A 57671-nucleotide genomic window follows, 5' to 3' on the forward strand; every position below is an offset into this window, starting at 1 on the left:
CTATCGTAATAAAAAATAGAGCCGTGGGGCATCCGGTTCTTAAAGCTCATCGAGTATCCGAAGCAATAGCTGGATTTGGTGAGAAGCCTACACTGTACTGTACTCAGTCAGTGTAGGAGTATGTCACTACGGCAGTTCATCGGCATATTCTGACGCAAATTTTGAAAACCTGAGTGCATTTCCGCACTGATTGAACGGGTGAATGCCCTTGCAGCCTTATCCTCTGGCCACCATTGCAGAGTCGGAAACGTTTCAGCTAGATATTCACAAATAGCCAGAGAATCCCACACAGTTTGCGTCTCGTGCAACAACACAGGTACTTTTCCTGATGGAGAGTATTGCCGAATTTTTGAGGAAGAATCTGGACTGTTGTAGAGAGGAATCCGAATTTCATTGAATTCCAAACCAAATTGTTTCATCACTAGCCAAGGACGGAGTGACCAAGATGAATAATTTTTATTGCCAATTACTAAAGTTAGTTGTGTCATATTTTTAATACCTATAAAGCTGTTCAATCCACATACACACATCAGCTTCAGAACCTGAAGAGAAAGATTTTCCTGTTGCAGGGTCGTAAGCTTGCCAATAGATATTACCGTAGCGATCAACCTTTTGCCGAACTTGTAATTCGTTAGGATCTGCTAGAAGTTTTTTGACAAGATTTTCCCAGATACTATGCAGAGATTTCCAGAAGTTTGAGTTGATTTTTTCCTTGAATAGCGGACTACAATTTATTCTTGTATCTTCTGTTGGTAGACACTTAATGTCATTGTTCATATAATTATTCCTGAAAGTTGCTCAGTAAATAAAACAGTAGCAACATCTCAGTTAGGAATCAAATTATGGCTTGCATACGTTGTATAAATAGGATTTATAGATATGAAAAATCACTAATACAACCTTTTTGCCACAATAAAGTCAGGATGTATATAGCCTTGTTGTCGTCAATTAACCATGAAATTCTCCCAACTTCGAGCCATAGTTGCAGTAGCAGATCGTGGTAACTTTAGTGAAGCAGCCTTAGAATTGCAGCTTTCCCAGCCTGCGATTAGTCATGCGATCGCTACCTTAGAAGAAGAATTAGGTGTGCCTTTATTTGCCAGAGGCCGTCACGGTGCTGTGCTGACACCTGCTGGAGAGCGCATTTTGTATCATGCTCGTCAGGCTATGCAGCATCTAGAGATGATGCAACACGAAGCAAACCTGCATAAAGGATTACACGGTGGCCATGTGCGAATTGCGGCTTTTCGTAGCGTCGCCACCCATTTATTACCAAAAGCGATCGCACAATTTCATAATCAATTTCCAGAAATTGCTGTCACAATCATAGAGTGCCCTGCTTTCACCGATGTAGAACAGTGTTTGCGTGACGGACGTACCGATATTGGTATTACCTGTCTACCAACTGGTGAAGAATTTGACACTTGGGAAATTTTTCAGGATGAGTATCTAGCTTTACTACCACCACATACCAAAATTAGCAGTCCAGAAATTACTTGGGAAGACATAGCAGCCTATCCACCTGTTTTGCTTCCTTGCACACCCTGTGAACGCATTCTTCACAACCACTTGAAGACTTTAGCAATCCCAATAAATACTGCTAGCGACATCCAAGAAGATTCCACAGTCGTTAGTATGGTGAATCAAGGATTGAGAGCAGCTATTATGCCTCGTTTAGCAGCTGTACCCATTCCCCCAAAGGTGCAGGTATACAGTTTACCTGCACCGTTAAAGAGAGTAATTGCAACTGCAATTCTATCTAATGCTCTGCATGTGCCTGCGGTGTTCACATTTTTAGAAATGTTAAAAAAATTTGATTTTTATAGTTTAGCTAAATCCACTTATTAATAATAAAGAATTAAGTTAAGCGACTGCCGTAAGACTTCCAATCGTTCGGGCTTAGTACAGCATTTCATTAATTCGTAGCGAATTAAATTTGGTAATACCCTGCAATGTTAATGCCTCAGCCGCATTAAAAACGCTACGCTTTTACGCAAAACTAAATTTAGCCATATTATTTTTTCTCTCCCTCTGCGCCTCTGCGGTTCGTTCAATATATCTTGCAACTGTTTAATCTCCCGCTAATAAATTTCACAGGCTAATAGCTTAAGTCTACTTCAGTAGACTAAAACCCTTACTTAGTCTTCTTTAGAAGACTTTACCTATTATCCTCAGAATTGATTCTGAGGCGTTTTTTAGGACTGCTGCACGTCTACATTAAAAACCTTACAATCAACTGTAGAGGAGTTTGACATAAGTAATGAACAATACTATCCCCGCCATTATTTTTGACAATATCGAAAAAAACTTTGGTTCCCTAAAAGTTCTTAAAGGAATCACCGGCGAAATCAACCGGGGAGAAGTCGTTGCAGTTATCGGTTCCTCCGGCTGTGGTAAAAGTACTCTACTACGCTGCTTCAACCGCCTAGAAACCATTGACAAAGGACGTTTAATAATCAACGGAGTTAACTTATCCCGGCCCACTCTCAACTATAGCCAACTGCGGCAACTACGAACACAAGTAGGTATGGTTTTTCAACAGTTCAACCTATTTCCTCATCTGAGCGTCTTAGAAAATATGACACTTGCACCGCGTAAAGTCTTGGGAAAAACACCGAAGGAAAGTGCCCAACTAGCAAGGTTATATCTCGAAAAAGTTGGCTTATCTGACAAAGCCTCTGCTTATCCCGAACAACTTTCTGGCGGACAAAAGCAACGAGTAGCGATCGCTCGTAGTCTATGTATGAATCCCCAAATCATGCTATTTGACGAACCCACCAGCGCCCTAGATCCTGAACTCGTCGGCGAAGTTTTGCAAGTGATGCAACAATTGGCATCAGAAGGAATGACAATGGTGGTTGTCACCCATGAAATGCAATTTGCAAAAGAAGTAGCCCATCAGGTGATATTTTTAGACAAAGGTATTGTGACAGAACAAGGCCCAGCTTATGAAGTGCTGACCAATCCCCAAAGCGATCGCCTACGTATTTTCCTCAGTCGCCTCAACGTTAGATAGTTAGGAGTTAGGAGTGAGGAGTTGTAAATTAAAGGTTTTTTCATAACTCATAACTCATAACTCATAACTCATAACTCATTAAAGATACTCACGCAAGAAATCAAAGGGATCATCTTCCCAACAAGGTTCAGGTATCAGCCAAAACAAACTCCTGTTGATGTCGGCTTCAATTTCATCACCGTCGTCTCTATCAAATAGTTCTATCAAAGCTGTCCAATCACGTTCTCTCAGAGACGTTAACGATGGGGCATATACCTGGAGATTATTTAAGTAATTCACGCGCAAAGTTGTGCTTGAGTGCCGTAAAAATTTAGTAGATAAATTTGTAAATAATCAAATTTTTGCTTTGACAACCTTAGTTAAATAGTTATTTTCATACTATTAAATATAGGCTACTCTCATCCAGGGCTATTTCATTCTCATCTAGCCCGCCTCAGAATAAATTCACCTCTCTTATAGCGAAAGTCATCTAAAGATGACTGAGGAAAGGTTCTAGTCCGTTAAAACGGACTTTAGCTAAAAGCCAAAGAACTTTAGTTCTGGGCGGTTTATGTATAGAATGAAATAGCCCTAACTCTCATCAGTGTCTCACAATTTAAATAGGACTACTATAGTATTTATTACATAATTACAAGCTGAATTTACTCAGACCGGAAAAATCCTTGAGGCTGCGACTCGACTAATTCCACACCAAAGACTTCAGCAAAGGACTGTGCTACATAAAAACGCACTTCTTCGCAGGTGATACCTGGAATCCATTCGGCTAAACTGCCTACAGGTTTATCAGAAATACCGCAGGGTACAATGCGCTCAAAGCCTGTCATATCTGGACAAACATTTAATGCAAAGCCGTGCATGGTAATCCAACGACTGACTTTAATACCAATAGCCGCAACTTTTCGCCCTTGTAACCAAACGCCAGTAAAAGCCGGAATTCTTTCTCCCTGCAACCCATAAACTGCCAATATGCGAATTATGACTTCTTCGAGTTGGCGTAAATACCAATGGAGGTCTTTACGATAACGTTGCAGATTTAAAATTGGATACCCCACTAGTTGACCGGGACAATGGTAAGTAACCTCGCCACCCCGTTCAACTCGATGCACATCATATAGACCTTTGTCAATATCAAATTTGAGAAAATCTGAGTTGCTTCCTTGTCCCAGAGTGTAGATGGGTGGATGTTCTAGCAAAATTAATACGTCGTCTAGACTGGGGTTATGGATACGCTCAGTCAGGAGCGATCGCTGCCATCCATGAGCTTCTAAGTAAGGCATTAATCCTTGGTTATACAACAAACAACGGTTTTTGTGTGTTTTCATACTATGGATTATGCCAAAAATCAACTGCATTAAGCGCTAAATATATTTCAAATTACAGAATTGGAATCAAAAAATGTCAAGATTTGCAAAGGATTTTAAAGGAAAGTCAAGGGAACATGCATTAGAAAATACAAAGTGCTAGCTTGAATATACAACCTCAATAATAGGTTTTTAGGAGGAATTCTCTGCAATAAGCATCATGCCAAGACGATAAAGACGAATGTACTGGCTGATGACTCTCATAACATTAGTTTGCATTTAAAACAGAATCAAATTTCCACAAAGGCTTGTATTATTAAACAACAGCAAGCAAACTTCAACCGAACACAGAAGGAGCAACTATCAACAGTTCTGTAAGCGTTGTTTTAACACAGAAGACAGTTACAGGAGCTACTGCTCAAATTTCCTCACCAAAGAATTCTAGGTGGATATCCAATTGGATATCAGCGCAGAGATGAGGAGTAAAATCAAGGGTATAATGAGCAAAAGCCTAGATGCAGTAAGTTTAGAAAAGCTTACCAGCAGTACATAGAAAGAGTTCACAATTTGTTTTGGCGGGAGTAATAGACTTACCGCAATTTCTTTTCATACAAAGCAAATTCACACATTAAATATTCAGTGGGAGAGTTTACATGAAGCTTGTCATCCACGGCAAAAATATTGAAATCACCGATGCGATTCGGGAATATGTACATCAAAAGATTGAAAAAGCAGTTAGTCACTTCCAGAGCATTACAAATGAAGTAGATGTGCATCTTAGCGTAGCCCGTAATCCTCGAATTAATACAAGACAAGCGGCTGAAGTAACTATTTATGCTAATGGTAACGTTATCCGTGCTGAGGAAAGCAGCGAAAACCTCTATGCCAGCATTGACTTAGTTGCAGATAAAATTGCCCGTCAACTGCGGAAATACAAAGAACGGCGTCAAGACCAGAAAACTCAGTCCCAACCAGAAGAAGTAGTTGTTGTAGAGTCGGTAGTTACAGATTTAATTGGCGATCGCACCCCCGAATTACCCAACGAAGTCGTTCGCACGAAATATTTTTCCATGCCGCCGATGACTCTTGCAGAAGCCCTGGAACAACTGCAACTCGTAGGGCACGACTTTTATATGTTCCGCAATTCTGAAACTGGAGAGATTAATGTAATTTATGAACGCAACCACGGCGGTTATGGTGTGATCCATCCCCGCAATGGTAACGGTCATACTAACGGCAAGAATGGGAAGTCAACCCAGGCTAATATTGTCATGCCGGAAAAGTTGCATTCTAAATAAGGGAATGGGGCATGGGGCATGGGGAATGGGGAGATGAGGGAGAAAGAACCAATGCCCAATGCCCAATGCCCAATGCCCATTTCCCTATTTCGCAATCTGTTGCAAAGTTTTCAGCGCTTCCTCAACATGACCTTTAAAGTTAAACATTGAATCAAAGACGTATTGCACAACTCCCTGTTGGTCAATAACGTAAGTAACGCGACCAGGGAATAAGCCAAAGGCTGCTGTTGCGCCATATAGCTTCCGTACTTGGTCGCCTTTGTCAGTTAACAGGGTAAAAGGTAGATTATATTTCGCAGCAAATTTTTGGTGAGATTCGCTGGAGTCAGCACTCACGCCGACAATTTCAGCGCCAGCGTTTTTAAACACTTCATACTGATCGCGAAAGGCGCAGGATTCAGCCGTACATCCGGGTGTGTCGTCCTTGGGGTAAAAATATAGGACAACAGCTTTTTTGCCGCGAAAATCTTGGAGGCTAATTGTTGAGCCGTTTTGAGCGGGTAAAGTGAAATTAGGAGCGGTATCTCCAACTTTAATTGGCATAGCGAGTGATGGTAATTACTTAACAAAATTTTACCTTGTATCCAAGTCTATAAATTTTGCTTGATTACCTGCATCAAGCGGGGTAGCTTGGATACTCAGCTAACATAAAATTCCGCCTATGCGCCTGACTTCACTAGATGTTTTTCGCGGCATTACCATCGCTGTGATGATTCTCGTCAATATGGCGGGAGTCGCAGATGATGTATATTCTCCCTTAGCCCACGCCGATTGGCACGGTTGCACACCAACTGACTTGGTATTCCCTTTCTTTCTGTTTATTGTTGGTGTAGCGATGACTTTCTCGCTGTCAAAGTACACCGAAGGTAATACAACCTCAGCTATTTACTGGCGCATCTTACGCCGCGCCGCCATTCTCTTTGCCTTGGGATTGCTACTAAATGGCTTTTGGAATCAAGGTATTTGGACTTTTGATTTGAGTACTATCCGCATTATGGGAGTGTTGCAGCGCATCAGCATTACCTATCTGCTGGCTTCCTTAATAGTTCTCAACCTTCCGCGTAAAGGTCAATGGATACTGGCAGCAGTGCTACTCATCGGCTACTGGCTAACAATGATGTATGTAGCAGTACCCGATTTTGGCGCAGGAGTTCTGACGCAAGAAGGTAATTTCGGCGCTTATGTTGACCGTTTGATTATTCCCAAAGCACATCTATATAAAGGTGATGGTTTCAACTTTATGGGAGATCCAGAGGGACTGTTCAGTACTATTCCCGCGATAGTAAGTGTCCTCGCTGGCTACTTCACTGGTCAATGGATACGCAGTCAACCTGTCAAGTCACGCACAAGTATCGGGTTAGCATTATTTGGAGTTGGTTGTTTAATTATCGGTTGGGCGTGGGGGTGGACATTCCCCATCAACAAAAAGCTGTGGACAAGTTCTTATGTAATCTTTACTAGTGGTTGGGCGTTACTTTTGCTAGCAGCTTGTTATGAATTAATCGAAGTCCGGCTGAATCGTCGCTGGAGTAAACCTTTTGAAATTATGGGCTTAAATGCGATCGCACTTTTCGTTCCATCCGTTTTGTTGATTAAAATCTTAGTCAGAACCACTATCGGCACAGGCAAAGATGCTCCCAGTACTTACAATTGGATTTACCAGAATTTTTTCGTATCTTGGGCGGGAGTTTTGAATGGTTCCCTGTTTTTCGCCATAGTCACCGTGTTGTTGTGGTGGGCTGTTGGTGTTCTGATGTATCGCCAACGCTGGTTTCTCAAAGTGTAAATTTGCGTAAGTCCTAATTTTGTCTAATTCACTCAAACTATTAATCCATAGAAAAATTGTGAGGTAATGGATGCGTCGCATGAAATTTTGGGTGTTTTTGCCAATTGCGTTGATATTTTGCTGCTCAGATCAACTGTTTCAATCTAACCCATCTGTAGCCTACTCTAACCCAGCAGTAGTTCCACAAACTAGTCCGACTTTATCAAAAGTGAGTTACCTTTCATCGTTGGAACAAGAGGTAATTGTTGAAACAAATAAGGTACGAACAAATCCCAAATCATACCTCCCGATTCTAGAAAACTATAGAAAGCGCTTTGAGGGAAACCTGGTAAACGTTTCTAATAATACCTATTGGCAAACTCAAGAAGGAGTCAAAGCAGTTGATGAGGCGATCGCATTTTTGAAATCAGCACCTCCTGTGGGAGCATTGAGTCCATCTAAGGGTATGTCTTTAGGAGCAAAAGACCATGTTAAAGACCAAGGCCCAAAAGGTGCTACAGGTCATAATGGTAGCGATGGTAGCAACCCCTTTACTCGCATCAACCGCTATGGTAAATGGCAAACAACCGCAGGCGAAAATATCACTTATGGCTTCAACACTGCTGAAGATATTGTCATGCAATTAATTATTGATGATGGTGTGCGCGATCGCAGTCATAGAAAAAACATTTTTAACGGCGCTTTTAAAGTGTCTGGTGTTGCTTATGGAATTCACAAATCATATAGAACAATTTGTGTAATTAACTACGCTGGTGGGTATAGGGATAAATAATTTGAGTTAGGAAGTGGGGACAAATACCGAAGGTTCTGAATTATTGTACTTAAAAGCAGGCGTAATAAAGTAAAAATATTTTTTGTCCTTTACGTTACAATGTTAACTAGGTTACAACAGGTATTAAGTAATCCTTTTTGAACACTCAAGGAACAAAGACGAGCGCAGCGTTATCTATACTCTTGATCAACTCATTTCCGTTCTTCTTAAGGAGCTGATCGAAGTTCTGATGTGTAACAGCCGCTTCTAAAATTCCGAATAAAGAAGTGTCTACAAACTTCTCTGTGTGTTGAAAATTATTATTTTTTCTAATTCACTAAATTAATCCATAGAAAAAATTGTGAGGTAATGAATGCATCGCATTAAATTTTGGGTACTTTTGCCAGTTGCCCTGATTTTCGGCTGCTCAAATCAACTGTTTCAATCTAGCCCGTCTGTGGCAAACTCTAACCCAGCAGTAGTTCAACCAACGAGTCCAACTTTATTAGCAAAGGCAAGTTATCTTTCACCACTGGAACAACAGGTAATTGTTGAAACAAATAAGGTACGAACAAATCCCAAGTCATATCTCCCGATTTTGGAAAACTATAAAAAGCGCTTCCAGGGGAACCGAGTCAAAATTTCTAATAATACCTATTTGCGAACTCAAGAAGGAGTCAAAGCAGTTGATGAGGCGATCGCATTTTTGAAATCAGCACGTCCTGTAGGGGCGTTGAGTGCATCTAAAGGTATGTCTTTAGGAGCAAGAGACCATGTTAAAGACCAAGGCCCAAAAGGTGCTACAGGTCATAATGGTAGCGATGGTAGCAACCCCTTTACTCGCATCAACCGCTATGGTAAATGGCAAACAACCGCAGGCGAAAATATCAGCTATGGCCCAAACACCGCCCAAGATATTGTCATGCAATTAATTATTGATGATGGTGTGCGCGATCGCGGTCATAGAACAAACATTTTTAACGGCGCTTTTAAAGTGTCTGGTGTTGCTTATGGAACCCACAAATCATATAGAACAATTTGTGTAATTGATTACGCTGGTGGGTATCAGGAAAAAACGTAAACGTGAGTTCCACTAACCTCTCCCTGCTTTGAACTTTAGTTCAAAGTATACAGTGTAAGCCTGTGGACGTATCTAAACAGAAGATAACCAATCATCCTAAAGAAGACGGTTGAAACAGGAATCCCCGTCTTTTTAGTGCTAGGGAGTGTCAAAGAATCTGATAATGTGATGCATAAGGCTTTTGGTGACTGATAACATTGACCGCTATCTTCAACCAATCAATATAAGTCTGTTCTCTTCGGATCACCAACTCCAGCACAAGCCTTTGCATTACTTGCTCACGCTTGGCAGACTCATCACCAAGTGATGGCAAATCAATGATTTCACATTCAGCAAGCTTTTTGCTTCGAGCCGCTAATTGTTCTTCCAGTAGGTAAACGATAGTTTCATTTGGCAACTGATCTGCAAAATGCAACTGGACTAGCATTGGTTCTCGTACAGTCGGCAAGGGCTGATGAGTTCCAAGCCATCGGGCGAATTCGGCTTTTCCTGGCTCCGTTACGCTGTAGACTTTGCGGTTAGGGCGATCGCGCTGAATCTCAATTGTACAGGTAATCCAGCCTTGCTCAACTAGCTTATCGAGAGTTCTGTAAATTTGTGCCTGGTCTGCTGGCCACAAATGGGCAATGCATTGATCAAAGCAGCTCGTTTTGAGGTCATAGCCCGTCATTTCCTGCTGCTGAAGAAGACCTAGAATTACGTATGCTAGCGACATTAAGACAGTTTTCCCATAATTGATATTTTCCCGATAGGTTCTACACTATGTACTTCTTATAAGTTTATGCTAATATATGAGTAATCAAATATAAGATACAACAGTTATAAAAAAATATGTTGATTGTCATGCGTCTTAACAAGGAAACTGAATACATGAACTGAGGTTGGGCAGATAGCTAATGATGCTGTTTGCACAAGACAGTGAGGAAGTGGCGATGTATGTTGAGTGCCGCTCCCGCCGTAAACCTGCGGGGATCTTGCTACGCCATCATTGGATATGCTCCTCATCGCTAGCGTATGACTCAACAAACTAGTTGTTCGCTACAGTCTATTCGTGATGAATACTGACGCAGCAATCATTTAAGCCATTGAAGACTATCGTAACGAAAGGATGGGTAACATTGACTTCTAACACACTTTCACAAAGAATACGTCAACATCAATATCTGCGTGATTTACGAAATAAATTACTCCACCTTCATAAGATGTTGTTGGATACAGAACGCATTGCCTACGAACAAGTTAGTGGACGAGTATCAAGCGGAGAACTACTTCAGCTAGTTATCGCTCATGAACAATTTGCTTGGCTACATCGCATTTCTGAGATGGTTGTGCAAGTTGATGAAATGCTCGAAGCAGATGAACCGATAGCAATAGAGGATTTTGAAAAGTTGATTGCTGATGTCCGCACGCTGATTATACCGTTAGAGACGGGCAATACCTTCGAGAGAAAGTATTACAACGCTCTCCAGCGCGAACCTGCTGCTGTGTTGGCACATGCAGAAATATCAAGATTTCTCACGTCTAAGGTTTAAGGTAGCCCTGTCAAAGTGACATGGCAAGACTTGGGGCTTACAGCTATTTTCAGGTAAATAGACCACGCGGTAGGGGTTTAGCAATGCTAAACCCTTACAACAAATGTGGTTCAAATACATGAAAACTGTCATTGCGATTAGACATCTCCAGAAATTAAATATGCGTTATCTACAACCCTTGTAGAGACGTAGCATTGCTACGTCAAAACAATTCTTTCTTTTTCGGAGATGTCTATTGCGATCGCAACACCTGCTGTTTAGATTTATTTCCCCTGTCTCCGTTCTTTAACTGCATAGCCGTAGGGCAAAGCCCAGTTAGGTTCCTCATCCAAATGGCAACGTGCATGAATCGACCAATATGGATCGCGGAGCATTTCTCGACCGATGAGAACTAAATCCGCACATCCACGAGTAATTACTTGGTTGGCATACTCAGCCTCCTTTATCATCCCCACAGCCCCAGTCCTAATCCCAGCCTCTTCTCGGATTTTGGCAGCAAAAGGCACTTGATAACCTGTCTGCACCGGAATCCTGGCATGAGGGACTAAGCCTCCTGTGGAAACATCGATTAAATCAACGCCTAATTCCTTTAGTTCACAGGATAATATCATTGACTGCTTGAGATCCCAACCTCCCTCTACCCAGTCGGTAGCAGAGAGGCGCACAAAAAGCGGCATCCCGCTTGGCAGAATCTCTCGGATTCGTCTTGTCACCTCCAGTAACAAACGCATTCGGTTCTCCAACGAACCTCCGTAACGATCTGTTCGTTGATTACTTAGCGGCGAAAGAAAGGAATGCAGTAGATATCCATGAGCCGCATGGATTTCGATAATCTGAAAGCCCGCTTGAACGGCACGCTACGCTGTGGCAACGAAGGCTTCAATCACCTCTTCAATCCCAGCCTCATCGAGGGCTATGGGAACGGGGCCGCCCTCTTGAAACGGAATTGGGCTTGGCCCGACTACAGTCCAACCGCCTTCTTCAGGTGTTAACGGTGTACCACCCAGCCAGGGAACATTGCAACTCGCCTTCCGGCCAGCATGGGCTAATTGAATCCCTGCGATCGCTCCTTGCTCACGAAGGAAACGTACAATCCTAGCTAGTGGCTCGATGTGCATGTCGTCCCAAAGACCAAGATCGCCGGGGGTGATTCGCCCTTGGGCTGTCACGGCTGTAGCTTCCACTACAATCAGATGAGTGCCTCCAGCAGCCCGACTCCCCTGCTCCCCCTGCCTCCCCTGCCTCCCCTGCTCCCCCTGCTCCCCCTGCTCCCTCATAACCCAGCAAACCACTCATAGCCCTGATCCTCCCAATAGCCTTTACGAGGTAACAAATTGCTGACGAATGTAATTTGAGTCACCCACTTGCTTTGCTTGTAGCCCAGTTTAATTGGGGATGCTAGACGCATAGGCGCACCATTATCAACTGATAAAGGTTGTCCATTCTTTTGATAAGCCATGAGAGTTTGGGGATGTACAGCAGAGGCAATATCCCAGCTTTCATAGTAGCCATCAGCAGATTTAAAGTAGACATAGCGGACATTTGACTTAGGCTGTACCAGCGTTACCAAGTCTCGTAATCGCACGCCTCCCCATTGAGCGATCGCAGCCCAGCCTTCAACACACACATGGCGAATTACCATTGAAGTCAAGGGGAGTTTTTGAATATCTGCCATACTCAATTGCATCGGGTTACTAACCTCGCCATCAATCATCAGGCGAAACTGCGCCGGATCAATTTGCGGGGTGAAGTCAAAGGTATTAATCAGCAATTTGTCTGGTTCTATGGCACTAACAGGAAATTCCGGTACTGATTTTTGACTTAGCAGGAGTGCTTCAAGACGTTGGTTTAATGGCTCAGATATTTGCCGCAGATTATCTGAGAACAAATTTGTCCCACAGCCACCTAAAAGAAAGCCTACCCCTGAAAGTCCAGATACTTGCAGTAATCGGCGACGGGATAGGGTGCGTTTGGGAAGAATCAGACTCATAAGTACCTCTACAGGAACATAGACTTAACTAGACGGATGCTTCCTAGCTTTAGCGCAAGTAAAGATTGAGGAATTGTAAATAGTATGACAGTGGGGACAGTGATAAAATCACTAAGGAAAGTGGATTAAATAAAATGCAAAACTTCATCAATTATCTAGCTTCCCTCTCCAATATATCGGAGAGGGATTGAGGGTGAGGTAAGCCAGGGACAGAAATTGTATGTTATTTAATTCTTATTCCTAAACTAAAACTTAATATGCGATGCCTACGGCGGCGAGCTACGCAACCCAATTTCTTTGTGTAATATTTTGTTATTGAAGAATATCTGCGCTTTCATGCTCCTGATAATAATCTATCGGCAACAGAGGAACAAAGCGACTTTTAAGCAACGCCTGGGACATGCGATCGCTAACTAGCAATTAGGGTGGGTAACAGTGCCCACCCTAACTACTTTAACTTGCTACTGCCTCAGCAGGAGCTGCCTCAGCAGCAGTTATGGGTAAATAAACACTAACTTTTTTACGGGTTTTGCCCTTTCTCTCAAACATTACAACACCGTCGATTAAGGCAAAAAGAGTGTCATCGCTACCAATACCGACATTGTTACCAGGGTGGAATTTGGTACCACGCTGACGCACGAGAATGTTTCCTGCACGTACAACTTGACCACCATAACGCTTAACACCCAGACGTTGGGCATTAGAATCACGACCGTTGCGTGTACTACCTGTTCCTTTCTTATGAGCCATGATTTCCTCTTGTGTATCTTCTCTTTATTATTATTCAGCAGCAGTTTCAACTTCTTCGGCAGGAGTCTCATCTAAAACGGGGGTTTCCTTCTCCGTTTCTCCTTGGAAAGCAAATACTGCACCATTAAGGGTGATGGAGTCAATCATAAGTCTGGTAATTTCCTGACGATGCCCCCGCTTTTTGCGGGTTTTCTTTTTGGGCTTCATCTTGTATACCAAGACTTTACGACCTCTGTAATGTCGCATTACAGTGCCTTCTACAGTTGCACCTGTCACTAGTGGCTGTCCAATGGTAACTTCACCATCGTGCTGCACGAGTAATACAGAGTCTATTGTAACTTTTTCATCTGGTTCGATCGCAAGCAGTTCAATATCGTAAAACCGCCCTGGCTCTACTCGTATTTGTTTGCCGCCAGTTTCAATAATCGCGTAGGTCATGGAATTGTCCTTGAGGTTGCCGTACAGGTAGCTGGTTTTTATCTCGTGTAGAGACGATGCAGCCAGCTTTTGTAATATGTCTACCTGATCCGAGCAGGAATTAGACAGACAATCTAACATACTATTTTATGAACAGGTGTCAAGTCAAGCTTTTATTTGCCAAAAGTCGTTATGACTGAATCACCCACGCAAATAATGTAAAATGCATTGATAATTCAAAATCAATGTTACAGCGTATTTCAGGTAAATGAAGTACACGGGTAGGGGCACAACATGTTGTGCCCCTACAATTATCTGTACCTCACGCCTGTTGCAATCTGCTGTATTTAGTTAAATACTGCTTCCATCTTAGGGCTGACTTTTATAAACGAGCAGAAATATTTAGATTAAAACTTATATTTTCTTATCAGAATCTACACAATTATCTTCTTTGTTTTAAAATTAAACTTACACTCTTAATCTAAAGGTTCTTCACTAAAATTTAGTGATTTCACAGGAGTCAAATTACTAGATTCAAACCTGATATTTAAAACAGGAGATAGACTGTCATGACACAGCAAAATGCTACCCGACTTTTTGAAGCCGTAAAACAAGATCAAGCACTACAGCAAAGACTCAAAGCAACAGCTAATCCAGAAGCCTTCGTCAAGATTGCTCAAGAGCGTGGCTATGATTTCAGCGTCGAAGAACTGGACAATGAAATTAGCAAATTGTCTGAAGAAGATTTAGCCGCCATTGTTAATCCAGGATGGGGGAATAGACGGCACATTAATCCTAGATAATTCCTGTTCTAGGAAACCGAAATTATAGGAACAACTGAATTGATAAGTTTTGCTCCTCAAGGGGATAGCGTTGCATCATCTCCTTTAGGGGCATTTTTGTTAAACTAAACAACTATTGGTATTAGTCATTGGTCATTGGGTATGGGGATTCAATACGGTTCGGTTAAACCCAAAAAATGAAAATGTGTAGGTTGGGTTGAGGAACGAAACCCAACATATTCTGGGGTTTGTTGGGTAACACGAATGTTCAACCCAACCTACAAATATTCTTAACCGAACCGTATTGTATGGGGATTGTTATTCTGTTCCTTTGCATCACCATTTCCCACTCACTTCCCACCTGCTTAACTCATGAGTTAGGATGACTATATTTTAATCAGGTGATATGGAAAGAATAGAAGTTGAGCAAAGAACTATTTTAATTGGTTTGACAGGTAGCCACGGCTATGGTTTAAATCGTCCTGATTCAGACTTTGATTATCGGGGAGTATTTATCGCACCCAAAAGGTATTACTTAGGATTTGATCACATAGAACAAAAAGATGCTGGTTGGGATGAACCAGGAATATTTCCATTCGTTGATGGCAACAAAGACACAGTTATATATGAATTAAGAAAAATCCTCCAGTTATTAGCGGGCGCGAATCCCAATGTCTTAGAATTGCTCTGGTTAAATAACTATCCTTTTTTAAACGCAGTCGGACAGCATTTAATTAATCATAAACAGTTATTTTTGAGCAAGAAGGTAAAACATACTTACACTGGTTATGCCTTTGCCCAAATCAAAAAAATGGAAACTCATCGTAAATGGTTGTTAAAGCCACCGCAAAAAAAACCAATACCATCTGACTTCGCCATAGAAGACGAAGCACCCCTTAGCAAAGATGAGTTAAATGCTTTTTTGGAGTATCTTTATAATTTAATCAGAGGACGGATTGAGTTTTTGGAAGAAGCGGAACAATTATATCAATTGCTGACGGCAGATATTGATTTTAAAGGCGTGTTGAAACAATACACTTTGCCAGATGAAACTTTGGAATATACCCAAAAGTTAACCAATAGCCGTAAAGATTTTATCCGCCTACTTCAGAAAAGCCAAAGTTATCAAATAGCTTTAAGAGAATGGAAGGCTTACTTATCTTGGCAGGAAAATAGAAATCCGGCTAGGGCAGAAATGGAAAGAAAGTCGGGTTTTGACCTCAAACATGGGATGCACTGCATTAGATTGCTACGCAGTGGAGTAGAAATATTGCGGCGAGGTGAAGTGATTGTAGATAGGAGAATAGCTGGTGATTTTGAGGATTTAAAAGCTATTTTAAAAGGTGAGTATTCTTATGAGCAGGTGATGAAAAAGGCAGAAGATTTGGTCTCTGAAATGGAAATTGTTTACGAACAATCTGCTTTACCTCACAAACCTGATTTAGAGCAAATTAATGAGTTGTGTATGGAATTGGTGGAAATGCAGAATTGGTAAATGAAAAAGGAGAGACGCGATTAATCGCGTACAGGAGAGACGCGATTAATCGCGTCTGTACAGGAGTTAGGAGTTTCTAATTAATTTCTCACTCATAACTCATAACTCATAACTAATTTTATAGAGCGTACATTAAATCAGCAAAACCATAGAGGCTGATGATGAGCAATAGCGATGCTGTTAGTTGGGTAATTCGCGTCTGGGGTGAGGGCGCGATCGCTTCCCGCACTAAGATAGAAATAGATGCCCCAACTACTAAGCTCAAGCCTAAGATTAAATAGGGCTTATCTGGTAAAATACTGGCTATTGCAAGCAGTGCGATCGCTAATAAGAGCATTAATAATTCTACAAACCTGGGCGGGTTGTATTGGCTAGATAGAACAAAGCTGTTGAACCAAAAAGACCAAAATCTCATAGTCAGTGTTGAGTTAGGAGTTAGGAGTTAGGAGTTAGGAGTTAGGAGTTAGGAGTTATGAGTTAGGAGTTAGGAGTTATATAGTCAGTGCTGAATGCTGAGTTAGGAGTTGTGAGTTATATACTCAAGTCTTGACTGAGGAATTAAAGTTGTGAGTTATGAAGCAGCTTTCCATTCAAAACTTCTAACTCCTGTACAGACGCGATTAATCGCGTCTCTACTTTTAACTCCTCACTCTTAACTTTTAACCCCTTGCCCCTAACTTTTGACCTGTGCCGTTTTTTTGTGCAATATCACTTTCTGGTAATTCAACCCCAAAGACGCGGCTAAAAACTTTGGCGACTTTGTAGCCAGAATCAATCGATTCTAAGGGGTCTTTCCGCAGTCTGTGACGCAAGCATAGCGTAATTACGCGGTGGATATCATCAACTGTAACTTCAGTACGTCCTTCATAAGCTGTTAAGGCTTTGGCGGCGCGGTTACTAACAATGTCACCCCGCAAACCATCTACATCCAGTTCTGAGCAGACTTCAGAAATTTTCACCCGTAGTTCATAGTCCATTTTCACTTCTGGCAAAAGCTGTTGAGCATTGACAATTTGCTCTTGCAGTGCTTCTTGCTGGGGTTTGTAATTTTCGAGAAATACTGGAGGATTTTGGTCAAAATCCGCCCGTTGTTCCACGATTTGCACCCGCAAGGCTGGTTCCTTTACGGTGTGAATTTCTGCGTGCATCCCAAAGCGATCAAGCAGTTGCGGGCGTAGTTCGCCTTCTTCCGGGTTTCCAGAACCCACAAGAACGAAACGTGCTGGGTGACGGATAGAAATACCTTCCCGTTCTACAGTGTTCCATCCACTCGCGGCGGAATCTAGTAGCACGTCTACGAGGTGGTCATCTAGTAAGTTGACTTCATCCACATAGAGAATGCCCCGGTTAGCCTTTGCCAGTAGTCCCGGTTCAAAGGCTTTGACACCTTCAGATAAAGCTTTCTCAATGTCGATTGTGCCACAAACTCGGTCTTCTGTAGCTCCTAGCGGCAGGTCTACCATTTGGACTTTTTTGTGAGCTACAGGAATTTCCGCCCCTTGTTCTAATAGTTGGCGGACTTCATCGCTCATCAAGTCAGGGTCGCTAGGATCGCTACTGAAGGGGTCATTGGCAACCACAGAAATTTCTGGCAGCAGATCCGCCAGCGCCCGGATAGTTGTGGATTTCCCGGTGCCGCGATCGCCCATGATCATTACACCACCTATTTTGGGGTCAATCACGTTCAATAGCAACGCCAGTTTCATTTCTTCCTGGCCCACAATTGCCGTAAAAGGAAATACCACGCGACGCGCACTTGCCGTGGATTGAGCAGTTGGACTCACTAAATTACCTTAACAATATTTTTCTTATTACAGTTCTCTATTGTGACACAGGTGGGGTGTGGGGGAATGTGAAGATCAGGGGGCAGGGGAGGTAGGGGGAGATGAGGGAGTGAGGGGGATGAGGGAGATGAGGGAGATGAGGGAGATGAGGGAGATGTTGCAGTAAGTTTTTCCCCTCTGCCCAATGCCCAATGCCCAATGCCCAATGCCCATACCAATATCTATTGGGCACAAATGCCTACTAGCTGCGTCAACTATCTTAATTTGTCTGCTTTAGTTTTTCTGGTGCAAAAGTTCTATAAGCAGGGAACGAACAACTACCAACTCATTAATTCAATACTAAGCATAAATACTTGTAGACTATATGGTTAGTAGATTCAATCATAAAAACGAGCAATGGCGTGTGTGGGTAGCTAATGCATCATTCAAATTTATGAAATCACCTTTTATTGTTCAAAGTTGGCAGCGATTACTCAAGTCTTTTTTTCCGATTCTCATTTTAATATCCTTTGTTACTGTATTGTTGGTAGACAGTTTCACCCCTGCGATCGCACAGATACCCCGTCAGGAAATTCGCGGGGTTTGGATGACCACTAATGATTTTCACACCCTTAAAAATCGGGATAAAGTGCAGGATGCGGTAAGTCAATTACGGCGGATGAACTTCAACACCATCTATCCTGTGGTGTGGAATTCTGCCTATGTAATGTATCCTAGTGCGATCGCACAACGTGCAGGTATTCAACCTTTTGTCTCCAAAGGTTCAGATGGACATGATATTCTTGCAGACCTAATTAACCAAGCCCATCGCAAAGGATTGCTAGTAATTCCCTGGTTTGAATTTGGTTTCATGGCTCCCCCAACTTCAGAATTGGCACAGAATTATCCTGATTGGTTCACACAAAAGCGGGATGGTAGCCAAACTTCAATCAGTGCGGCTGGTGAGGTGATGTGGCTCAATCCGTTCCATCCAAAAGTGCAACAGTTCATCACCAATCTCGTGCTAGAAACTGTCACTCAATATGATGCCGATGGCATTCAGTTTGACGACCACATGAGTTTGCCTCACGAATTTGGTTACGACCAATATACAGTTGCTTTGTACACCAAAGAAACGAAGAATCCTCCGCCAACTAATTCCCAAGATGCGGCATGGGTAAAGTGGCGGGCAGATAAAATTACGGCCTTCATGGTACAACTTAACCAAGCTGTAAAACAGAGAAAACCCCAGGCGATTTTCTCTGTTTCTCCTAATTACTATGATTTTGCTTACAAGTTTCACCTGCAAGATTGGCTAAGTTGGATTCGGCTAAATATTGTAGACGAGTTAATTGTGCAAATTTATCGTCCGGATCTGCAAAGTTTTGTAGCTAATATTTCCCGCGCAGAAATTCAAGAAGCGCAACAAATAATTCCAACTGGAATTGGCATTATGACAGGGTTACGAAATAATCCAGTTCCCATGCAGCAAATTAAGTCTCAGGTGCGGGCTGCCCAAGAACGCGGTTTAGGCGTAACCTTCTTTTATTATGAAAGTCTTTGGAACGATGCTCTAGAACCTTTAAACGAGCGCCAAGCTGGATTTGCGACTCTCTTTCGATCTCCCGCACTCCGCGCCAAAGTTGAATAACTTTTCTATTGAAGATTATGTTATAGCTAGTAAGGGCTTGTCTTTGCCCATTGGTGTCAACTTAAGCGAAAAATCGCTTATCTGTTGGCTTCCACGCCCGCCCAGAAATGAATTTCTTTGGCTTTTAGCTAAAGTCTACTGAAGTAGACTAAAGATTTTTCGGATTATTTAGTCATCTTTAGATGACTTGAGCTATTAGCAAGGAACTTCAGTTCCTTGTGGGACATGAGTTTTGCGTTAAGTTGACACCAATGGGCAATGCCATGCCCCTACGATAATCTATATGTATCAAGGTTTTCGTGAATTGGTATTACTGGACTAGAAATTAAGGTTTTTACGCGGAGACATCCCGCTATACCTGAGAGTTGGAGATGGGAATGAATCGGACTCAGCGATGTTTGCTACCATAATCACTGATTTTCAAAGGCAGTGGCAGATAGATGCTTTGTTTGTTGCAGATGCGGCACTTTACACTGAAGAAAACTTGCAACAAATGAAACAACTTCGTTGGGTATCAAGAGTACCAGGCACCCTAACTGCGGCCAAAATGCTGTTAGAGAACATCCCAGAACAAGCATTCAATGACAGTGCAATACCTGGGTATGAGATAGCACCAATTTGTAGTGAGTATGGTGGTATACAACAACGTTGGTTAGTAGTTGAAAGTCAAGCTAGAAAAGATGCCGACCTCAAGCAGTTGGAAAAACGTTTGGCTAAGCAATTATCAAAAGCCCAATCGGAACTTCGGCTGTTGTTAAACCAAGAATTCGCTTGCTCAAAAGATGCTCTGATTGCTGCACAACGGCTCAGTTCTAAGTTGTCCTTACACCAATTAGTTGATATCCAGGTCAAGGAGGTGAAAAAATATACTGGACGTGGCAGACCCGGGAAAAATTCTTCCCCTATCTTTTACTATCAAGTTGATGCTTCACTAGCACCAAAGGAAACTGCCATCGCCGTCGAAACCAAACGAGCCGGAAGATTTATCTTGGCAACGAATGTCCTTGATGACAATACACTTACCGATGATGATGTATTAAGTGAATACAAGGCACAACAGTCTACTGAGCCGGGTTTCCGATTTCTTAAAGATCCTTTATTTTTTACTTCCAGTGTTTTCCTCAACTCAACTGAGCGAGTTGCTGCATTAGCAATGGTTATGGGTTTGTGTCTGCTGGTTTATAGTTTGGGTCAAAAAGCTCTACGCCAGGCATTGGAAAGGGCGAAAAAAACTATTGATAATCAATTGGGTAAACCGACTTCTACTCCTACTTTGCGCTGGGTATTTCAATGTTTTATGTCGATTCATTTGCTTACAGTTGACCAAATCAAGCAAATTGCTAACTTAACCCCGGAAAGGCAATTGATTCTTCAGTTTTTTGGTTCCCCTTGTCGAAAATATTATCTTCTTTCTTAACTAACCTGCGGAATGTGGGGTTCCAAGGATACATCTGCCATTTTGCGTCTTTAGGAGTAGGATAAATTACGCTTCTCACAAATTATAGTATTTTTGCCTGATTTCCTTGATAAACTAACCCCGATCGCCAGTGCAACTCCTCATCGTCTTAACCTAGAGATATAGTATTGCGATCGCTATTCCATTCTGATGGTACTGCGATCGCTGCATAAATATCGATTAGCAAAGATTTCACCCTGTGCTAATTTTGCGTCGTAACGCACTCTACAGAACTAAAATATCTAAAGTGGGGGATATGGTATTGCGATCGCTATATGCTTTTATATATTATGATGGTACTGCGATCGCTGCATAAAATCGATAGGGTAACTTTTATCGCAATCAAAGCACGTCAAGCTTGACTCCAATCTTGCAACTCTAGTGCTTCAATTCTACCGAAATGACGCTGATTATGAGTAATCATAACTAGATTATTGGCAATGGCAACCCCAGCAATGAGCAAGTCAATATCGTCGATGGGAATCCCTTGGAGCCGCAAGTTTGCGTAGATATCTGCGGATAGGGTGACTGATTGTTCAGTAAGGGGTAAGACAGTATTTTGGGCGACAAACTCCAAAAACAAAGCGAGTTGCTTTTGGGCATCACGGTGCTTTAAGCCGCTGAGAATTTCGTAATAAGTGATGATACTAATGTTGATTTGACGATAGGTTATCAAGTAAGTCTGAAACTGAGCTACTACATTGGTATTGCCTCGGAAGAACAAGGACAAAATATCACTATCAATCAATGCTGGTTTCACGGTTTCGTCTTTGAGAAAATGCTTGCTGACGACGGATAGCAATCTCGTCTGAAAATTCGCCGTATGCTTCATCTGACATATCGCTCCAGCTACCTGCGAACTGCATGATAGCAGCAGCGTTGTGGCTGTTAGTTTCTGAGCTAAGTCTAAATCCGTGAATCATCTCATAGAGCTGTGCTAACTTAGCATCTGGGACTTGCTGCACTTCTTCTAAGACTTTAACTCTCCATTCAGAATGGTTCATTAGCTAATCATCTCCTGATTTTCCAATTTTTAATCTTAATACAAGAAAGAGACTTATGACCCTAACCCTGAACTTGCCACCAGAATTAGAACAGTATCTTGCACAATAAGCTAAACAGTAAGGGCTTTCTGTGGAAACATATACTTTACAGATTTTGCAAGAATAAATTTTGCCGAAACAGAAACAGTCTAAGTTGGACAACTCAAAAATCTATTCATCGTCCACATCTGCAAATATAGATTTTAAATCCCGATAACCGCTAATTACCCGCACAATTACAACACTATTTTCAAAAACTCGATAAAAAATAATGTAGCCATCTAAAGGTATTCCTCTAAGGCTTGGATCAAACTTGGCGTAACTTCGTCCTATATTCGGGAATTGAGCTATGTTTTGGCACTTCTTATTAAATCCTTGAATAAATTTTTCCCCTGCGTTAATATTGCGAACTAGAAAATAATCCAAAATTTCGTCTAAATCTTGGCTTGCTTCTTTGGCAATAAAATATTCCATTATCCTTGAGTCTCACGCGCTTTGCGTAACTTTTCTGACAGTCGCGCCATCACAACTTCACCATCTAGTACGTCTCCACGTTCAATAGAAGCAAGCCCAACAGCTATTTTTTTCTGGGTTTCTTCTTCCCATTCCTGATAACCCTTCTCCCATTCTTCCAGCAGTTTCAATGCTTTAGCAATCACATCTTCAGCATTTTCATATCTACCTGTAGCAATTCGGGTTTGTATAAATTGCTCGTATTCCGCTTTAAGTTGGATGTTCATAATTTTTATCCCTAGTTAGTTAAGAGCGTTCCCAAACTATGCTTTAAAATTTATCTAAATTCATTAAAGCCTTAACTTATGCTTTTTACCGAACTCATACCGCTAGTTAAAGAATTATCCCACACTGATAAACTCTTACTAATACATTTCCTGGCAGCCGAATTATTAAAGGAATCAAGTTTAGTCTCATTGGATGCTGAGGACAAAGTAGCAAGTCTTGGCTTATATGATTCTTTTGAAGCTGCTGCTGTTTTAGCGAAGGCATTAGCAGAAGAAAAAGCGGCAACACATGGTTGATAAAGTTAGATTTGCATTTACTGTGATAAATCCAGAACTCGGTGCATTAAGTACGCTACCTTATCTACCGCTAATTCTAACTTATCAGAATCGTTGTGTAAGTGTATCAGGCTTGCTAGATACTGGTTCTAGTGTCAACGTATTGCGCTACGAAATCGGGTTAAGGCTGGAAGCAGGTTTAAAATGTATGGTGTCACTCAAAAGAGACTTATGACCTTAACCCTTAACTTGCCACCAGAATTAGAACAGTATCTTGCACAAGAAGCTAAACAGCAAGGGCTTTCTGTTGAAACATATACTTTGCAGATTTTGCAAGAATATATTCTGCCAAAAGAGAAACAGTCTAAGTTAGTCAATGCACTTCAGTCTTGGATTGATGAAGGTGATGCTGATGAGCAGCAAGAAACAGGAGAGTACTTAATTCACGCCTTAGATGAGGATCGTTTATCTAATCGGAAATTATTCCCTGTTGAGTTAAAAGGTATCACTTGGTGAGTCAGGTTATTCTGTTAGATTCAGGGCCACTAGGTTTAGTCACAAATCCAAAGCTATCAGTTGAAAGCCTTGCTTGTACTCAATGGCTGCAACTACTTGTTTCCTCTGGCAGTCGAGTTATAATTCCTGAAATCGCCGATTATGAAGTGCGGCGAGAATTATTACGGGCAAACAAAGTTAAAGGTATTGCTCGTTTAGATGAGTTAAATCAACTTCTAGAATATTTACCCATCACAACAACTGCAATGCATCAAGCTGCATTATTCTGGGCACAAGCTCGTCAACAAGGACAACCAACTGCTGGTGATAAGACAATTGACGGTGACATAATTTTAGTAGCCCAAGCTGTAACTATTATCGGTGCAGATGTTGCGTAGCTTGCCGCCGTAGGCATCGCAACAACTAATGTTGGTCATTTATCTAGGTTTGTTGCAGCCGATTTGTGGCAGAACATTAAAACAAGGTGAGTGAAACCCAACATTATATTAGGTTAACGCTGGGTTTCAATGCATTCAACTAGCTTGATTAGGCGGTATTTCTTCAGGTGGTGCTTCCGCCGGGGGAGCGAGTACCGCATCCGGCGCAATTTCTTCTACGGGAATCGGTTGCTTCTCCTCAATTTCAAAATCTGGTTGCGCTGCTTCCACCAATTCAGGAGATGGGGGATGTGGTGGAATCGCTTCCGGTACACTCTCGGTTTTGGCTTCGGTGTCAGTAGTAACTGTCTCCTCTGCTGGTTTTTCTGGTATGGCAGTAGTTTTGTCGATAATCTCAACAGTAGGTTTCTCTGCTATTACAGAGGTAATGTTTTCAGCTTTGGGGGTTGTGGGTGTTTTTTTACTCCCAGTTTGTTGTACCTTGTCTTTCACACCACTGAAGGTGCTACCAAGACCTTTTTGCAACTGGCCCAGCCGTTCCTGAAGGGAGAACTTATTTACCTGTTCCTGAATGCCAGTTTTCACCGTCTCAGGACTGGGTACTTGGGTTTGTTGTGGCTGCGGGGTCAGTTGGCGACGTAATGATAGAGTTTGCCAGCCAAACCAGACCAAAAGAGCCACACTAGCCACATGACCCAGCAACAAACCCCCAGTAATGCGTGGTGCAAACACCCATAAAACTAAGGCGTAGAACAATCCTACACCACTCCAGATAAAGTCATTCTTGCGGTGGATTTCTGGAAAAAAGAAAGCTGCTATGTAAATGGCTAAACTACCAAGACCGACCACCAAAGCTAGGACAAATGCCAGCATTATTTGGTTACTCCTTTGACTAGGGATTGGGGACTAGGGATCGGGTACTGGGTATTAGGTATTAGGAAGAAAAAGTAATTTATTGAATTAAATTCCTTCCTAGTCCCTAGTCCCCAGTCCCCAGTCCCTCAACTAACAATTTTGCAAATTTTGCCAGTCAATTGTTGATTTAGATACAAATTAAAATTAATTATCCGTGTTAGTTGTGGATTTTTGTCGTTTATTCAACTCTTAAGGTCTTCTTTAGGGGAGAACAGAAAATATCGGACTACCCTTAAAGTAAAAGGATCTGCAAGAGTTAGCCAGAAATTTTTTATGACACTACAAAGCTTTGGTGTGATTGGATTAGCCGTTATGGGTGAGAACATCGCTCTAAACGTGGAGCGCAATGGCTTCCCAATTGCAGTTTACAACCGCTCCCGAGAAAAAACGGATGCGTTTATGGCGCAACGTGCTACAGGACGGAACGTCAAAGCCGCCTTTACCTTGGAAGAATTCGTTGCCTTATTGGAACGTCCCCGCAAAATTCTAGTAATGGTGCAAGCTGGTAAACCAGTGGATGCGGTGATTGCTCAACTCAAACCCTTGTTAGAGGAAGGCGATATCATTATCGACGGTGGCAACTCTTGGTTTGAAGATACGGAACGACGCACTCAGGAATTAGAACCCGCCGGGCTTCGGTATCTTGGTATGGGTGTCAGTGGCGGTGAAGAAGGAGCGCTAAATGGGCCTTCACTGATGCCTGGAGGTACAACAAGCTCTTACGAGTATCTATCGCCAATTTTCAACAAAATTGCTGCCCAAGTCGATGATGGCCCTTGTGTAACCTACATTGGCCCTGGTGGTTCTGGCCACTATGTCAAAATGGTACACAACGGTATTGAGTATGGCGATATGCAGCTAATTGCTGAAGCCTACGACTTGCTGAAAAATGTCGCTGGATTAGACCATAAGCAGCTACATGAGGTGTTTGCTGAATGGAACACCACCGATGAACTCGATTCATTTTTGATTGAGATTACGAAGAATATCTTCCCATATCTTGACCCAGAAACAAATCAACCCCTGGTGGATTTGATTGTTGACGCAGCAGGTCAAAAGGGAACTGGACGCTGGACTGTGCAAACTGCATTGGAATTGGGAGTCTCTATTCCTACAATTACAGCAGCAGTTAATGCCCGGATTATCTCTTCTATTAAAGAGGAGCGGGTTGCAGCATCTAAAGTCCTTACAGGCCCCAGTGGCAAGTATGATGGGCAAACTAAGGACTTTATCAATAAAGTACGCGATGCTCTCTATTGCTCAAAAATCTGTTCTTATGCTCAAGGGATGGCGTTGCTATCCACAGCTTCAAAAACATATAACTGGAATTTGGATTTGGGCGAAATGGCGCGGATTTGGAAAGGTGGTTGTATTATTCGCGCTCGCTTTTTGAATAAGATTAAGAAGGCTTTTAGCGAAAATCCAGCTTTGCCTAACTTGCTGTTAGCTCCCGAATTTAAGCAGACAATTCTCGACAGACAGACTGCTTGGCGGGAAGTGATTGCGACAGCTGCAACACTGGGAATTCCAGTACCCGCATTTAGCGCATCCTTGGATTATTTTGACAGCTATCGCCGCGATCGCTTGCCCCAAAATCTAACTCAAGCACAACGCGACTACTTCGGCGCACATACCTACCTGCGTCTTGATAAGCCCGGAAGTTTCCACACTGAATGGGTACCCATTGCTGAAGCTAAGAAGTAAATTTTCACACATCTACATCAGGATATTGTGAAAAGTTTCAGAATACAGTTTTAAGGGTGGCTCTGAGTTTCAGAGTCACTTTCTTTTTAACGAACCGTAGACAAAATCGCTACTCAACGAACAGGCAGGGGGAGCAGGGAAGAATAATTTGTAACTGTAATTTAACGTGAGTCTCCAAGGAAGGCGCAGTTAAAACAATTCGCAATTCGCAATTCGCAATTCGCAATTACGTTTTGTGACGGGGATTTAGATTTAGGCTTCCATTCGCGCTGCTTGATAGAAGCAGGGGACTTAAACCCCCACCACTTGTTAAATTAAGATTCGTGGACGAGTCTTTGATACTCGTGGACGAGTCTTTGATACTCGTGGACGAGTCTTTGATACTCGTGGACGAGTCTTTGATACTCGTGAGCGAGTCTTTGATACTCGTGGACGAGTCTTTGATACTCGTGAGCGAGTCTTTGATACTCGTGAGCGAGTCTTTGCTACTCGTGGACGAGTCTTTGATACTCGTGGACGAGTCTTTTATACTCGTCGACGAGTCTTTGATACTCGTGAATGAGTCTTTTATACTTGCCTCCCCTGCTCCCCCTGCTCCCCCTGCTCCCCCTGCTCCCCCTGCCCCCTGCTCCCCCTGCTCCCCCTGCTCCCCCTGCTCCCCCTGCCCCCTGCTCCCTGCTCCCTTGCCTCTTATTCAACGGATACGCACAAATCCAGCTTCATTCATCAGTTTTTGTCCCTGATTTGTTAGTAGCATTTTGGCGTATGCCTCGCCCGCTTGTTGTTCTAAACTGTTATTATTATTCTGCTTAACTATGACAAACATCTGGCGTGTAATTGGATACTGACCTTTTTTGAAAGCATCAATGTTTAACTTGTTCCGTTGATTCGGACATTGATCGGCTTTAATCAAAGGTTCTGTATAAGGGGCTACAAAATTGTTCCCTTGTTTGGCGATTGGCAGTGGTTTAATCTGACATTGGGGGACAACTTCTGGAGCCGAAGCGTAGTAAATGCCACCGCGATCGCTTGCTAATTTTCTCAGTCCGTCTGTTGTATCGTAGACGTATACTACGTTACCTCCTAGTTTTTCTTTACCGAGAACATTGTCAACTAAGAACTCTACAGTGCCGCCGTCTTCAACGCGACGGGAGTAAGCAGTAATTTTTAGGTTAGGGCCGCCAACCTGATTCCAGTTAGTTATTTTACCAGTGTAAATATCTTTGATTTGCCCCAAGGTTAGCCCTGGAATTTGCAGATCGGGGTGAACAGCGATCGCTAATCCTTCTAAAGCCACTGGAATTTGTTTCAGACTCAAGCCCCGTTGTTGAGCTTGTTGATACTCTCTGTCTGCGATCGGGCGGGAGGATTGCGAAAAGGTAAGTTGTCCTTCCAACAACATCCGAATTCCCGTACCAGAACCTGGTGTAGCATTAATCGCATCGGTATAGCGTAATTCAAACTGCGGATGTGCTTTTTTGATTTCAGGATCTACACGTTGCCGAATTGGTGCCCAAGATGTGCTACCACCATAAAACCATGTTCCTTCGGCAGCAGTTACCGAACTAAAATCGGAGTTGACTTTTTTCCCAACTAAATAGGCTACACCGCCACTAACAACTACACCAAGCAAACCAATTAATAACCACGGCTTGATATTTTTCTTTGGTTGATGAGTTGAATCCTCTGGCTTGATTGGAGTCGGCTTTGGCAAAGAACCTTCGCGCAATCCTTGCCAAGTCAACGGTTCAACATTAGCTTCAATACAAATTGTTGGCAACCAAATTGCACCAGGATAATCAGACTTAAAATGTTCTAGGCGTTTGCGGGCTTTTTTTACAGAAGTAAATAGTGACTTATTATTATGGGTAAATTCTTGAAAAAAGTATCTTAAAAAATCTACTGCTACGGGGTCTGGCACAGGTTCCCGCATGATAATAACTTGAGGTAAATGTATTTGGGCAAGTTGGTTAGCTAAACCTAAACCATCACAAGAATTAAAAATTGCTAACTGTAATCCTTTATCAATAGCTTGTTTCAAAGCCTCCTTAAATTCCTCAATAGTCAAACTCTCTTCATCGTTAAGTTCAATCCAACCTATCTGCCCATCTTCTTGACTGCCACTATGTCCCGTAAAAACGAAAATATGGTAGCCTTGTTCATCCCAAAGAGCATCACACAAATCCCGGCGGCTAGGCTTAATTAAACAGCGTACTTCTACCCCATCTGTCTCTAAGTCTTGAATTACTTTTAAGTCATCTTTTGTATTAATGCCGTCACTTCTGCCCACAGCAACTAAAATTCTGACTTTTGTACTTTTAGGAACTAGTTTATTTATCTTAGGATTGGAGCTTTTGGGCGCACTGAGGGCAACTTCGGCGTTGGGATAGTGTTCTTCTAATAAATTCCATGCTTGCCAAGGAAGGCGGCGTAAATCGATATCTTTGGCATCAATGATCACACGAATCTCATCATTTGACTCATGTAATTGTTGAGCGATCGCAATTAATCTATCCCGGATTGGTTGCCACCTGCTATCTCCAGAGTTGAGCCATTGATTCAGATAATCTTTGACTGCTCCGGTGTGTTCCCCGTGAGAATGAATCGTCACACTTTTGGGTGTAAGACGTAACCCTGGTGCGGGAGCAACACAAGAGCGTACAGCTTCGATTTGACGATAAGCTGACTGCCATTCATTAAAGGATGATTCTAAATTTGGTGGTAATGGAGGCAAAAATCCTTCTGTTTCTTCATCCAAGTTCTTCGCTGTTAGAATTACCAAAAATCCATCTGTTGAATTGCGTCTGAGCTTCAACTTGATGATCGCCATTCCTGTCTCCTTTTGTTTGTCTTAAACAACAAACTCTTCCATCAGAATTGTTTCCCCTAACACTATCTTGACACTGAATTTTTCCTCGTGCTGGCAGCTAAACTCTAGTTGCATCCAGTCATCTGCACTTCTTGCTTGCGCTTCCATGCCAGTGTTTCCGGCTTCATCAAGGACAATCAGTTGTAAATCTGGTGGTAGATGAATAGAATCATTACCCGGATAAATTCGTAGGCGAATATTAAAAACTTCACTATCTGTGGGAGTTAACTGCATTAATAACAGTACTTGGCTTTCTAAATTAATCACCTTCGCCCGACTGATAGAGTTAGTTGAAGGGCGAGTCATTGTGCTACTGCTTCTGAAATTGTTAGCAAACACTAACTCTGGGGGTTGCCAATCTGGCTGGAATATTCCCGTAACCCATTGACGCAGATTTATTAATAGCGTTCGCATCTGTATAATCTCGAAAAGAGGATCAAAGGATTGCAGTTGTGCTATTTGCACTATTGCTGGTGATTCAGTCATCTCCCTTGCTGGAAGAAATCCCAGTAATTCTACATAATCTAATTGCTGACTAAACTGAACTCCTACATAACCAATTCGGTCTTGTGTCATGGTTGGAGGCAAGACTATAGCAACCTCACCCGGTAACACTGGACGACATTCAAGCTTACCAACACCAGGCAAGACTAAATCAGCAACATCAAAAATTGCTCTTAAACCACGATGCCAACTGTCGCCTTGATTTAGTGCTGTCTCAACGTTCAGCCATTTGAGATAACTGTGAACGGCATAAACAGCCAAAGTATTCAGATAAACTTGTTTTCCCTTTAGGGGGTTATCTTGCTGCCTGGCAAATTCCTCAGCCCAACGGTGGGCATTTTGGGGGAGAGGGACGCTTAAAATATGTGGTTGTGTGTTAGCCATTAGTCAGATCCGAAATTCATACCGATTTCTTTTAACAGGGGAAGGCAATTTTTCTTCCAGTGGGAGTAGAGAGTTTGATTGCTTATATTTAACTCTCTAGCAATATCAGCGATTTTATGAGGTGGTTGTTCCAGAAGTAAGCGCATTGCCAATAAGTGACAATGGCATTCTGGATTTTTGCGGGGATGACTCGCTGTTAATTTACCCTCTTCGTCTTGCTCAATATATTGCCAGATGCGTTTACCAAGGCACTGGCGCTCAGTTTCCTGGATTTGGGCAATTTTAATATCCAGCAAATCTAAAGAAATAGTTTGTGACTGACGGTCTGGCAAAATATTGAGCAGGGTTGTTTCGTCACCTTCATCGTTACGGGTAAGTCTGTCTAAACTGATGGTATAATTACTATCTGGCCTGTATAAATCTTTAATGCGCCACTTGAGATAGCCATTAATCCAGATTACTAGGCTTTGTTGGAAAGAAGGCGATCGCGCTTCAAAAGAGCAAATCTTCCGGCTCACCCATTCCCAAGTTTGATTTAAGGCTTCTAAATAGTCTTGGTGTCCAGACTTATAAATGCCAGGGAGTTGTTGAATGACCATAAGCAGTCTATTTAATGCTTTCTGCCTTTCTAGACTGGGGTCTGGGTAGCAGCATACCTCATCAATCAGTTTTTTAAGTTGTTCATCCACAACGGTTTTGCTCCCAAGCTGCTATGGCGCTATTAATTGCTTACCTGAAAGACACAAAGCTTTTGCTGCTTGAGTTTACCTGATTTTTAATTGACTTATTACGTGTGAATCTTACAAATATCAACAAGATTTTATTACTCTTGCTAGAGAAAATTCATCAGAGAATGGCACACAGTTAAGCTAAAACCCAAAAGCCTTTGAGATTAAGGTTTTGCGTCGATTTGGTCGTGAACAACAAGATCCCTGGCTTCTTTAAGATGTCCGGGATCTGAATTTTTTGATTAATTCATTTCATAAAAATAAAAATACTGGATGTAAATCTAATAAGAGCCGCAAGTATAAAACTTGTTGTATCTGATTAAAACTACTCTTCGTAAGATAGGTGTGATAAATGAAAAAAGCTATGTACTGGTTAATGGGTGAAAAAGCAGGAAGAACCATAGTTGGTACTTGGAATTGGCTATGGGGAATGCCTGTTGAGTCTGGTGGTAAGGTGGCTGTAGCCGTAGCTGAAGAATCACTGCAATCAATGCAAGAATCGGTACAAAAGCTAGCTCAAGCTGTTGCTATGCAAGAAGGTTCTTACAAAACAGCTAAAAATAAATACGAGACAAAAGTTAAAGAATTACGGACTTTGGAGCAGCAAGCAAATATTGCCCAGCGCAGTGGTAATCCAGAAGCAGCAAGGATGGCAATGGCTAAGGCAATTCAAACAGAGCAGATTTTGCCCAAATTAGAGGAAATGGTCAAGCAGGCTGAAACATCTGTGAATGCTTCCAAAGACAAGCTGAACCGTGAGCGCATGAAGCTAGAAACCTACAAAGCCGATATGCAAAATATGAAAGATATGTCAGAGGTGAATGAAGCACTAGCGATGATTGCCAAAGTCAATAATGAATTTGATATTGGTTCGGCGAAAAGTGACTTTGAAAAAGCTAAAAGTGCAGTTGAACGCCGAAATTTACAGACAGGTGCTTTAGCTGAAATCTCTGAAAATCCAACTGAAAAACTCCAGGCTGAAATAGAACGCATGACTGTAGATGATGAAGTTTCTCGTCGTTTGCAAATGTTAAGTGAATCGAGTCTTGAAAAACTACCAGAGTAAAAAGTTATGAGTCAAAAAAGCGCTCCTCCTCCAATTGTTTTTATCCTGATTTTTCTAGCTTTAATCGGTGGTGGTTACTGGTTCTTTGTAGTCAGACCAGGTAATGTTACCCCTCCAGTTAACACAGCCTCTGCTGGTAATTCGACTTTTTTGCCCCCAAGTTCAGTACCAAGCGGTACTACTGTGAGAATAGACGGTTCTACGAGCATGGTGACAATTAACCAAAATCTCAAAAGAGCTTTTGAGAGGCAGTTTCCTGGTACAAATGTTGTCACTAGTGCCAATGGTTCTCAAAATGGTATCGCGGATCTAGTAGCAGGTAGAGTAGATATTGCGGCGGTATCGCGATCGCTAACTGCACAAGAACAAAGTCAGGGATTGATGGCGGTGTCTGTGACAAAAGATGCGATCGCGCTTGTGGTTGGCAAAGCAAATCCTTTTAATCAAGGATTAACTAGCACCCAAGTAGCAGATATTTTTCAGGGCAAAATTAACAACTGGTCAGCCGTAGGTGGTAACAGTGGAACTATCCGAGTCATTAATCGACCGGCAATTAGTGGAACGCATCAAGCATTTCAAGAAATAGTGTTGAAGGGAGCTAATTTTGGCACAACATCAAACATTGCAACACTACCACGAGATGCGACAACTCCTCTACTCCAAGCTTTAGGAACTGATGGCATCGGCTATGCAACCTTTGCACAGGTTGCCAATCAACAAACAGTGCGATTTATTCCAATTGATGGATTGACTCCCGATGTAAGTGGTTATCCCTACCAACGGCAACTGTTTTATGTCTATAAAAACCCTGCTAGCCCTGGAGTTCAAGCTTTCTTAGGCTATGCAACTTCGCCTCAAGGGCAGCAAGCTATGATCCTGGAGAATTAATTAATCTAGAGGACAATTAACGAGAATCGGAGGTTGGGTTGAGGAACGTAGACCCAAAGGGGCTTCTTGCAGGGTAACCCAACATTTTCGGTGGTTTCTTGGGTTTTGCAATGACCGTTAATTGAGCGGATGGATTTTAAGGATTGTTATTACCAAGATATTTAGCTTTTAACTCTTCTAATTCTTCATCTATTTTGTTTGTACTAGAAGGCCCAGATGTGGGCTTTGGTGGTTGTATTTTATTTGGTTGAGGTTTGTTGCTACCCAAAAATTGGGTTTTCATTTCCTCTAGTTCTTGATCAATTTGACTAGGAGATGGGGATACAAAAGTAGGTGGAGAATTGGGTGGCGATTGAAAGATAGGTTTTGGTGCAATCGCTGGCGTGGCTGCTACTTGCGACTGTTGATTTAAGTCTTTGAGAACTTCATCTACTGTTTGATAACGCCGAATTGGAATACTCTCTAACATCTTGTTGAGAATGCGGCTCAACTGATTACTGACGGGAGTTTTCAAGTATTGCTGCCAAACCCAAGTATCGTTGTTGGTATCATAAGAATCGAAGGGCGATCGCTGGGTTAATAAATTAATACAAGTAGCACCCAAACTGTAAATATCGCTGGCAAAAACAGCCCTACCTCTCATTTGTTCAGGGGCAACATATTCTGGACTACCAATACTTGTACCAGTTTTATTTAAGGCAGTACCAGTGGCAGATTTAGCAGCACCAAAATCTACTAAAACTAGATCCCCCCAACCCCCCTTAACAAGGGGGGCAACATTTTCTTCCCCCTTTTTCAAGGGGGGACTGAGGGGGGATCGACGAATAATATTTTCTGGCTTAATATCGCGGTGAATTACGTGTCTAGCGTGACAAAATTGCAAAACTGACAATAAATCATTTAATAGTTGCCGGATTTGTATTTCACTAAAAGCACCTCTATGTGCTAATTCCTGAGCTAAGTTTTGCCCGTCGATAAATTCTTGTACAAGATACTGCCGGTCTTCTTGGGTAAAATATGCCAGTAGTTCGGGAATTTGAGGATGTTTGCCCAATTCATCTAACTGCACAGCTTCTTGGTTAAATAACTCTACGGCTTTGGCAAGAGTATTAGTGCCTTGGGCTTGGGGATAAAATTGCTTAATTACACAGCGTGGTTTTGAAGGTTTATCCTCATCCACAGCTAAGAAGGTTTTGCCAAAACCACCTTGTCCGATTGGTTTTATAGCACGGTAACGTTCTTTGAGGAGTAACTTGGAACCGCAAGTCCGGCAAAACTTGACATCATTAGGATTTTCAGGCTTGGGACAATGGGGATTAAGGCAGTAGCTCATATAGGCGATCGCTCTTATATTTCTTTATTTTCTCCTGTCCTAGATAAAAGCGGGTTTAGATTCGCCAATTATCCAGTATCAGGCTTTCACACTTCCTGCTCTAAAAAGCAAGTCATTACTCATTAGGACTTACGCAAAATATCTCTCAAATTCTTATTTCTCGGTGTCCTCTGCGCCTCTGTGGTACCCTTCCCTTCTCTACGGGACGCTCCGCGAACGTGTCTACGTTATTTCGTAACTCTTGCGTAAGTCCTACTCATAATCAAGAGCGATCACGTTGGATTAAACTATGAGGGATGTCTACGACGGGCTATGACGCTCGAACGCAAGAGCGTGCCGTAGGCAAGACTCGCTAACGCAACTCTTGGAGACGCACTCGCGTTCGCTATCGGCGTCGCACTGCTATCTACCCCATACCTTCCATAACTGGTAATAAAACCAGAAGAATAATGTTTTTAGTTGACATTTGTTGTTTTGGGTTGAGGATATCATTCACAGCGAGTAATCCTAAATTTTAAATTTGGAGTGTTGAATTAAAAATTACTTTCACTCATCACTCCCATAAGATACTCTCAACCGTCTGTAGAGCAATTCAGAAATATTACTGTTTTCAGTTCACTGCTGTGTATGTAAAATAAGATTGCGATATAATGAGTTATTGTAATCTTTTGTTGCAAAAGTATGAATTTGAGCCAAAATATTACATCAAGAATGGGGTTTAATATATTAAAAGACAATTAAAATTTTGATTGACGCCCAAGAAGAGAAAACCCCTAACTCAGGCTTTGTTCAATGGCTAATTACTTTAAGCCTTCAGGGAAAGGGCTGTGCGAGAATGCAGATTTCCCACTACAATAAAACAGCTTTGTCAAAATTTAGTTGGATTCGATAGTTGTTATTTATACCGGATTTTGTGTTCAAACTGTTGTAGAAAGGTTTACGCACAATGTTTTCGGTGCAACTGTAAGTTTTTTGTTTTGGATAAATATACATGACTTCTGCTGCTGAAATGCCAGCTAGCTCTGGCTCAACGTTAACATTACATTCAGATCCCAATAACACCAAAGAAACCGATCCCCTGAGAAAGGCTAATGGTGTTTATGTGACGGTGCATGGTCATTTTTACCAGCCACCAAGGGAAAACCCTTATCTGGACGCAATTGAACGCCAACCGAGCGCTGCACCGAGCCATGACTGGAATGAGCGGATTCATTGGGAATGCTATCGCCCAAATGCCTTTGCCAGAGTCTTAAATGACCAAGGCGAAGTGGTGGGGATCGTCAATAATTATGAGTATTTTAGTTTTAATATTGGGCCAACGCTGATGTCGTGGCTAGAACGCTACGATGTGGAGGTTTATCAGCGCATTTTAGAGGCGGATGCCAAGAGTAGCGATCGCTTGCATGGTCACGGGAATGCGATCGCGCAAGTATACAATCACATCATCATGCCTCTGGCGAACGAACGCGACAAATATACCCAAATTCGCTGGGGTAAAGAAGACTTCCGCTCCCGCTTTGGTCGCGATCCCGAAGGCATGTGGCTAGCAGAAACTGCTGTAGACTACGCCACCCTAGAAGCTCTTGTTGCTGAGGGTATTCGCTTCATTATCCTTGCACCGTCTCAAGCACTGCGTTGCCGTCCCCTTCCCACTCCAGATCATCCCCATCCTGAATGGATCGAAGTCGGCGGTAGTCAGATTGATTCTACCCGTCCCTACCGTTGTTATTTGAAGCCCACACTCTTACCTTCATCTTCACCTCTGAGTGCGATCAAAGAAGGGAATGGGGATAGTAACCACTCCCCACTCCCTAGTACAGACGCGATTAATCGCGTCTCTCCCCCCTACATTGATATCTTCTTCTACGATGGCCCGATATCGCGGGATATGGGTTTTAGTGATGTCGTTTATAATTCCAGTCACTTTGCCGGACGTATAGGTTCGGCGGTGCGTGGGGATCATCGTCTGGCACAGTTGATTTCTGTGGCGACGGATGGGGAAACCTTCGGACATCACAAAAAGGGAACTGAGAAAACTTTAGCCTACGCCTTTACCAAAGAGTTTCCCCAACAAGGTTGGACAGTAACGAACTTCGCCCACTACCTCAGCTTAAATTCTCCTAGTTGGGAAGTGGAATTAAAGTCAGTCACAGCCTGGAGTTGCGCCCACGGTGTCGGCAGATGGGAAGATAACTGTGGTTGCGGTGGAGAAGGCTCAGTTTGGCATCAGAAATGGCGTCGTCCCTTGCGGGATTCCCTAAATTGGCTGCGGGATCAGCTAACTGAGGTGTATGCAGAACATGGTAGGCAGTTATTTCGTGATCCCTGGCTAGCACGGGATGAATATATCCAAGTAATGCGCGATCGCTCTGCTACCAATGTCAACCGTTTCCTCGCCCGTCATCAAACCCACAAACTAACCGCAGCTGAACAAGTAGACGCTTTGCGCTTGTTAGAAATGCAGCGTCACGCTTTGTTGATGTTCACTAGTTGCGGTTGGTTTTTTGAAGAAATTTCCCGTCCAGAGGGGACACAAATTCTGCGCTACGCCGCCCGTGCTTTGGAATTGGCAGGGGATGTGGCTGGTGTGCAGTTAGAAAAAGGCTTCGTCAAACGTCTTGGTTTAGCGCCCAGTAATGTGGATCAGTTCAAACATGGTGCAGAAATTTATCGGCAACTCGTGTTAACTGCCCAGCTTGGCTTTAAGCAAGTAGCAGCCCATTACGCCATTACTTCCCTATTTACCAATCACAAACCAGCCGAAACGCACAATTCCCTACCTAGAAAAGATGTTGCGGATAAACAATCTCAGCGTTACCACAAAAAGGTTTATTGCTATGCTGCCAATGAGCTAGATTACCAACTGCAACGCATGGGATCGCTAACTCTGGCTATAGGAAATTTAAAGCTGGTATCAGAGATTACTTGGGAAAGTGAGCATTTGGTATTTGCGGTTCTGCATTTGGGAGGCTGGGATTTCCACTGCTGCATTCAACAATTTACTGGGCGGCGTAACTACAGCCAATTAAAAGAAAAGCTGTTTGGGGCGCTAAAACAAGCTAGCGCGGCTCATACTATCTTGGCGATGACACAGCTATTTGGAGAAGAAGCTTTCAACTTACAGAATCTATTTGCTGAAGAACGCCACCGAATTATGCGGCTGCTTAGTGAGGAAACACTGACACGTTTAGGACAGTTGTATACCCAAGCATACCGTGATAATTATGGTGTGCTGATGGCGTTTCATCGAGATGAAATAGCAGTACCGCAAGAATTGCAGGTTGCAGCAGATATTGCTTTAGGGCATCGCTGTCTGATGACATTGCGATCGCTTGAGCAAGATATCGCTGATCCCCAAAAGAGTTGGAGTCATATATTAGAATTGGAGGCGATCGCTACTGAAGCAAAACATCTGCGTTGTCGGCTGAATATTCCCGACGGTAAGCAAATGTTAGAACAGTTAATTGCGCGATCGCTTTGGCAATTGTTGCACGATGCCAATGGTAGTTTTAATGCAGATATCCAACTATTGGAAAGATTGATTGATGTCGGGGATCAACTAAATATAGATGTTTCCCTACAGCGATCGCAGGAACTATACTTTAGTTGTCTGCACAGTCAGATAGCGCCGGTGTGTATCACTAGCCTTGATAATGAAGCAGATAATCAGTGTCTTCAGTTGCTCAAGTTGGGCAAAAAGTTAGCCGTTGATGTCAGCATGATCTCAAATCAGTTGGGATAGATGTAGGGGTCTTATAGCTTTTCCTAATCAAATGAGGTACATGATAGCCCCCTCTCGAAGAGCGGGGAGGGGGTTGGGGGTGGGGTTTAGTAACTACTCAACTGAGAACCACTATAAACCCTTTAATTTACGATAAAATGTTGGGTTACCCTGCGGGAAGCCCCTTTGGGTCTACGTTCCTCAACCCAACCTACAGATTTTATAAATGTTTAACCGAACTTGATATCAATCTTTAGTTAAGTCAATTAGGGTAAAAATTTCACACAGAGAGAAGGGGAAATTTTTACCCTTTTATTTTAATATCCTTTATTTAATCTGAGAGCGATCGCAATGGTAGGGATAAAGCCACTCACACCTGAAGAGTCCGTGGGTATGTTTCTCAAAAAAGGTTCCTGCATGGCGTCCAGGTGATATATCGATCCCAGCTTTAGTTTTAATCTCATATAGCCAGGGAAAGGCTACTACTAAAATAGCTATGACAGCGAAGAGGTAGAGAATCGTAGTTTTAATATTGAAGAATCTTAGGGGATTGCTATTGTGATTTTGAGGCATAGATAATCAGAAACTAATAGCTCATCCGATCCTAACCTAAAGCTGAAAATATCGCCGGAAACGGGGATCAATATTATCTGTTTTCTGGTGATTACAGGTTAAACAGAGGGTTTATAAATTGCTGATATCATGTTGACCGCTACGGGCGAGGGGAATAATATGGTCGATACTAAGATTAGTTTATATAGTAGTTTTACCGCAATACGCTTGGGTTAAAGCTAAAACCCTTTGTGAAATCAAATTTTTTAACGTAGACGCAAAGCGGTGAAGCAGCGCGGTCTTGGGGGTTTCCCCCATGAGCGACTGCACCAAGCCGGAGGGCTTGCCGCAGGCTACCACAGAGACGCAGAGAACACAGAGAGAAGGAAAAAATGCTTAACTGAACTGTATTGAGTTTTACCGCAGCTTTGACATTGATATTTGTCACGTTGAAAAACATATTTATTTACTTCCGGCGGGATACGAATACGGGGAGTTTTGCTCATTTTATTTCTAGTTGCTAAGAAATTCTTCCAAGCTGGGTACATCTATCCAACTTGCTTTTTGATGCGATTCATGGGATAAATCCATCAACAACTGAGAATAAATTCCTTCTCGCAGCGATGGTATAATTTCCTGATTGCGATCAATTCCCTGCAACCATTGGTCTACTACGCGGATAAATGCAGAAATGCGACCATCAGCATAATTTTTCGGAAAAATTAACCGATTTGGTATTTCTATTTCTGTTAGGGGTTTACCTGGACGGGAAGCCCAAACACGAAAACCATGTATATAATCTTTTTGATTTTCACTACCCACAATTAATGTACCGCGATCGCCATATACTTCTACCCAATGAGTTCTTGGTGCATGAACTACCGCGCTGATAGAAAGTTGACAAGGTGTACCATTCGCTAATTCCAGCGTTAATATACAGTTGTCATCTGTATCCACTGGCTTCGGTTCCCCACTAACAGGGTCAACTCGTGTAGGAATAGCAGTAGTTAAATGGGCGTTTAATCTACGGACTGGGCCAAATAACCAGTGAATATAATCGAAGGCGTGGGAACCCAAAGATCCCAATGCACCGCCTCCTTTCTCCTTATCAGAATACCAATTCCAAGGGCGTGAAGTATCAGCACGAGAAGAACCTAACCAATCAATTTTAATTAAGCGCAACTTACCCACATAATCTTCTGACAATAATTCAGCAAACAACTGCCATCCTGGTACAAAGCGAAATTCAAAATCTACAGTCGCAATAACACCTTTTGATTTAGCTAAGTGATAAAGTTCTTTAGCCTCAACTGCATTTAAAGTTGTTGGTTTTTCCAATAACAAATGTTTCCCAGCTTGCAATACGGTTTTTGCCATTTCATAATGCAAAAAAGGCGGCGTAGAGATGCTAACTGCTTGCACTTCTGGCAATGCCACAATATCTGTAAGTGAATCGGAGGCGTGGGGGATATTATGGGATTCTGCTATAGCTTTAGCTTTATTTATATCTCGGTGATAAACAGCAACTACCTCAGTGCGAGGATGTGCTTGGAATCCAGGGATGTGGACTTTTTGACCAAATCCAGTGCCTGCGATCGCAATCCCAACCATATCATCATTTACTCCTATACTTATATAATTCCCTATTTATTTAATAATATCATTTCATCTATCATATCTAATATCTCCGAGTCTTTACTTCTATTAAACTTACTAGCGAATAATTTTTCTGATTGTCTGATTTTTTCAAAATCCTGTTTTTCTAAAATTATTGGATGATAGGCATTAACGTCACCCCAATCTCTTAGGACTTACGCATTGACAAGAAATACCAAATATGAGTGAGTTTAAAAACCCTATCTTTCGTAGGGGTTTAGCAATGCTAAACCCTTACAGCATGGTCTATTTACGATCAAAGAATAGTTATAAAAGGCCTGAAATATCCTCAAGATTGTTAATCAACATCACGATTAATTTGTACAGTGCGTAAGTCCTATCTATATATCTTTATCTATATGTATAAAAAATGAAACATCATCTGTATTCAATTTAGAAATAAGACGCCGGATTTTGGGATACCCAATAGCAAGGTTCATATAGAACTTACGCACAATAGAGCCGCTCTCCGTGGTAAAGTTAATAACACTAACGGATTTTCAATATGCGAGTTCAAATAACTGTAATTGCGATCGCAGTAATGTTAGTGGGTGGGAAAAATCTAGAGGCCATTGCAGACTCGCAATCTCCTACTCAGGATGGGTCTAGTGGTATTGTTACCCCGGAAGCTACGATCCATATAAGAGAGTATGCCAAATATGGGGATTATATAGGAGTCACTTCAGGAGATAACCAGACGCTTGAATTTTCCCAAAAAGTTGTTAAAGACATCCAAATTCGTTTTATTAATGACAAAGGTAAGTTACTTGATGACAAAGGTCAGCCAATCAAAGGGCGGACTCAGACAGATTTTATCATTGGTCTGCTGAAACTCAAACCTGGTCAGGTATTTCGTGAAGATTTACTTCAAGCAGACTTGCAACGATTGAGGAAATTAGAGTCATTTAATCAAGTAAATGTTGATCGAGAAGAAGATGTTTCTAGCATTAATATCATTTATAAAATCAAAGAGCGTGGCTTCCCTTCTCTAATCTTAGGAGGCGGTAATAACGATGATGTTGGGCTATATGGTCGAGTGGGTTACAAAGATGCAAATATTAGCGGTATTAACGATAAATTAGATACAACTGTACAAATAAGCAGTAAAGATGTCCAGTTTAATGGTCAATTCACTAGTCGTTATCGTCCTGGAGAACCAAACCGCTTAGGCTATAGCATTAGAGGTTTTCGTAGTCGAAATATATCGGGAACCTTCAACGAAGATATCAGATTGTCTAACGGCAACAAAGTGCGCGAGGGAAGGTTTGGCGGTTCTGTGGGACTTTTAGGAGCTTTTGATGAGTGGGATACATCAGTGGCTCTCAACTATACCAGGATTAGCCTACGCGATCAAGAATATAACGTTGCACAGGTGGATAGATTAGGGAGTCCTCTATCTGTGAGCGGTACTGGCATTGATGACCTATTTACAGTATCATTTGCTGTATCCAGAGATCAACGCGATCGCAAAGATAATCCGACTCAAGGATCAATCCTCACCCTCAGCACAGAACAAGCGATTCCCATTGGATTGGGTAATATTTCCAGCAACCGCCTACAGGGAGACTATATTCAGTATTTACCAGTAAGTTGGATAGGGAATGGTAGACCAACCGACAATCCAGAAATGTTGGCGATTAATTTACAAATTGGTACGACTATTGGAGACTTTCCACCAGCAGATGCCTTTAATATTGGTGGGCTAGATTCTGTCAGAGGTTACGGTTATGGTAAAGTTGCCAGTGGTCGCAGTTATGGTTTAGCTTCCCTGGAATATCGTTTTCCAATTTTACAGTCAATCGGAGGAGTTCTCTTTACTGACCTCGCCTCAGATTTCGGGTCTAGCGAAACCGTCCTAGGAGAACCAGGAGTGCTGCGAGACAAACCTGGAAGTGGCTTTGGTTACGGCTTAGGATTGCGAGTCAAGTCATCCTTTGGGCTGATTCGAGGCGACTTAGGAATTAGCAACCAAGGAGAAGTTAGATTTGAAGTTACCACAGGTCAGCGATTTTAATTTCATTACCGCAAGTTCTCAATATCCTAAATATTTTTTCTCAATATCTTGAATATTTTAGGACTTATATCATGTTCGCATAATTAGTTATGATTTCCACAGTCATTGCACCCCACACGCCAGATGCTCCACTTGGGGAGACCCCAAGACCGCACTGGCTCCCCTTAATCCCCTCCCCGCTTGCTCTTAGGGGAGACGAAGCGACGATTGTCGGGGTGGGGTTCTTCGGGTTTAATAAGTAATCAAGCGAACATGATATTACGCAAAAACCCTCTCAAACTCTCATTCCTCTGTGACCTCTGCGCCGCGCCAGTTGCTACCCTTCGGGAACGCTAAGAGCGAACAAGTCGGGGAACCGCAAGGGCGCACTGGCTTCTCTGTGGTTCGTTTTCCGTTACTCGTGCGTAAGTCCTATATTTTATAGATGGGGTAAAAAACGATAATCTATGACTCAAGAGGAATGGACTGCGGTCGATCGTTACTTCACCGATTTGCTTGTGCCGCCCGACCCCTCGCTGGATGCGGCTCTCCAGACCAGCGCCGCAGCCGGACTACCATCGCACAATGTTTCGCCAAACCAGGGCAAGCTGCTGCTGCTGTTGGCGCAAATCCAAGGGGCGCGAACCATCTTGGAGATTGGCACGCTGGGCGGCTACAGTACTATCTGGCTGGCGCGGGCGTTACCCAGCGACGGCCGTCTGATTACGCTGGAGGCTAACCCAAAGCACGCCGAAGTCGCCCACGCCAACATCGCCCACGCTGGTCTGTCCGATATCGTTGACCTACGCCTTGGACAGGCACTCTCTACGCTGCCACAGATTGCCGCAGAGGGTCATACATTTGACCTGATCTTCATTGACGCCGACAAGCCAAACAATCCAGATTACTTGATGTGGGCGCTCAAGCTTTCCCGTCGCGGCAGCCTGATCATCGCCGATAATGTCGTGCGTGGCGGAGCGGTGGTTGATGCTGCTAACGGCGATCCTAGCGTCCAGGGGGTGCGTCGCTTCAACGAACTGCTTGCCTCTGAGCCACGCGTCAGCGCCACGGCAATCCAGACCGTGGGTAGCAAAGGGTACGACGGCTTCGCGATCGCGATCGTCACCTCTGACCAATAACGCATTGAGCCAAGAGCCGTGAATTTATTGCTTAATTTTTGCAATCGCTCTTTAAGCTTGAATAGCAAGAGATTGTTAAGTAGGTAAACATAATTAATTACACAATGTCATTGCGAATGTAGCGAAGCGAAATGAAGCAATTCGCTTGCGGCTGGGATTGCTTCTCTTCGAGACGCTCCGCGAACGCTTCGCTCGCAATGACTGTAATTAATTTTGCGTAGTTACTTATTTGTTAAGTCTTAGGAACGATTTTGAGGGAACAGGTAGGCGATCGCAGCGTAACCCGAAACACTGAGTAAACTAACCAAAAAAGCAGCCAAAATAAAAGTAGACATAATCTTAGACTCTATGCATTTCCAAAATCTCGGCATCCATCAAAAAACAAAGACTTTGGATAGTTTCAAATTAGCAATTGGGTATGACACAGCCGTGACTACATTGTGTCAATCCTTTATCTCAAGCTAAAGGCAGAAAAAACCGAAACGTACTGCCAACTCCCAACACGCTTTCTACCTGAATCTGACCGCCTTGTAGTTCAATCAAACGACGGGAAATAGTTAAGCCAATACCAGTGCCTCCCGAATGGCGATCGCGTGACTGATCGGCTCGCCAGAAGCGCTCAAACACATGGGGCAAATTTTCTGGAGCGATACCAATACCTGTATCTATAACCGCAATCCAGAGTTGAGATGCATCAGTCCCAGCACGAATGGTAATTGAACCTTCGTTAGTGTAACGTACTGCATTACCTAGCAGATTAACCAACACCTGTTCTGTGCGGTCAATATCTGCTAATACAGGAGGCAGCACAGATGGACATTCTAAGACCAGAACTGGCCCATCTTCCAACAGCTGGTCGGTGAATTTCTCCACTAATGACTCTAACAACGGACGCAGATTTACCCGTTGTATATTAATTGGCAAATAACCAGCTTCTGCCTTAGACAGTTCTTGTAAATCGTTCACCAACCGCTCTAAGCGCCTAGTTTCTTTAGCTAAACGCCGATAAATTTCAGGAGACGCTTCAATTTCCCCATCAGCCAGTTCTTCCAAGTAACCGCGTACAACTGTTAACGGTGTCCGTAATTCATGGGTCATGTCTCCAATCACTTCTCGCCGCCGCGCTTCTACCCCTTCTAAACTGGCTGCCATCCGGTTAAAACTAGCACCCAATCCATTAAGTTCTGCAATGTCAGACATCGGTAGTCGTGCATCCATCTGACCAGCAGCAAATTTTTGGGTAATTTGTTCCATCTCGGTCAACCGCCGCATAATCCTTCTAGACACCCAGTAACTCAATCCTCCGGCGGCGGTAGTGCCGACTAAGACTGACCAAATAGTACTTCGCTGCCAAGCAAGTTCAAATCCTGTAACCAATTCAGTACGGATATTGATTAAGTCGAACCCCCGATTTTCTAATCGTTCCAAATGCAAGACAAACAAGCGAGGGGAAGAGATTTTGCTGATGCTCACCAGACTAGCTACCCCCACGAGCATTACTACTAAGTGGGAGAGAAATAGGCGCTCTCTCAGCCCCATTTTCATAAGATTTACGCTACCAGAGGATCTTCAAATTTATAGCCCACCCCAACAACAGTTTTAATAAAAGTAGGATTTGCCGAATCAGGCTCAATCTTTTTTCGCAACCGAGCTACATGAGTATCCACCACTCGTTCATCGCCAAAAAAGTTATCTCCCCAAAGTTTATCAATTAGTTGAGTGCGGTTCCAAACTCGACCAGGATTGCTGACAAAGGTAGTTAGCAAGTTAAATTCTAGGGTAGTTAAGTCTAAAATCTCAACTTCTTTGGAATTCATCTGACGACTGGCAGTGCGCTGGTCTACATCGACAATAAAATGTTGGGTACGATTGACTTGATGTTGTCCCCCTTGGCGGAGGCTACGCCGCAATAGTGCCCTCACCCTAGCTACCAACTCTCTGGGGCTAAAGGGTTTTACCATGTAATCATCAGCACCAGTAGACAGACCAATAACGCGATCAATTTCCTCACCCTTAGCCGTAAGCATTAAAATGTAAGGATCTTTTGCACCTGGTTTCTGGCGAATTCTGGCACAAACTTCCAACCCATCCAAACCAGGAATCATTAAATCTAGAATGATTAAATCAGGTGGTTGCTCCTGAAACATCCGCAAAGCATTCATGCCATCGCGGCTAGTGCGACAAAAAAATCCTTCTTTTTCTAAAGAGAGTTCAATTAAATGAGCAATTTCTGGTTCATCTTCAACTATTAAAATATCCATTTCAATTAGGGTCGAGCAAAATGGGACTGAAGAAGACAAAGGAGAGTTCTTTCACCACGTCTGGTACTCTTTGCGTATTCTTGTAGCGGTTCTTTCAACCTCACCCCCAACGCCTCTCCTTGGCAAGGAGAGGGGAGTGTTTGCTTTACTCAAATACGGGGTGAGGTGACTGCACCCAAGTGATAACCGCTATATTTAAAGGTTTGAATTTGACGGCGTGCGATAACTATAGCCAACATTAGAATCTTTTTGAATGTGTGCCTTAATACTATCAAGGTCAATGAAGCAGTCAGCAACATCAATCAAGCTTTCACTAGTGGTATTTTGTAGACTCACCACTTCCACCCGAACCCCCATTCTGCTGACAGCGTTCACAGCATAGGCTAAATCCCCATCGCCACTGACTAAAACCGCAGTATCATAATAAGGAGCTAAAGTTATCATGTCTACAGCAATTTCTACGTTCAGATTTGATTTTTTGAAATTTTCTGCTGCTAGAACTAGCTCTTTTGCCACTACACGATAGCCATTACGACGCATCCACAATAGAAAACCCTGTTGCTTTTCATTGGTGATATCAACCCCAGTATAAAAGAAAGCACGCAACAGTCTTGAACCGTTGGTTAAATGACAAAGCAATTTAACGTAGTCAATTTCTATACCGAGTTGTAAAGCTGTATGAAATAGGCTTAAGCCATCAATAAAAATAGCAACTCGACCACGATTCAAGCTATTTAAAATCGAACTATCAGGTGCAGGATCTTCCGTTTTGGTATCTTTACCTTTGACAGGAGTATCGCTCAAATTTTGCCCTTGCCAATGTGGTTTAGCTTTGAGTACTTTAGGTTCTTTAAATTCATTTCTTTGTTTACTAAAATTAGTTATAATCATTGATACCTCTGATTTTAAAGCTGGAAAGAGTTTTGGGTAAATTGTCTATACTATATATAGTCTAGTCTGTGCTGATTTATAAACCTAGCAGGTAATGGCCTTAAGTCACTACATTTAGATAAACTTAACTGACGCTAAACAGAATCAAAACTACACAGTCCAAGGGTTTTTGACTGTTGTCAGGGTTGGTTTGACGAGATTTTGCCTCTGCCCACAGATATGTTAATCTTTACCTACGTAGACAACAAGAGTTTGGACAAATTGACACTCTTAGGTGTAAAGACACGCTCGATTCTTGATTCAACGAAGTCACTTGCTTAGGCAGGATTGCTCCAGCAAAAGTAGAGGTGTCTTCTGCACAACCGGGGAAGAGCGTCTAGCGCAAAGGTTCCGATATGCCCTAGAATCGGCGAACGTCATCTATCTATATTTTATTTTACCCTGTATGGGTTTGAGGCTTGTTTCTCCCTCAAAAGAGAAGTTTTAGTAAAGTATCTAAGTAATATTTAATACAATTTTTATAAAAGTTTAGCTGAATGAGGGAGTGCTAAACGCTTAATAGTCAGAAAGCATTGATTAAAATACAAGATTCCCGACTTCTTTAAAGAAGCCGGGAATATGAGTCTTAGTCTTTAGCTAGCTTATTGTTGGATGTGTAGTAAACCTTACTACCAGTATCAGGGACAAAATGGCAACTGATACATGAATTCCATACTGACTTCCAAATCGGTTCTTCCGATTTATGGAAATACTCACCCATCACTGGTTTTATTGCCTCAGTTGCCTTCAGCAAATTGTAGTGAGGGATGTTAAGGAATATATGGTGAGCAACATGAGTACCAATATCGTGATGGATATGATTAACCAAACCATAATCACGGTCAATACTAGAAATTGCGCCTTTCAGGAAAGTCCAATCTTCTCCACGATACCAGGGAAGCTCTGGCTCAGTATGGTGCAAGAATGTCACCAAATCTAGCCAAACTATGAACACAAGGTAGGGCACAGCGTAATATTTCAGCAACCACATCCAACCCCATTGGTAGGTGAGGAAACCTAGCAAACCAACCATGCCAATCAAAAGTACAGTACTAGTTATGACATCCCATTTTTCCGATGGTTTGAAAAGTGAGCTACTAGGCAAAAAGTGGGAGCCTTCCTTATTAGGAGAACGCTTAAACAAATACACAGGATAAGCCAAGAGAAAAACATAATATCTGCCTATCTTTTGGGCTAAAGGCATCTCCTTATATTGCGATTCTGTCACAGGATACCAGCTTTCATCGTTATCGATATTGCCAGTATTTTTGTGATGAGTTCTGTGACTAATCCGCCAACCATGATAAGGAACAAGTATTGGTGTGTGAGAAAGATGTCCAATCAAATCATTGAGCCATTTATGCTTAGAAAAAGATTGGTGTCCGCAGTCATGTCCGACTACAAACAAAGCCCAAAACATCGTTCCTTGCATTAGCCAGAAAATCGGGAAGAAAAGCCAAGAATCCAGGTAATGAGCAACTGCATAAAGCAGACCGATAATCAGGATGTCACGAAAAAAGTATAAAAGTGATTTTGTCACATTGGGCTGAAAGCATTCAGCAGGAATTGCAGCTTTTAAATCCTGAAGAGTGAAAGGTAATTTAGTCGTATCCTCAGACGTTTCACTGCTAAGAGGATTGTTGAAACTGATGATATTTGATTGCACTGGATTCTTTTGATTGGATATAAATCGGAACTTTATTTGAGACAAGATAATCTCAATTCTAGGATGCCCACGACACTAGCGATCGCTAACACACAAGAGGATAATTTCTGGCAAGCCTAACAATTTTAGTCAATAAAAAATTGCCAGATTCTATTTAAACACACCATGATAAACGCTCTCGTTGGTTCAAGAGCGTGAGTGTAATCACAGCGCTATTTATCGCTCTGTGTAATGTTCGTTGAAAGTCTTATACCCAACATCAGTTGTGTATAGTTGACATTGGTCTGTAATCTGCTTCATTAAAGGCCAAGAAAACTGACACTCATCATGCAGATAAGGCTCCCAATTTTCTTTGATGCTGCTGTAAGCTAGCCGCAAATTATAAGAAGGAATCGCAGTGGAAATATGATGAGGGACATGAACATTGATATCATGGCACAGAATTTCTACCCAGCGCGGATAATCGCAATGAATAGTGCCAAATAACTGTGCTAAAGCTTCGTTCCACTTATTCGCTGTCGTAAAAGGAACATCTGCGGCGGTGTGGTGAACAATGGTAAAAGTACTCATCCAAAAATGGTAAATCATCCAGGGCACTAGCCAAAACTTGACAAATCCCCAGATACCAGTTGTGGCGATTAGGGCCGGGAAAGCGATCGCTGCAAACACAACTACTACAGCCACAGAAAGCTTGATGCTTGATTGGTCTTTCGTTTTGAAGTTCCGCCAATCAAAATGCACCACAGCCCAATGTCCAATGGAACCTACCCACCAGAGGCGTTTACGCATGAACAACTCAAAAGCAGACTGCCGGGTTTTATCCCAATTTTCAAACACTTCTGGTTGGATTGGATGCCAGGCGTTGTCCTCATCCAGCTTGTTGGTATGAGTATGGTGATAATTATGCTTAATGCGCCAACTGTGAAAGGGGTAAATCAACGGCATCATGAAGAAATGCCCCACCAAATCATTTACCCAACGACGTTTGGCAAAAGACCTGTGTCCACAATCATGGCCAATTACAAAAAAACCTGTTAAAGCAGTGCCCGTAAAAATCCAAGCTAGGGGCAAGAGAAACCAAGGAGTAATGATCAGGCTGTAATAGCCCAAGGCAACCGCCAAGACACTGAGCAGTACTTGTGTCCAAGCTTTGCGACGGTTCTGCTGAAAACATTCCCGTGGCAGGGTTTTGACAATATCTTTGAGCCTAAAGTCGGAATTACCAGGCTCGTCACTTAGTTTCTGGCTATTAATTATTGATGTAGTCATGAACACCTGAAAAAGAACAAACTCCTCCACCAAGTCACTAAAAAAGCAACTTGCCGCAAAATTTCTTAATATTAGCGCTTCGGATTATAGCAATCTAACCGACACAAGCGCACCAGTAAATAGCTTTTTAAAAAGTGAGGAGTTATTTTTGAAAAGTGAGGAGTTAGAAGTGATGAGTTATGAGTTAAAAACGTTACGCATCATAACTCCAAACTCCAACTTCAACTCCTAACTCCTAACTCCTAACTCCTAACTCCTAACTCCTAACTCCTAACTCCTAACTAGTTTTTATTGGGGCCAACTTCACATTAGTAGCCAGACCAACTGCTTGCAGCAATTGAACAGTCATCCAAGTTAAATCGATTTCCCACCATTCCAGCCCATGACGAGCCGAGTATTGAAAAGCATGATGGTTATTATGCCAGCCTTCACCGAAAACTAGTACGGCTACCCACCAGCAATTAGTCGATTGATCTCCAGAATCATAGCTACGATAGCCAAATTTATGAGTAGCGCTGTTCACCAACCAAGTGCAGTGGTAAACCCAGACAATGCGAACAAAAATTCCCCAAATAACAAAGGGCCAGCCACCCAGAAGTAAAAGCAATACACCCAGAGCAACCTGGATCAAAATGAAATATTTTTCTAAAAACTGATAAACTGGGTCTTCGGCAATGTCTTTGGTGAAACGAGGAACATCAGCGTGAGCGGGACAATAATGAATCAGCCAATCCATGTGGCTCCACCAGAAGCCTTTATTAGAGTCATGGGGATCAGTGTCCGTATCAGAGTTTAGATGATGGATACGATGTGTCCCGATCCATTCAATTGGGCCTCCTTGACAGGAGAGTGTGCCAAAGAAAACCAGGAGATACTCTAGCCACTTGGGAGTTTGAAAACTGCGGTGGGTGACAAGGCGGTGAAATCCTAGAGTAACGCCTAAGCCGCCAGTCACCCAATACAGCAAGAAACCCATACCAACTGCCGTCCAGCTAAAGTTACCAGGAACAAAGGCAAATAAAGCGCCGATGTGCAGTCCAATGAAAAACAGGGTGTTAACCCAGTTAATTTGAGGTTTTGTTGAGGTAGCAATTGTCATGCAGTAACCTGAATTAGAATTTTCCAGCCTAGTCTGCGCGATCTTAAAATCCGCATATCTATAATTTAATTTTTTTTTGAACGAGGAACTGATGAACAGCTTAGAACAGCTGCGGCAAGCAGAACAGGCACTATTAGAAATTTTTTCTGGAATTGACACTCAGGTCAAGCATAATCTAAAACGAGTGCTGGATGCCTTTCGTAATCACCGTGTGGGCGCACACCACTTTGCTGGTGTAAGTGGTTATGGTCACGATGATTTAGGACGAGAAACTTTAGATAAAGTTTTTGCCGAAGTTATGGATGCCGAAGCTGCGGCCGTGCGGGTGCAGTTTGTTTCGGGAACTCATGCGATCGCTTGTGCTTTGTTTGGTGTGCTTCGTCCTGGAGATGAAATGTTAGCAGTGGTCGGTTCTCCCTACGATACGCTTGAAGAAGTCATTGGTTTACGGGGTCAAGGTCAAGGCTCTCTAATCGAGTTTGGCATAAATTACCGCCAATTGGAGCTAACCTCCGAAGGAACTATAGATTGGCAATCTTTAAGTACTAATGTGGCCGAAAACACTCGTTTAGTGTTAATTCAGCGTTCTTGTGGCTATTCTTGGCGTCCTAGTTTATCAATTGCCGACATTGAAAAAATCGTTCACTTAGTCAAACAGCAAAACCCGAACACCGTTTGCTTTGTGGATAACTGCTATGGCGAATTTATTGAAACCAAGGAACCTACAGCCGTTGGTGCTGATTTAATGGCTGGGTCATTGATTAAAAATCCTGGTGGTACCATTGTCAGCGCTGGCGGTTATGTTGCTGGTCGCGCCGACTTAGTGGAAGCCGCCGCCTGTCGCCTCACTGCTCCCGGTATTGGTAGTTATGGTGGCGCTACTTTTGACCAAAATCGCCTGCTGTTCCAAGGCTTATTTCTGGCTCCGCAAATGGTAGGAGAGGCGATGAAAGGGACTTATCTTACTGGTTATGTATTTGACAAACTCGGTTATGCAGTGAATCCCGCACCTCTGGCTCCTCGTGGAGATGTAATTCAGGCAATTAAACTCGGTTCTGCCGAAAAGCTAATTGCTTTCTGTAAAGCCATACAACAGCATTCTCCCATCGGTTCCTATCTTGACCCTGTTCCAGATGAAATGCCGGGGTATGAGAGCAAAGTAGTCATGGCTGGGGGGACATTTATTGAAGGGAGTACCTTGGAATTATCAGCAGATGGGCCAATGCGTGAACCGTATGTGGTTTATTGCCAGGGGGGGACTCATTGGACTCATGTGGCGATCGCATTAGAGGCTGCGATTAATGCAGTAGGAAATGCTGGCGATTGATTATAGCATATATTCCGCAGGGCATCAGGTTTATTGAGAAATTAGTGAAAGGCGATCGCATTTGTTATATCTTGCACCTGCCTATCCCGCCTGAGAATAAATTCTCAGGCTAATAGCCCAAGTCCACTAAGCGTGGACTACAACCCTTACTTAGTCTTCTTTAGAAGACTTTAGCTATAAGCCTCAGAATTCATTCTGAGGCGTTCGTGGGGACTGGTGCAAGTTCTGAGTATAGGCAATTAAGACTGCCATTGTTATTTCAGCGATGCCGTACCCCTACTCTTAAGCAAGCTACGCAAAGCGTCTCGTGGAGAAAGCTGGCTACGCCTACGCATTTGTTACTTCAGCGAACGCATTTGTTACTTCAGCGATCGCATTTGTTATTTCGGCGATCGCATTTGTTATTTCGGCGATCGCATTTGTTATTTCGGCGAACGCATTTGTTATTTCGGCGATCGCATTTGTTATTTCGGCGATCGCATTTGTTATTTCGGCGATCGCATTTGTTATTTCGGCGATCGCATTTGTTATTTCGGCGAACGCATTTGTTACTTCGGCGAACGCATTTGTTACTTCGGCGATCGCATTTGTTATACTACCGATCTACTGATCCCATGATGATATCGATACTACCCAATACTACAACCAGATCGGCAACCTTCACGCCGCGTAAGATTTCGGGTAATACTTGCAAGTTATTGAAATCGGCGGGACGAATTTTCCATCGCCAGGGGAAGACATGATCATCGCCAATCAGATAAATTCCCAACTCACCTTTACCACTTTCTACGCGAGCGTAAATTTCCCCCTTGGCAATCTTAAAGGTGGGGGCAACTTTTTTGGCGATGTACTGGTAATCAAAGCCATCCCACTCAGATTTTTTTCCTGCTGCCATGCGCTTGGTTTCCAGGTTCTCAAAAGCACCGCCGGGAAGTCCTTTGAGGGCTTGGCGAATAATCTTCACCGATTCGCGCATTTCCCGAATTCTGACCAAGTAACGGGCATAACAATCACCAGCAGTATCCCACTGCACTTCCCAGTCGAAGTCATCGTAGCATTCATAATGGTCTACTTTCCGCAAATCCCATTTCACACCAGAAGCGCGTAACATGGGGCCAGAAAGCCCCCAGTTGATGGCTTCTTCACGAGCGATCGCGCCGACACCTTGAACGCGACGGCGGAAGATGGGATTATTGGTAATTAAGCGCTCATACTCGTCTACTTTGGGAAAAAAGTAATCACAGAAATCTTCGCACTTGTCTACCCAGCCATAAGGCAAATCTGCCGCCACGCCGCCAATGCGAAAGTAGTTATTGTTCACCATCCGATAACCTGTAGCGGCTTCCCACAAGTCATAAATCAACTCCCGTTCTCGGAAGATGTAGAAAAAGGGAGTTCCAGCACCCGTATCAAGTAAGAATGGGCCCAACCACAGCAGGTGATTAGCAATCCGGTTCAATTCCAGCATGATGACACGGATATAGCTAGCACGTTTCGGGACAGTAATATCAGCCAATTTTTCGGGGGCATTAACTGTAACCGCTTCGTTAAACATCCCAGCTGCATAGTCCCACCGACTAACATAGGGGACATACATGATATTGCTGCGGTTCTCAGCAATTTTTTCCATCCCTCTATGCAGATAGCCAAGAACTGGCTCACAATCGACGACATCTTCACCATCCAGGGTGACAATCAATCTAAAACACCCATGCATAGAGGGATGGTGAGGGCCCATGTTGAGCAGCATGGGTTCAGTTCTAGTTTCAATCCTTCTGCCGACGGTCATAATTAAATATTTCCCCTTTACCAAAGATTGAAAATGAGTGGCGATGCTTCGCTTTGATTAGGAATGATATAAAGAGTGAAATTTAGTCGAAAGTTAGATAAAGATTAGACCTCTTGCAAAAGTCCTTAACACCCCACCCCCAACCCCTCCCCAAAGCATCGGGGAGGGGAGCGTTTGCTTTACTCAAATGCGGGGTGGGGTTCTTTATTTTTGATTTATGCAAGAGGTCTATTATTCATACAGCGAAACACTTTTTATGCTGATTTTTAGAATCACGATGCTAAATCGTGCTAGCCTCCATTATTGGAATAATATGGATTTTAGTCTTGTAGATTCGTCCGATTTTTGGACGTTTTTCCTATTTTTTATATTTTTGTTCCAGCATTTTAGGCGTAACTCCCATGAGACGCTTAAAGTGGCGATTGAGATGGCTTTGATCGACAAAACCAACTTGACTAGCAATCTCTGCAATGGAAAGTTCTCTTTGAAGCAACAACTGTTTAGCTTTTTCAATCCGACAACGAATAATATATTGATGTGGAGTCGCACCGGTAGATTGTTTAAACAGTTGCGAAAAGTAATGAGAACTCATTTGAACAACGGCTGCAAGCTCTTTTAAGCTTAAGTCTTGGGCAAGATAAGTATTTATATAGTCAATCACTTGTTGCAACTTGTGTTTTGGTAAACCGCCTGAATATTCCCGTAATACAAGTTGCTGTGTACAGTAGTGCTGTAACAGATGAACGATTAGGGCATTTGCCATTGCTTCTGCATATAGGCGACTATCTGCACCATAATTTTCGAGGGCAGATTTGAGGGCTAGCCCAATTTGGTAAACCAGTGGATCGGGTGTGGCAAAATGTGGTACAAGTTCAATGCGATCGGGATCAACTGATTCGTAAATTGCATGAGCGAAAACAGTTGGTTCAAATCCCAGAAGAATCACACCACCTGCTGTATCCCAACAGGCACGATGTCCCGTGTAAGCAGGGGCGACAACAATATTACCCTGAATTACTTGCTCACTTTGAAAGCGACCATCGAGCCTCCGTTCTGCCTGAATTGGTGTTAGCACTTCGGTAAAAATAGCAACACCATGCTGTTTAGACAAAACCTCTGGAGTCTCGCCAGCCACCTGCCAGTCGTAAGCAAAATAGACATTATTCCAGTTTGCACTCAAACTGGTAAGAAGTGGCGATGTCTGACGACAAGCCGCTTCGCGTCTACGCGAAAAAATTCGCTTATACCCATCTTCCTTTTCTTTGGAGAAGTCAACAGATAAGGATTTCGTTTTTAGCATCGCTCTCACTGGTTCGACGTTCTTAATCTATCAAACTACCAAATGAGTGCTAGCTAGCTAATACATGTTCATTAAAAATTCCCCCAACCCTTCTTTGCAAGGAAAATTGGGGGAGTTAAGTGTAAATAGAACAGATGTGAATGCAACTTTATGCCAATGATTAGCCACCGATAGTTGTTGTACGCTCAATCAAAGGGGGTGCGCTCTAACTGTTGCCTTGTGTCTGTCCTGTTTTCGGCGTACCATGCAGGCGGGGATCGGGCTGGGGTGGTTCCGGTTCTGGCCCCAATGGTTGCGGATTTTCCACATACTCGAATTCGCCTTTGCCATCCATTGAGGGGCCTTTTGCCCAACGACCTTCAGAGCTTTCTGTGCCTTCTGAGTGATTCCAGAACTGATAAGAAAACTCGCGTTTCTCCAATTCCAATGGGAAGGAACTGGGAACTGGCGTGGTTTCCAATCCAGAGCTTTCTAAATCCTCAATGGTTGCTAGCCACAAGTTTTGATGCATGGTATCACGAGCAATCATAAAGCTCAAGGTATCTTTCACCCCTGGATCGTCGGTCATCTCATACAGTCGCACTGCTTGCAAACGTCCCTGACTTTCGGCGTGGAGATTAGACCGGAAATCTGCCAACAGGTTACCACTGGAGACAATATAACGACCGTTCCAAGGATAGCCGACGCTATCAGATGGTGTTGCACCCAAACCAGATACAATAGCGTGTTGGGGGTTCATCGCCGCCGCCATAATTACATCTCGTGGGCTACTACCGCCCATCACAGCACCTACTACTGCATCTTTTGCACTTTCTTCTTGCATTTTGATCGGCGCTTTATCTAGAAGATGGGCAATCATCGTTGCCAGCATCTCAATATGACCAATTTCCTCAGTACCAACATCTAGCAGCATATCCCGGTACTTGGCAGGGCCTCGACAGTTCCAACCCTGAAACAGATACTGCATCATCACGGTCATTTCACCAAAAGTACCGCCGATGAGTTCTTGAATTTTCATTGCGTAGACTGCATCTGGTTTTTCTGGTGGCTTAAAATACTGAAGTTTCTTATTGTGATAAAACATTTGAATTCCTCGTTAATAGATGTCGTTTACACAAAATCAAACAGTTGCCAAACTTTTATGCGATTTTGTGTAGCCTCTTATTACTAGGAAACTAATCAAATGCTTTATCTTCATCAGCCTCTAGTCAGATAAAAAAAATACTTTTAAATAAGTATTCCGACTAGGGCTTTTTTCTTTATAGTTCTGTCTAGGAATGGATTTCAAAAAGCTCTGGCTTCTTTCGAGAAAGGTATAACCAAAAGGCAGTAGTTTAGGACTTACGCACTGTACAAATGTATCGTGATGTGCATTACCTAAAATAGGTTGTTTCAAGCTTTTCTTAATTATCCTGCGATCGTAAATAGACCATGCTGTAGGGGCTAAGCTTTTGCTGTGCCCTTACGAAAGATATGGTTTTTAACCTTGCTCCATATTTGGTATTTATTGTCAATGCGTAAGTCCTATAGTTGACTGTATGGCTTTACTAGGCTCGATAGGGAGTCAAAGTAAAAAGGGGAACAACACTCTTCACAAGTGTCAACAAAAGCCTAGAAATAGCAAAACTTTCGGCTTGACTCGCCCGCCTCGAACTAAAGTTCTTTGGCTTTTAGCTAAAGTCTACTTCAGTAGACTAAAGATTTTTGGCTATATTTAGTCATCAAGAGATGACTTTCGCTAAAAGCCAAGGAACTGAAGTTCCTTGCGGGACATGACTCTTACGTTAAGTTGACACCAATGAACACTCTTGCGAAAATCCTTGATCCGCCAGGGACTCAAGTCCCAGGCTAATAGCAAAAGTCCGTTTAAACGGACTACAATTATTGTTATTAGTCGGTTTAAACCGACTTGAGCTATTAGCCCGAAAATAAATTTTCGGGCGGATGTTCGACTTTGGCAAGAGGTCTAATGAACACTCTTGTTCCCCTACGAACGCTTTATATTCCATGCACTTGAAAGCAGCTATAAGTTTTTAGCGATCGCAAAACTTCAAATAACTGCAAATCAGTTTTCGTCTCGCCCGTGAACTTGAGCGGGTGGACTGGTTGCTTCAACAGCAGTAAATGCTTCTAGGATTTTGTAAGTGTGGCTGGCTCCTTTTGGTACTACCCAAGAACTCCCAGGCTCTAGTAAAATCGTTTGCCCTTCAATATGCAATTCTGCACGACCATTGATTACATAACCAACAGTTTCATATTCTCGTGCTGTTGGCTCTTTAGGTTCGTTTGGTTCCTCATTCTCCCACAGGCGCATGGAAATGCTTTTGCCAGATGCAAGATATTTTTGACCAAGTTGACCTTTAGGCGAATTGCTAGAGTCTACTTTGATAACGGTTGTATCAGACATATTTTTTGCCTCTTTATACTTTTAACTTTGGGCATTGGGCATGGTTATTTTCCTTATTCCCTATTCCCCACTCCCCACTCCCCACTCCCCACTCCCCATTCCCTACTACGGTTTGAGTACCACTTTGATGCAGTTATCTTTCTTGTGCTT

The 57671-nt window shown here is 42.7% G+C and carries 56 protein-coding genes and 6 pseudogenes (1 of these 62 running past the window's edge); 24 read left to right on the plus strand and 38 right to left on the minus strand.

Annotated elements, in window-relative coordinates:
* Positions 1-119 precede the first annotated feature (119 nt).
* A pseudogene (locus LC586_RS06250) lies at positions 120-488 on the minus strand (glutathione S-transferase N-terminal domain-containing protein); the annotation flags it as partial.
* A gap of 4 nt (positions 489-492) precedes the next feature.
* On the minus strand, positions 493-777 hold the full coding sequence (locus LC586_RS06255; protein WP_229483738.1) for a hypothetical protein: 285 nt from the start codon (positions 775-777) through the stop codon (positions 493-495).
* A 177-nt stretch (positions 778-954) separates the two neighbouring features.
* Between LC586_RS06255 and LC586_RS06260 the strand changes: the two genes are divergently transcribed.
* Together LC586_RS06260 and LC586_RS06265 are read left to right on the plus strand one after the other, a co-directional pair.
* Positions 955-1848: a LysR family transcriptional regulator gene (locus tag LC586_RS06260; RefSeq protein ID WP_229483739.1), complete on the plus strand. Its 894-nt coding sequence runs from the start codon at positions 955-957 to the stop codon at positions 1846-1848.
* A gap of 412 nt (positions 1849-2260) precedes the next feature.
* Positions 2261-3016: an amino acid ABC transporter ATP-binding protein gene (locus tag LC586_RS06265; RefSeq protein WP_229483740.1), complete on the plus strand. Its 756-nt coding sequence runs from the start codon at positions 2261-2263 to the stop codon at positions 3014-3016.
* A gap of 78 nt (positions 3017-3094) precedes the next feature.
* Here LC586_RS06265 and LC586_RS06270 read toward each other — a convergent pair whose 3' ends face one another.
* Both LC586_RS06270 and lipB read right to left on the minus strand, forming a co-directional pair.
* Positions 3095-3295, minus strand: coding sequence for a hypothetical protein (locus LC586_RS06270; protein ID WP_229483741.1), 201 nt, complete (start codon positions 3293-3295; stop codon positions 3095-3097).
* Between the two features lie 362 nt (positions 3296-3657).
* Complete coding sequence (lipB, locus tag LC586_RS06275; protein ID WP_233715492.1) at positions 3658-4338, minus strand: lipoyl(octanoyl) transferase LipB; 681 nt, start codon at positions 4336-4338, stop codon at positions 3658-3660.
* Positions 4339-4970: 632 nt separating this feature from the next.
* On the opposite strand from lipB, the gene hpf reads away from it, so the two are divergent.
* Complete coding sequence (hpf, locus tag LC586_RS06280) at positions 4971-5615, plus strand: ribosome hibernation-promoting factor, HPF/YfiA family (RefSeq protein WP_229483742.1); 645 nt, start codon at positions 4971-4973, stop codon at positions 5613-5615.
* Between the two features lie 84 nt (positions 5616-5699).
* On the opposite strand, the gene LC586_RS06285 is transcribed toward hpf, so the two are convergent.
* Entirely contained in the window at positions 5700-6158 is a 459-nt protein-coding gene (locus LC586_RS06285; RefSeq protein WP_229483743.1) for a peroxiredoxin, read from the minus strand.
* 118 nt (positions 6159-6276) lie between these two features.
* On the opposite strand from LC586_RS06285, the gene LC586_RS06290 reads away from it, so the two are divergent.
* The 3 genes from LC586_RS06290 to LC586_RS06300 all read left to right on the plus strand — a co-directional run bounded on the left by LC586_RS06290 (position 6277) and on the right by LC586_RS06300 (position 9233).
* Positions 6277-7401 carry an acyltransferase family protein gene (locus tag LC586_RS06290; RefSeq protein WP_229483744.1) on the plus strand — a complete coding sequence of 375 codons (1125 nt, stop codon included), beginning with the start codon at positions 6277-6279 and terminating at the stop codon, positions 7399-7401.
* A gap of 70 nt (positions 7402-7471) precedes the next feature.
* Positions 7472-8173, plus strand: a complete 702-nt coding sequence (locus LC586_RS06295) for a CAP domain-containing protein (protein ID WP_229483745.1) — start codon at positions 7472-7474, stop codon at positions 8171-8173.
* A gap of 352 nt (positions 8174-8525) precedes the next feature.
* Positions 8526-9233, plus strand: coding sequence for a CAP domain-containing protein (locus LC586_RS06300; protein ID WP_229483746.1), 708 nt, complete (start codon positions 8526-8528; stop codon positions 9231-9233).
* Positions 9234-9381: 148 nt separating this feature from the next.
* On the opposite strand, the gene LC586_RS06305 is transcribed toward LC586_RS06300, so the two are convergent.
* Positions 9382-9948 carry a PadR family transcriptional regulator gene (locus tag LC586_RS06305; RefSeq protein ID WP_229483747.1) on the minus strand — a complete coding sequence of 189 codons (567 nt, stop codon included), beginning with the start codon at positions 9946-9948 and terminating at the stop codon, positions 9382-9384.
* A 403-nt stretch (positions 9949-10351) separates the two neighbouring features.
* Here LC586_RS06305 and LC586_RS06310 point away from each other — a divergent pair, with 403 nt between their 5' ends.
* Complete coding sequence (locus LC586_RS06310) at positions 10352-10765, plus strand: hypothetical protein (protein ID WP_181373946.1); 414 nt, start codon at positions 10352-10354, stop codon at positions 10763-10765.
* Positions 10766-11028: 263 nt separating this feature from the next.
* Here the strand turns inward: LC586_RS06310 and LC586_RS06315 are convergent.
* From LC586_RS06315 to rplU, 4 genes and pseudogenes are all read right to left on the minus strand, one after another.
* Positions 11029-12042 (minus strand): annotated as a pseudogene (locus LC586_RS06315) (NADH:flavin oxidoreductase/NADH oxidase).
* Positions 12039-12755 carry a molybdopterin-dependent oxidoreductase gene (locus LC586_RS06320; protein WP_229483748.1) on the minus strand — a complete coding sequence of 239 codons (717 nt, stop codon included), beginning with the start codon at positions 12753-12755 and terminating at the stop codon, positions 12039-12041. The pseudogene LC586_RS06315 and the gene LC586_RS06320 overlap by 4 nt, the downstream one beginning before the upstream one ends.
* Positions 12756-13208: 453 nt before the next feature.
* Entirely contained in the window at positions 13209-13505 is a 297-nt protein-coding gene (gene rpmA, locus LC586_RS06325) for a 50S ribosomal protein L27 (RefSeq protein ID WP_099099325.1), read from the minus strand.
* Positions 13506-13535: 30 nt separating this feature from the next.
* The gene (rplU, locus tag LC586_RS06330) at positions 13536-13943 is read right to left on the minus strand and encodes a 50S ribosomal protein L21 (RefSeq protein ID WP_229483900.1); all 408 of its coding nucleotides are present in this window, start codon (positions 13941-13943) and stop codon (positions 13536-13538) included.
* Positions 13944-14491: 548 nt separating this feature from the next.
* On the opposite strand from rplU, the gene LC586_RS06335 reads away from it, so the two are divergent.
* Both LC586_RS06335 and LC586_RS06340 read left to right on the plus strand, forming a co-directional pair.
* Positions 14492-14725 carry a Nif11-like leader peptide family natural product precursor gene (locus LC586_RS06335; protein WP_229483749.1) on the plus strand — a complete coding sequence of 78 codons (234 nt, stop codon included), beginning with the start codon at positions 14492-14494 and terminating at the stop codon, positions 14723-14725.
* A 385-nt stretch (positions 14726-15110) separates the two neighbouring features.
* A complete protein-coding gene (locus LC586_RS06340) occupies positions 15111-16199 on the plus strand; it encodes a nucleotidyltransferase domain-containing protein (protein WP_229483750.1) in 1089 nt (362 codons plus the stop codon).
* A gap of 118 nt (positions 16200-16317) precedes the next feature.
* Here LC586_RS06340 and LC586_RS06345 read toward each other — a convergent pair whose 3' ends face one another.
* From LC586_RS06345 to LC586_RS06355, 3 genes are all read right to left on the minus strand, one after another.
* Positions 16318-16614: a hypothetical protein gene (locus tag LC586_RS06345; protein ID WP_229483751.1), complete on the minus strand. Its 297-nt coding sequence runs from the start codon at positions 16612-16614 to the stop codon at positions 16318-16320.
* 244 nt (positions 16615-16858) lie between these two features.
* Entirely contained in the window at positions 16859-17983 is a 1125-nt protein-coding gene (bchI, locus tag LC586_RS06350; RefSeq protein WP_229483752.1) for a magnesium chelatase ATPase subunit I, read from the minus strand.
* On the minus strand, positions 17983-18201 hold the full coding sequence (locus LC586_RS06355) for a hypothetical protein (protein ID WP_229483753.1): 219 nt from the start codon (positions 18199-18201) through the stop codon (positions 17983-17985). Before LC586_RS06355 ends, bchI begins: the two co-directional genes overlap by 1 nt.
* A gap of 215 nt (positions 18202-18416) precedes the next feature.
* Between LC586_RS06355 and LC586_RS06360 the strand changes: the two genes are divergently transcribed.
* Together LC586_RS06360 and LC586_RS06365 are read left to right on the plus strand one after the other, a co-directional pair.
* Entirely contained in the window at positions 18417-19613 is a 1197-nt protein-coding gene (locus LC586_RS06360) for a glycoside hydrolase family 10-like protein (protein ID WP_438822873.1), read from the plus strand.
* 340 nt (positions 19614-19953) lie between these two features.
* Positions 19954-21030: pseudogene (locus LC586_RS06365) on the plus strand (IS1634 family transposase); the annotation flags it as partial.
* Positions 21031-21421: 391 nt separating this feature from the next.
* Here the strand turns inward: LC586_RS06365 and LC586_RS06370 are convergent.
* The 4 genes from LC586_RS06370 to LC586_RS06385 form a co-directional block, all read right to left on the minus strand.
* Positions 21422-21829 (minus strand): type II toxin-antitoxin system VapC family toxin, encoded by a 408-nt coding sequence (locus LC586_RS06370; protein ID WP_229483755.1) that lies wholly within the window; start codon positions 21827-21829, stop codon positions 21422-21424.
* Positions 21810-22073, minus strand: a complete 264-nt coding sequence (locus LC586_RS06375) for a hypothetical protein (protein ID WP_229483756.1) — start codon at positions 22071-22073, stop codon at positions 21810-21812. Before LC586_RS06375 ends, LC586_RS06370 begins: the two co-directional genes overlap by 20 nt.
* 210 nt (positions 22074-22283) lie before the next feature.
* Positions 22284-22586: a type II toxin-antitoxin system RelE/ParE family toxin gene (locus LC586_RS06380; RefSeq protein WP_229483757.1), complete on the minus strand. Its 303-nt coding sequence runs from the start codon at positions 22584-22586 to the stop codon at positions 22284-22286.
* Positions 22586-22852 carry a type II toxin-antitoxin system ParD family antitoxin gene (locus LC586_RS06385; RefSeq protein ID WP_229483758.1) on the minus strand — a complete coding sequence of 89 codons (267 nt, stop codon included), beginning with the start codon at positions 22850-22852 and terminating at the stop codon, positions 22586-22588. Before LC586_RS06385 ends, LC586_RS06380 begins: the two co-directional genes overlap by 1 nt.
* A gap of 78 nt (positions 22853-22930) precedes the next feature.
* Between LC586_RS06385 and LC586_RS06390 the strand changes: the two genes are divergently transcribed.
* From LC586_RS06390 to LC586_RS06405, 4 genes are read left to right on the plus strand one after another with little or no spacing between them, the layout of a single operon-like run.
* Complete coding sequence (locus LC586_RS06390; protein ID WP_229483759.1) at positions 22931-23149, plus strand: hypothetical protein; 219 nt, start codon at positions 22931-22933, stop codon at positions 23147-23149.
* Positions 23142-23363: a hypothetical protein gene (locus tag LC586_RS06395; protein ID WP_229483760.1), complete on the plus strand. Its 222-nt coding sequence runs from the start codon at positions 23142-23144 to the stop codon at positions 23361-23363. Before LC586_RS06390 ends, LC586_RS06395 begins: the two co-directional genes overlap by 8 nt.
* Complete coding sequence (locus LC586_RS06400) at positions 23360-23644, plus strand: hypothetical protein (protein WP_229483761.1); 285 nt, start codon at positions 23360-23362, stop codon at positions 23642-23644. The genes LC586_RS06395 and LC586_RS06400 overlap by 4 nt, the downstream gene beginning before the upstream one ends.
* Positions 23641-24021, plus strand: coding sequence for a PIN domain-containing protein (locus tag LC586_RS06405; protein ID WP_229483762.1), 381 nt, complete (start codon positions 23641-23643; stop codon positions 24019-24021). The genes LC586_RS06400 and LC586_RS06405 overlap by 4 nt, the downstream gene beginning before the upstream one ends.
* A gap of 135 nt (positions 24022-24156) precedes the next feature.
* On the opposite strand, the gene LC586_RS06410 is transcribed toward LC586_RS06405, so the two are convergent.
* Positions 24157-24894 (minus strand): Ycf66 family protein, encoded by a 738-nt coding sequence (locus tag LC586_RS06410; protein WP_229483763.1) that lies wholly within the window; start codon positions 24892-24894, stop codon positions 24157-24159.
* 315 nt (positions 24895-25209) lie between these two features.
* Between LC586_RS06410 and gnd the strand changes: the two genes are divergently transcribed.
* Both gnd and LC586_RS06420 read left to right on the plus strand, forming a co-directional pair.
* Positions 25210-26640, plus strand: coding sequence for an NADP-dependent phosphogluconate dehydrogenase (gene gnd / locus LC586_RS06415; protein ID WP_229483764.1), 1431 nt, complete (start codon positions 25210-25212; stop codon positions 26638-26640).
* Between the two features lie 323 nt (positions 26641-26963).
* Entirely contained in the window at positions 26964-27383 is a 420-nt protein-coding gene (locus LC586_RS06420; protein WP_229483765.1) for a hypothetical protein, read from the plus strand.
* Here LC586_RS06420 and LC586_RS06425 read toward each other — a convergent pair.
* From LC586_RS06425 to LC586_RS06440, 4 genes and pseudogenes are all read right to left on the minus strand, one after another.
* Complete coding sequence (locus LC586_RS06425) at positions 27335-28279, minus strand: PstS family phosphate ABC transporter substrate-binding protein (protein WP_438822876.1); 945 nt, start codon at positions 28277-28279, stop codon at positions 27335-27337. The two genes, LC586_RS06420 and LC586_RS06425, sit on opposite strands and share 49 nt — an antisense overlap.
* Positions 28280-28450: 171 nt before the next feature.
* Positions 28451-29470 (minus strand): annotated as a pseudogene (locus LC586_RS06430) (CHAT domain-containing protein); the annotation flags it as partial.
* A gap of 21 nt (positions 29471-29491) precedes the next feature.
* Positions 29492-30397 carry a DUF1822 family protein gene (locus tag LC586_RS06435; RefSeq protein WP_229483766.1) on the minus strand — a complete coding sequence of 302 codons (906 nt, stop codon included), beginning with the start codon at positions 30395-30397 and terminating at the stop codon, positions 29492-29494.
* Positions 30397-31086, minus strand: coding sequence for a helix-turn-helix domain-containing protein (locus tag LC586_RS06440; protein WP_229483767.1), 690 nt, complete (start codon positions 31084-31086; stop codon positions 30397-30399). Before LC586_RS06440 ends, LC586_RS06435 begins: the two co-directional genes overlap by 1 nt.
* Before the next feature lie 391 nt (positions 31087-31477).
* Between LC586_RS06440 and LC586_RS06445 the strand changes: the two genes are divergently transcribed.
* Both LC586_RS06445 and LC586_RS06450 read left to right on the plus strand, forming a co-directional pair.
* On the plus strand, positions 31478-32191 hold the full coding sequence (locus LC586_RS06445) for a PspA/IM30 family protein (RefSeq protein WP_229483768.1): 714 nt from the start codon (positions 31478-31480) through the stop codon (positions 32189-32191).
* A gap of 6 nt (positions 32192-32197) precedes the next feature.
* Positions 32198-33079 (plus strand): phosphate ABC transporter substrate-binding protein, encoded by an 882-nt coding sequence (locus tag LC586_RS06450; protein WP_229483769.1) that lies wholly within the window; start codon positions 32198-32200, stop codon positions 33077-33079.
* A gap of 136 nt (positions 33080-33215) precedes the next feature.
* Here LC586_RS06450 and LC586_RS06455 read toward each other — a convergent pair whose 3' ends face one another.
* Positions 33216-34412 (minus strand): serine/threonine-protein kinase, encoded by a 1197-nt coding sequence (locus tag LC586_RS06455; RefSeq protein WP_229483770.1) that lies wholly within the window; start codon positions 34410-34412, stop codon positions 33216-33218.
* A gap of 991 nt (positions 34413-35403) precedes the next feature.
* Here LC586_RS06455 and LC586_RS06460 point away from each other — a divergent pair.
* A complete protein-coding gene (locus tag LC586_RS06460) occupies positions 35404-38154 on the plus strand; it encodes a DUF3536 domain-containing protein (RefSeq protein WP_229483771.1) in 2751 nt (916 codons plus the stop codon).
* Positions 38155-38460: 306 nt separating this feature from the next.
* Here the strand turns inward: LC586_RS06460 and LC586_RS06465 are convergent, their stop codons facing one another.
* From LC586_RS06465 to LC586_RS06480, 4 genes and pseudogenes are all read right to left on the minus strand, one after another.
* Entirely contained in the window at positions 38461-38706 is a 246-nt protein-coding gene (locus tag LC586_RS06465) for a hypothetical protein (RefSeq protein WP_229483772.1), read from the minus strand.
* Between the two features lie 36 nt (positions 38707-38742).
* Positions 38743-38907: pseudogene (locus LC586_RS06470) on the minus strand (HNH endonuclease); the annotation flags it as partial.
* A gap of 191 nt (positions 38908-39098) precedes the next feature.
* A pseudogene (locus LC586_RS06475) lies at positions 39099-39191 on the minus strand (HNH endonuclease); the annotation flags it as partial.
* Between the two features lie 7 nt (positions 39192-39198).
* Complete coding sequence (locus LC586_RS06480; RefSeq protein WP_229483773.1) at positions 39199-40296, minus strand: Gfo/Idh/MocA family protein; 1098 nt, start codon at positions 40294-40296, stop codon at positions 39199-39201.
* Positions 40297-40846: 550 nt separating this feature from the next.
* Between LC586_RS06480 and LC586_RS06485 the strand changes: the two genes are divergently transcribed.
* Positions 40847-42355 carry a BamA/TamA family outer membrane protein gene (locus LC586_RS06485; RefSeq protein ID WP_229483774.1) on the plus strand — a complete coding sequence of 503 codons (1509 nt, stop codon included), beginning with the start codon at positions 40847-40849 and terminating at the stop codon, positions 42353-42355.
* Positions 42356-42801: 446 nt separating this feature from the next.
* Positions 42802-43473: an O-methyltransferase gene (locus LC586_RS06490; protein WP_229483775.1), complete on the plus strand. Its 672-nt coding sequence runs from the start codon at positions 42802-42804 to the stop codon at positions 43471-43473.
* A gap of 456 nt (positions 43474-43929) precedes the next feature.
* On the opposite strand, the gene LC586_RS06495 is transcribed toward LC586_RS06490, so the two are convergent.
* From LC586_RS06495 to LC586_RS06520, 6 genes are all read right to left on the minus strand, one after another.
* Positions 43930-45018, minus strand: coding sequence for a sensor histidine kinase (locus tag LC586_RS06495; protein WP_229483776.1), 1089 nt, complete (start codon positions 45016-45018; stop codon positions 43930-43932).
* 5 nt (positions 45019-45023) lie between these two features.
* A complete protein-coding gene (locus tag LC586_RS06500; protein WP_229483901.1) occupies positions 45024-45734 on the minus strand; it encodes a response regulator transcription factor in 711 nt (236 codons plus the stop codon).
* Positions 45735-45929: 195 nt separating this feature from the next.
* Complete coding sequence (locus tag LC586_RS06505; RefSeq protein ID WP_229483777.1) at positions 45930-46625, minus strand: LabA-like NYN domain-containing protein; 696 nt, start codon at positions 46623-46625, stop codon at positions 45930-45932.
* 625 nt (positions 46626-47250) lie between these two features.
* Positions 47251-48330 (minus strand): fatty acid desaturase, encoded by a 1080-nt coding sequence (locus tag LC586_RS06510; protein ID WP_229483778.1) that lies wholly within the window; start codon positions 48328-48330, stop codon positions 47251-47253.
* A 216-nt stretch (positions 48331-48546) separates the two neighbouring features.
* On the minus strand, positions 48547-49599 hold the full coding sequence (locus tag LC586_RS06515) for a fatty acid desaturase (RefSeq protein WP_229483779.1): 1053 nt from the start codon (positions 49597-49599) through the stop codon (positions 48547-48549).
* Positions 49600-49876: 277 nt separating this feature from the next.
* Complete coding sequence (locus LC586_RS06520) at positions 49877-50698, minus strand: acyl-CoA desaturase (protein ID WP_229483780.1); 822 nt, start codon at positions 50696-50698, stop codon at positions 49877-49879.
* A gap of 91 nt (positions 50699-50789) precedes the next feature.
* Here LC586_RS06520 and LC586_RS06525 point away from each other — a divergent pair, with 91 nt between their 5' ends.
* Entirely contained in the window at positions 50790-52025 is a 1236-nt protein-coding gene (locus tag LC586_RS06525; protein WP_229483781.1) for a methionine gamma-lyase family protein, read from the plus strand.
* A gap of 307 nt (positions 52026-52332) precedes the next feature.
* Positions 52333-52635 carry a hypothetical protein gene (locus LC586_RS06530; RefSeq protein ID WP_229483782.1) on the plus strand — a complete coding sequence of 101 codons (303 nt, stop codon included), beginning with the start codon at positions 52333-52335 and terminating at the stop codon, positions 52633-52635.
* On the opposite strand, the gene LC586_RS06535 is transcribed toward LC586_RS06530, so the two are convergent.
* The 5 genes from LC586_RS06535 to LC586_RS06555 form a co-directional block, all read right to left on the minus strand.
* The gene (locus LC586_RS06535) at positions 52621-53814 is read right to left on the minus strand and encodes an NAD(P)H-quinone oxidoreductase subunit H (RefSeq protein WP_229483783.1); all 1194 of its coding nucleotides are present in this window, start codon (positions 53812-53814) and stop codon (positions 52621-52623) included. The two genes, LC586_RS06530 and LC586_RS06535, sit on opposite strands and share 15 nt — an antisense overlap.
* A 358-nt stretch (positions 53815-54172) precedes the next feature.
* Positions 54173-55114, minus strand: a complete 942-nt coding sequence (locus LC586_RS06540; RefSeq protein ID WP_229483784.1) for an AraC family transcriptional regulator — start codon at positions 55112-55114, stop codon at positions 54173-54175.
* Positions 55115-55319: 205 nt separating this feature from the next.
* Positions 55320-56198, minus strand: a complete 879-nt coding sequence (locus LC586_RS06545; protein ID WP_229483785.1) for a manganese catalase — start codon at positions 56196-56198, stop codon at positions 55320-55322.
* A 981-nt stretch (positions 56199-57179) separates the two neighbouring features.
* Complete coding sequence (locus LC586_RS06550) at positions 57180-57521, minus strand: cupin domain-containing protein (protein ID WP_229483786.1); 342 nt, start codon at positions 57519-57521, stop codon at positions 57180-57182.
* A 105-nt stretch (positions 57522-57626) separates the two neighbouring features.
* Positions 57627-57671, minus strand: partial view of a zinc-dependent alcohol dehydrogenase gene (locus LC586_RS06555; RefSeq protein WP_229483787.1) — the 3' portion only. The gene runs 1125 nt beyond the window's last position; the window shows 45 of its 1170 coding nt (coding positions 1126-1170); the start codon falls outside the window, past its right edge; its stop codon occupies positions 57627-57629.

It is taken from the genome of Nostoc favosum CHAB5714 (genome assembly GCF_020829495.1).
GTDB lineage: Bacteria > Cyanobacteriota > Cyanobacteriia > Cyanobacteriales > Nostocaceae > Nostoc > Nostoc favosum.

Excerpts from the sequence above, each read along its gene's own strand:
- LC586_RS06380 (WP_229483757.1), bottom strand. The coding sequence starts at position 22,586 with ATGGAATATTTTATTGCCAAAGAAGCAAGCCAAGATTTAGACGAAATT.
- gnd (WP_229483764.1), top strand. The coding sequence starts at position 25,210 with ATGACACTACAAAGCTTTGGTGTGATTGGATTAGCCGTTATGGGTGAG.
- LC586_RS06400 (WP_229483761.1), top strand. The coding sequence starts at position 23,360 with ATGACCTTAACCCTTAACTTGCCACCAGAATTAGAACAGTATCTTGCA.
- rpmA (WP_099099325.1), bottom strand. The coding sequence starts at position 13,505 with ATGGCTCATAAGAAAGGAACAGGTAGTACACGCAACGGTCGTGATTCT.
- LC586_RS06550 (WP_229483786.1), bottom strand. The coding sequence starts at position 57,521 with ATGTCTGATACAACCGTTATCAAAGTAGACTCTAGCAATTCGCCTAAA.
- LC586_RS06535 (WP_229483783.1), bottom strand. The coding sequence starts at position 53,814 with ATGACCGTCGGCAGAAGGATTGAAACTAGAACTGAACCCATGCTGCTC.
- LC586_RS06545 (WP_229483785.1), bottom strand. The coding sequence starts at position 56,198 with ATGTTTTATCACAATAAGAAACTTCAGTATTTTAAGCCACCAGAAAAA.
- LC586_RS06395 (WP_229483760.1), top strand. The coding sequence starts at position 23,142 with ATGGTTGATAAAGTTAGATTTGCATTTACTGTGATAAATCCAGAACTC.
- LC586_RS06340 (WP_229483750.1), top strand. The coding sequence starts at position 15,111 with ATGGAAAGAATAGAAGTTGAGCAAAGAACTATTTTAATTGGTTTGACA.
- LC586_RS06320 (WP_229483748.1), bottom strand. The coding sequence starts at position 12,755 with ATGAGTCTGATTCTTCCCAAACGCACCCTATCCCGTCGCCGATTACTG.
- LC586_RS06455 (WP_229483770.1), bottom strand. The coding sequence starts at position 34,412 with ATGAGCTACTGCCTTAATCCCCATTGTCCCAAGCCTGAAAATCCTAAT.
- LC586_RS06490 (WP_229483775.1), top strand. The coding sequence starts at position 42,802 with ATGACTCAAGAGGAATGGACTGCGGTCGATCGTTACTTCACCGATTTG.
- LC586_RS06285 (WP_229483743.1), bottom strand. The coding sequence starts at position 6,158 with ATGCCAATTAAAGTTGGAGATACCGCTCCTAATTTCACTTTACCCGCT.
- LC586_RS06480 (WP_229483773.1), bottom strand. The coding sequence starts at position 40,296 with ATGGTTGGGATTGCGATCGCAGGCACTGGATTTGGTCAAAAAGTCCAC.
- LC586_RS06525 (WP_229483781.1), top strand. The coding sequence starts at position 50,790 with ATGAACAGCTTAGAACAGCTGCGGCAAGCAGAACAGGCACTATTAGAA.
- LC586_RS06295 (WP_229483745.1), top strand. The coding sequence starts at position 7,472 with ATGCGTCGCATGAAATTTTGGGTGTTTTTGCCAATTGCGTTGATATTT.
- LC586_RS06465 (WP_229483772.1), bottom strand. The coding sequence starts at position 38,706 with ATGCCTCAAAATCACAATAGCAATCCCCTAAGATTCTTCAATATTAAA.
- LC586_RS06265 (WP_229483740.1), top strand. The coding sequence starts at position 2,261 with ATGAACAATACTATCCCCGCCATTATTTTTGACAATATCGAAAAAAAC.
- LC586_RS06385 (WP_229483758.1), bottom strand. The coding sequence starts at position 22,852 with ATGAACATCCAACTTAAAGCGGAATACGAGCAATTTATACAAACCCGA.
- LC586_RS06300 (WP_229483746.1), top strand. The coding sequence starts at position 8,526 with ATGCATCGCATTAAATTTTGGGTACTTTTGCCAGTTGCCCTGATTTTC.
- LC586_RS06460 (WP_229483771.1), top strand. The coding sequence starts at position 35,404 with ATGACTTCTGCTGCTGAAATGCCAGCTAGCTCTGGCTCAACGTTAACA.
- LC586_RS06445 (WP_229483768.1), top strand. The coding sequence starts at position 31,478 with ATGAAAAAAGCTATGTACTGGTTAATGGGTGAAAAAGCAGGAAGAACC.
- LC586_RS06255 (WP_229483738.1), bottom strand. The coding sequence starts at position 777 with ATGAACAATGACATTAAGTGTCTACCAACAGAAGATACAAGAATAAAT.
- LC586_RS06345 (WP_229483751.1), bottom strand. The coding sequence starts at position 16,614 with ATGAGATTTTGGTCTTTTTGGTTCAACAGCTTTGTTCTATCTAGCCAA.
- LC586_RS06520 (WP_229483780.1), bottom strand. The coding sequence starts at position 50,698 with ATGACAATTGCTACCTCAACAAAACCTCAAATTAACTGGGTTAACACC.
- LC586_RS06485 (WP_229483774.1), top strand. The coding sequence starts at position 40,847 with ATGCGAGTTCAAATAACTGTAATTGCGATCGCAGTAATGTTAGTGGGT.
- LC586_RS06495 (WP_229483776.1), bottom strand. The coding sequence starts at position 45,018 with ATGAAAATGGGGCTGAGAGAGCGCCTATTTCTCTCCCACTTAGTAGTA.
- LC586_RS06260 (WP_229483739.1), top strand. The coding sequence starts at position 955 with ATGAAATTCTCCCAACTTCGAGCCATAGTTGCAGTAGCAGATCGTGGT.
- LC586_RS06450 (WP_229483769.1), top strand. The coding sequence starts at position 32,198 with ATGAGTCAAAAAAGCGCTCCTCCTCCAATTGTTTTTATCCTGATTTTT.
- LC586_RS06410 (WP_229483763.1), bottom strand. The coding sequence starts at position 24,894 with ATGCTGGCATTTGTCCTAGCTTTGGTGGTCGGTCTTGGTAGTTTAGCC.
- LC586_RS06290 (WP_229483744.1), top strand. The coding sequence starts at position 6,277 with ATGCGCCTGACTTCACTAGATGTTTTTCGCGGCATTACCATCGCTGTG.
- LC586_RS06335 (WP_229483749.1), top strand. The coding sequence starts at position 14,492 with ATGACACAGCAAAATGCTACCCGACTTTTTGAAGCCGTAAAACAAGAT.
- LC586_RS06305 (WP_229483747.1), bottom strand. The coding sequence starts at position 9,948 with ATGTCGCTAGCATACGTAATTCTAGGTCTTCTTCAGCAGCAGGAAATG.
- LC586_RS06540 (WP_229483784.1), bottom strand. The coding sequence starts at position 55,114 with ATGCTAAAAACGAAATCCTTATCTGTTGACTTCTCCAAAGAAAAGGAA.
- hpf (WP_229483742.1), top strand. The coding sequence starts at position 4,971 with ATGAAGCTTGTCATCCACGGCAAAAATATTGAAATCACCGATGCGATT.
- LC586_RS06375 (WP_229483756.1), bottom strand. The coding sequence starts at position 22,073 with ATGAACCATTCTGAATGGAGAGTTAAAGTCTTAGAAGAAGTGCAGCAA.
- LC586_RS06515 (WP_229483779.1), bottom strand. The coding sequence starts at position 49,599 with ATGACTACATCAATAATTAATAGCCAGAAACTAAGTGACGAGCCTGGT.
- lipB (WP_233715492.1), bottom strand. The coding sequence starts at position 4,338 with ATGAAAACACACAAAAACCGTTGTTTGTTGTATAACCAAGGATTAATG.
- LC586_RS06505 (WP_229483777.1), bottom strand. The coding sequence starts at position 46,625 with ATGATTATAACTAATTTTAGTAAACAAAGAAATGAATTTAAAGAACCT.
- rplU (WP_229483900.1), bottom strand. The coding sequence starts at position 13,943 with ATGACCTACGCGATTATTGAAACTGGCGGCAAACAAATACGAGTAGAG.
- LC586_RS06500 (WP_229483901.1), bottom strand. The coding sequence starts at position 45,734 with ATGGATATTTTAATAGTTGAAGATGAACCAGAAATTGCTCATTTAATT.
- LC586_RS06435 (WP_229483766.1), bottom strand. The coding sequence starts at position 30,397 with ATGGCTAACACACAACCACATATTTTAAGCGTCCCTCTCCCCCAAAAT.
- LC586_RS06360 (WP_438822873.1), top strand. The coding sequence starts at position 18,417 with ATGAAATCACCTTTTATTGTTCAAAGTTGGCAGCGATTACTCAAGTCT.
- LC586_RS06390 (WP_229483759.1), top strand. The coding sequence starts at position 22,931 with ATGCTTTTTACCGAACTCATACCGCTAGTTAAAGAATTATCCCACACT.